The following is a 57671-nucleotide window of genomic DNA, read 5'->3' on the forward strand; positions in this document are numbered from 1 at the left end:
TCTAAAAGTTCTGACTGTCCATTCCCAGACACTCCTGCAATCGCAACAATTTCACCGGCTCGCACAGAGAAATTGATGTCCGCCAGCAAACTGACGCCTTGTACATTTCTTAGCTGAAGATTAGTCACTTCTAACACCGTCGCACCAACTTCAAGCGGTTGACGTGCCAACTCGGTTGCAACACTGCGCCCCACCATTTTGTGGGCGAGCTCTTCCTTATCGGTGTGTGCGGTTTGCAAAGCGGCGACGACGGTGCCTGCACGCATCACGGTGACTTCGTCGGTAATTGCCAAAATTTCTGGCAATTTATGCGTGATCAAAATCACGGTTTTGCCCTGTTGCTTAAACAAACGTAAAATCGCAAACAAGGCATCGGCTTCTTGCGGAGTTAAAACTGCGGTCGGTTCATCTAGAATCAAGATGTTCGCATTCCGGTACAACTGCTTTAAGATTTCAACTCGCTGCTGCTCGCCAACTGAAAGACTATCAATCCGCGCATCAAGACGAATATCAAGTTGATAGTCAACACAAAGTGTTTGCAATGTTTGCTTCGCTTTGGCCCGCTGACCGCGCAAACGGAAACCACCTTCCATCCCAAGCATGATGTTGTCGAGCACCGTCATGTCCTCGACTAACATAAAATGCTGATGAACCATGCCTATGCCTAGTCCAATCGCGTCATGACTATTCCGAATCGCACGAACTTCGCCATCAATGAAGATCTCACCCGCATCAGCATGATAATACCCATATAAAATGCTCATTAAGGTCGACTTACCTGCGCCATTTTCTCCAATAATGCCGTGAATAGATCCACGTGCGATCGCAAAACTCACCGCATCATTCGCGAGGACTTTACCGAAGCGCTTTGAAATTTGGCGAAATTCAACTGCAATAGGCATGTTTTCAAAAGTTTCTGGAAATTCCCGCCGAATGAATTGACCGGGAGTGGATAAACAGGATCTGGATCACACAAAAGAAAACCGCAGCACCTGTATTAAAAACATGGTGCTGCGGTTTTCAACATCATTTACAGGGGACAACGACTTGCTTCGCGGTAGTCAACGACTTTTACTTTTCCGTTGAGAATATCTTGCTTCGCGCTGTTCACGCGTTTTTCAATTTCTGGGGTGATCAGGCTACGATTGTCTTTATCCAAAGCCCAATCCACACCACCTTCTTTTAAGCCCAAATTACTGACACCCGCTTTCCATGTGCCGTTTTTCATTTGCATGAAACTATCATAAATCGCGTTATCAACACGCTTGACCATGGAGGTCAGCATCACGCCTGGGAATAAATAATTTTGGTTGGAATCCACCCCAATTGCCATCTTGCCTTTTTCTTTCACTGCTTGGAGTGCGCCCATACCACTACCGCCTGCCGCCGCAAAAATCACGTCGATTCCGCGCTCCATTTGTGCACGCGCCAACTCACTACCTTTTGCAGGGTCATTCCACGCTGTCGCCGTGGTACCGACAATATTCTGTGTCACTTCTGCCTTTGCATCCACAGCCTTCGCGCCTTGGGTGTAACCACATGCAAACGCACGAATCAAAGGAATATCAATCCCGCCGATGAAACCTAATTTTTTTGTCTTGGATGCTAAAGCTGCCGCGACGCCAACAAGATACGACCCTTCTTGTTCCTTAAATAAAACAGAACTCACGTTTGCACCTGCGGCAGTACCATCGACAATCACAAACTTCGTATTGGGAAATTCTTTGGCCACAGTCTGCACTTGCTGCGCATGGGTAAATCCAATCGCAGCAATCAAATTGATGCCTTTACGCGCCAAGTTTCGCAAGACTTGCTCACCTTGCGCGTTGCTCATCACTTGCACATCGACATAGGAAATTTTGGTGTCTTTTTTAAACCGCTCAGCACCTTCATAAGCAGACTGGTTAAATGAACGATCAAATTTACCACCTGCGTCATACACCAAAGCATATTTAGGCTGGTCCGCAAATGCAGTCGAAGAGAACGCTGGCATGAGCACAAGGGCACTGAATAAAAGTGATGAACGCAATTTCATGTTTATAAACTCCTGATTAGCCTGGTTGGCCTATTTCACTAAGTTCGCATCTTTAGGGGCTAGACGTTACGAATGATGCCACTTCGTCACGTCAAACCTAGCATCCTGATTTTTTGCTTGGTCGGCAATATTGTTTACTTCTTGAGCAGCCCGCGATTATAAAGCCATTCACTGGTTCTGTAACTGTCGTTCGATGGCCGATCGATTTGGAATCGAGGTTTGCGCACCGAGTTTTGTCACAGCACAGGCCGCCGCTGCCTGCGCAAATAGGCAAGCTTGACGTAAAACTTGTCCTTCCGCCAATGCCACTGATAAGGCCCCGACAAAGGTATCGCCGGCTGCAGTGGTATCAACCACGTTCACTTTAAATGCAGGCAAACTGTATGCAGATCCAATATCAGCAACCCAAATCCCCTCGCCTCCCAAGGTCACAATCACCACCGGAACACCTCGTCGCTGCAACGCGCTTGCTGCCTCGGCAGCACTGAGTACATCAATGACGCGAATGTCCGTTAACATACTTGCTTCTGTTTCATTCAACACAAGGTAATTCACTTGCGCCAACAATACATCGTCCAAGGCTTGGGCAGGCGCTGGATTCAATACCACTTGGACACCTGATCGAACTGCGAGTTCAACTGCGTGGCGAACAGACTCTAGTGGAGTCTCTAATTGACACAACATAATTTGCGACTTAGATAGCATCTGCTGCGCCGAGTCAACATCAACAGGAGAAACTAGAGCGTTTGCTCCAATCGCTAAAACAATCGAATTTTGACCCAAATCATCCAGCAAAATCGCAGCAACACCTGTTGCCATTCCATCCACATTGCGAACGTATTGGCAATCAATTCCTTCCGATTGAAGTGCTTGCAAACTACTATGGCCATTGACATCATTCCCGACGCAAGCAAGCAAGGCAACGCTACCACCAGCTCGCGCGGCGGCCACTGCCTGATTCGCACCTTTGCCACCATGGATTTGATGGAATTGGTGCCCCATTAAGGTCTCACCGGGCAAAGGCATACGCGGTGTGCTGAAGACCAAATCCATGTTGATACTACCCACAACCGCGATCTTTGCTGACATAGAAATTATCCCGGACTCGCTAAATAAAAAAGCCAATTAAAAAGCTAAATAAAAAGGCCAACTAAGACGCCAAAATGATGCTAAGCCAATTCTCGCAACATGACCAATTAACTCTTTACTTTGCGAGTACAGCAGAAACTTTCGACTGTAAGAAAACACTGAGAAGTTCCAAACCGCGATCAAATCCGTGGTTATTCGGAATAACCAAATCAGCATTACTACGATGCGGCAAAATGTACTGTTCGAACGCGGGTTGATGATGATTGCTCAAGCGATATAAGACATCATCTTGATCATATCCACGCTCGACAGCATCACGTTGTATTCGACGATTGCGACGATGATGATCTTCCGCATCAATAAATACTTTCAAGTCGATGATCTCGTTAAGAGCTGGATTATGTAAGGCATAAATCCCTTCTAACAACACAACGGGTGCAGAAGGAATCGTAAAAATGCGCGGCTCAACGTCAGCATTGTTAAAAGTGTATTCTTTAATTTGCAAATCCTGTCCGGCTCGCAATTTCAACACGTCCTGATAAAACTTATCCAAATCGAGCGAAGACGGAATATCAAAATTTTCAATATTATTATCGTCTTGCGACTGTTGATCGATCGATTTGTAATAATTGTCTTGCGAAAGCAAAGCCACGCTTCCCTCTGGCATCGAAGCGAGCAAGGAATGGATGAATGTCGTTTTACCACTACCGCTACCGCCAGTAATTCCAACGAGATATGGTGTCATGATCTATTTACCTATAAAAAAATCACCAAGCTGATCTTACATTAACGAGATCGGATTGATGACATCGAAGAACTCCACGCAATCGCCCAGCCTATTTACTCAGCTACACCACGTCACCGAATGATCTTATGCGTTGACGCAAATCCAGCATATGGCTCAAGCATGCAACTGTCCATCGAGCGGACGACATGATTGCGAGCAATTGGAAAGCACTACAGGGCAAATGGCTTGTACTTCAGCCGTTTGCGTGGAACAAACTTCGTTTAAATCTTACAAAATATTTTAAAACTCAGACCAATTCGTCTGCTGTAATACACGCACACCTGTCACCAATACCGTGATGCACAGATGAATGAAGGGGCGCAAGTATAGCCGTATTCAACTGATTTCGACAATCGCGACACTTTAGCAATATTTCTACAAAAACAAGAAGCCAACAAATCCCGACCTAGCCAAATAAAAAAACACGGGTCGACGGTACACGCGGTGACCAAGGCCAGATTCACTGACCTTGCAAAACAAACTATGCCGAATCCGATGGCAACTCTTGCCGAATAATATGCAATGCTTCCTTAAATGAAAAATTCTCTATCGCAGCGCTCAAGCGTTTGACTTGCTGCGGATAATGCAGTGCGACGCTGGTTTGAATTTGGCTATAAAATTCACTCGCATCTAAATCGTCTTGCTCGAGCAATTCGCAAAGCTGTGCGAGTTGTTGTTGCAGATCATTCAAGGCGACCGTCGCGATCTGTTGCGCTGCCGGTAAAATCCGTTGCAGTCCCTGCGTCAAACTGCTCAATTCAAAGCCCATCGTGTCGAGTTGCGCCTTGAGTTGTGAAAGCTCATTTTGATAGCGCAGACTGTGCTCGGCCTTGCCGGCATATTCTTGCAGTTTTAAAAATCCCAATGTCCCTGCGAGTCCCTTTAGTGTATGCAATCCGCGCTCCGCATCTCGCATTTTTCCGACCTCAATTAATTCACGCATGACACTCGCATCTTGCCCGTGCTCCGATCCAAAACGACGCAACAAACCAAGCAAGCGTTCAAAATTGCCGTTGACGGACCGCAGGCCAGCGGCCAAATCGAATCCGGGTATTTGATTCAACTGCTGACGTAGGCCTCGTTCCTCATCATCATTCAAATTAAGGGGAAGCGCTCGATGTTCGCTGACGGGGTCGTGATCCACTGCGTCGGGAATCCAAGTAGCAAGAATTTGCGCTAAAAGATAGGGGTCGACTGGCTTCGGCAAATGATCGTTCATACCTGCTTCGATCGCAGCACTACGGTCTTCGGCAAATGCATTGGCGGTCATCGCAATAATCGGAGTCACTCGATACGATTCCAATTGACGAATATGTCGAGTCGCCGTCAATCCATCCATGACGGGCATTTGAATATCCATCAAAATCACGTCATAACTTTTTTCTTCCGCAAAATCGATTGCAACTTGTCCATTTTTTGCAATATCAACTGTCAATTGAATCTCGCGCAGCAGCTCTCCGGCGACTTCTTGGTTCAGCTCATTGTCTTCTACCAAGAGGGCGCGCGTTCCTGGTTTAAACTTGTGCAAAACATGATGTTGCGATTTCGCTTCATTGAAGGCAACCGCCTCCCCCCAATGACGCTGTATGGTCTCAAATAGTATCGCTGGCATCACGGGCTTTGGAATAAACGCTGCGAAACCACCTGCAGCGACTTCATCCGCAGGACAACCACTACTGCCACTGACCAAAATACAAACCGGCATTAATTTGAGTGGCAACAAACGTATCCTTTGCCAACTCTGCGTACCATTCAATTCAGGCATTTGCCAATCAGTAAAAATGATTTGATATGGATCGCCATCCGCGTCCGCACTTGCGACGCGTTCAATTGCCAATCGACCGTTTGCCACAGAATCAGCACGCGCACCGAGGCTCGTCAACATATCGACCAATAAACCACGCGCCTCTTCGACGTCATCGACGACCAGAACCCGTGTGCGCGGTGGCAGCGCGCTAGCTGGACGAGGCTTAGCAACAACCTTAGTGCCAAATGGCACCTCAAGCCAAAACGTACTGCCTTTTCCTAGCACACTATCGACACCAACCTGACCATTCATCAAATCAGCCAAACGACGACAGATCGCAAGACCCAAACCCGTGCCGCCATAAGTGCGTGTCGTCGAAACATCAGCCTGCTGAAATGCAGCAAATAATTTAGCTTGCTGCTGTGCATTCAGACCAATCCCGGTATCCCGCACTTCAAACCGTACGCGCACTTGATCTTCCGATTTTTCTACAACACTACCGCTCAACATCACGCTACCATGCTGAGTGAACTTGATGGCGTTGGTCACAAAATTCAAAAGAATTTGCCCGAGGCGGGCACCATCACCATGCAACATCGGCGGCACATCATTGATGCGAGCGATGACTTCTAGCCCTTTCAATTCAGCACGTTCTCCAGTCAATGCAAAGACGTTGCTGATGATATGCTCCAACTCAAAATCTGTTGGATCAAGCGTCATCTTACCCGCTTCGATCTTTGAAAAATCAAGAATATCATTGATGATCGACAGCAAATGCATTGCCGCACCTGATACCTTATCCAACTGATGTTTTTGTTGCTCGTTGGTGGTGTCTCGTCGAATCAGATGCGTCAAGCCTATGATCGCATTCATCGGCGTTCGGATCTCATGACTCATATTCGCTAAGAATGAACTCTTGGCGCGATTGGCTTCTTCGGCCAGATTCTTGGCGACCATGAGTTCTTCGTTGGTTCTTTGCAATTCGACCGATTGACGTTCGAGTGCGGAACTAGTTGCCGCCAGATTCGCCGTCCTCACTTCCACTAAGGCTTCCAGTTCAGTACGATATTGTGCTAACTCGCGCTCTGCTTGCTTACGTTTGGTAATATCAACCCAAATGCCCGTTAAGAAAGTTCCCGAGCGCAGTATGAGTGGCCGCATTGAAATCCAGAAATCACGCAACTCGCCATTTTTTGTCTCACGTTGATTTTCAAACTCTAAGCCGCCATTCGCAATAATCAGTGCGACCCGCTCGTCCACTTCCTCTCGACTCAAATTCGCTTGGATGTCGTAAATACTTAAAGATCTAAATTCCTCTTCGGTGTACCCCAAGGGTTCGTGCGTCGCTTTATTGAAGCTTGTGAAATGCAGGGTCTCAAGATCCACAACAACAATGCCGATGGGTGCTTGCGATACGATACTCGAGTACAACTCCTCGCGCTCTTTCAATTCGGCAAGTGCACTAGCCCTCTCGACTTGGGCTTGTTTAAACGCGATGACCGCGCGCGCTAAATCACTCACGATCGAACTAGGTCGTTGCGCCATTTCAGCCACAGCTTGAAATATGCTGCTATCTAATCCTGACTCATTTCCAGCGGTTAAATTTTGCAAGCCAATGTTGATACGATCCAAGCGTCGTGCCAAACTTACCGCGACAAAGAACCACAAAACGACCATCCCGATTGCACCCAATCGACTAATTATACTGAGTCGCAAGGACATTTGATCAATCTTTATGCGTGCCTCACTGCTGCTTTTGACGGCATTCTGCATATAAATATCGGCTATATCTGACAAAATCAAATTGAGATCGGCGTAATGCTCAATTGCCTGATCCAGATGCCGACTCGCGGCATTGGTATCAATGGATATGCTATTCGTGCTCGCCAAGACAAATTGACGAAAGCCGGAAAATGCATTCAGCGCGCCCGGAATTCTCTCTTTCACCAGCGGATAGTCATGGGTTCCCCCTATCGTTTTCAATCGTTGCTCGATCTCCGCAACTTTATCAACCACGACTGTATGCATCTGGTAGGCCTGGGATTCGTTGACCCTACCTTGCTTGGCTTGTGCCAAGGATTGCGTGACCATTTTTTGAACCTCAACCGCCTGCCTACTGATCGCTGTCGCTTCTCGAGCGGAACCGACATCTTGTTCCAAATCTACTGCCAAATCTTGTTGAACAGTCGTTAGGACGCTCCGCGTGACATTATCAAAGATCGTCCCTGCCACAATAGCGAGAGCAACTGGGATAAAGAAATACAATAGAAAGCGCATACGCTTTGATTGTCGGGCGGTGAAGTTTGCTAGCATGACGAGGTCAACTCATTGGCAATTTATTGGCAATTCATGGGAAATTGAGTTCCTAAGGGATCTTTATTTCGCTCTCAGATCCATTCTATTTTGCGAGCTGTTCCAGCAATTTGGGAGGAATACTGCCAACATACTCAATGTGATCTTTTTCAATGACGCGCAACACGACAATCGTACCTTCAGGCTTCACAAAATAGCCAATCAGGTCAAATAAATTTGGCGCATGAGAAACTAAGACGCGATTCGTATCGTCGGGTAGAGCGCTTAAGATAAGTTTTCGCGAATCGCGCTGAAGAGGTACTTTTTCTGCGCTCGTAAAATTAGATGAAGACGCGAGAGACAAGGTCGATTGCAATTGCTTCGCCATGTGTGGAAACGCAAGTTCAGCAGTTTCCCGTGCACGACATAGCGGACTATGAAAGACTTGTGCAATCGGGATTTTGGCTCGCTTGAGGAGAACTCCGATCCGTACCGCCAATTTACGCCCATCCTCGTTCAAGATCCGCTGCGTTTCACAATTTGCATAGTCCGTAATCGGCGCGGCGTCATCTCGACTATTGTCCGTCGTTCCATGGCGTAAGTACAAAACGAAACCGCCTTGCTTGAGTTCGTTAAACTGATTCTGGTCTATCCATTTCTCAACGAAATCTGTTTTTTTTTCCTGTGCTTGCACAGGCGCGGCAAAACAAAACAAACACAAATAAGTCAACAGCAACAGTGGAGCCTGACACGCTATGCGAGCACAACGAGTGGGAAAATCCAATAGGTGACTGCGCTTGATGTTCAGCATATTTTAGTCCTAATGAGATTCTGTTTCTTTCGGCACGTCGGAATAACGATTCGCAATATTGACGAATTCTTGTTGTAATTCAAGGAAGGCATCAACAATATCGGGATCGAAATGCTTCGCACGTCCCGCCTGAATCAATCGAATAGTTTCGTCCAATGGATACGCCGCTTTGTAATGGCGGCGCGACATGAGTGCATCAAACACATCGGCGATTGCCATTAATCGGGCTGGCAATGGAATTTTTTCGCCGACTAAACCGAGTGGATAACCTGATCCATCCCACTTTTCATGATGCCCGCCCGCGATTTGCTTACAAACTTCCAAGAAATCTAATGCCGAGGCCGTTAGTGCATTCGACGTAATGTCAGGCGTCTGTTCATTTCCCACTTTGCGCCCAGCATTCACGCTATCAATTGCCTCATCAATCGCCTGCGCGCCGATACTCGCATGGGTTTTCATTACTTCAAATTCCTCTGGCGTGAGTTTGCCAGGCTTCAGCAAGATCGCGTCGGGAATGCCGACTTTTCCAATATCATGGAGGGGTGCCGCTTTCGCAATCCGCTGACGCGTCAGCGGATCGGCTAACTGTGCAGCAAAGCGCGGATGCGATTTGAGTTTCTCCATCAAAACTTCCACATAGGCCTTTGTTCTATGCAAATGATTGCCGGTCTCATTGTCACGCTTCTCTGCCAAAGTCGCCAACGCATGCAGGCTAAAATCCTTGATCAACTCATTCTCTAGCATGCGCCTATGGACTTCGGCATCAAGATAGGCATTCTGATCCGCCAAGCGATCACGAGAAGCTTTTAACTCCAAATGCGCTTTCACCCGAGCTAACAGGAGCGCTGGTTTAACGGGTTTGGCGATATAGTCGACTGCACCGAGTGAGAGTCCGTGCTCTTCGTTTTCATCCGCATCCATCGCTGTCACAAAAATCACCGGAATTCGGCTTGTTTCTGCTTTTTGCCTCAACTGACTGAGGACCTGATAACCATCCATCTCAGGCATCATTACATCCAGCAGAATTAAATCTGGTTGTGGCGCACTCTCAGCGATTTCCAGAGCACGCAGTCCCGAATTGGCGACTCGGACGTGATAGTAGGGACGTAGCAAATGACCAATCACATTCAAGTTTTCTTTGGTGTCATCGACCACCAATACGGTCTGCTGGATTCCCTGCCCAGATGAAGTCATATCGCCGTACTCCTAGTTTGCGTGGCCATGAAAAATTGAATCCATATCTAGTAAACAAAATAGCTAAGACACCGACCACAGCGGACATGTATTCGAAAAAGCCAATAAGTGATTCAACTTATACTCCCAATCACCTTTTACATCAATGTCAGGACTTTCCGTTCACAATAAAGCGACACCACAACAACTAAATAAGAATCAGTCTCAATTGTATTGTTTCTTTTGAGTAAAAACTTGCGTTAAAACAAATCCGCTTGAAAATACGATGAAAGCACAGAAGAAGTTTTTCGTTTCGCCTCTCCAAACACACATAAGTAGCATTTTGAAATATTTTTTCGATAATCAAAATAGACCTACCAACAACATTTAAAGCGCGCATCCCACCCATTACGGTACATCGCTCCGGTGAACCCCAAAATTGCCTCAGCGATCCATCACTTCACTTGCGGCTTTTAATTGAAACGTCTAGAATCAATTTCCAAAAAGCAAGCTTTTCTCCGATCGTTTTTTCTACGCGCACCGCAGTTTGGTTCGTCACACAATACAAAAGCTTACTATGCGCATCGATCAACTCTTTTTAAGCAACAGTGCGTCACTCCCGCTTTTAACTGGCGAATACGATTTACCCTTGGTTGCACTCTCGGTCTTTGTTGCTGTGTTAGCAGGCGTGATGGCGTTTCAATTAGCCGAAATGGCTAGGACCGAAAAACGGCAATTGAATCGCCAAATTTATCTACTGTCTGGTGCCTTTGTTTTGGGTTCTGGCGTCTGGTCCATGCACTTCATTGGTATGCTCGCCTTTAGTGTTTGTAGTACTGCACGCTACGACCGAGTCATTACGATTCTATCGATGCTTCCCAGTTTTCTTGCCTCTTGGGTCGCTCTATTATTAATCGCAAAAGACCGCGTCACACGCTGGCAACTTGTAGTGAGTGGGGTATCTGTCGGTGCCGGAATTGGAGTGATGCATTACAGCGGAATGGCCGCCGTCCATCAATATTTGATCTTACGATTTGATCCACTGATTTTTGGTGTTTCTATTGTCGTCGCAGTGGCATTGTCCATCCTCGCATTATGGTTACGCTTTCGATTGATCGCACATGGTCGATTAAGCAAAGGAGAAATCAACCTGATTGGTGGTGTTGTCATTGGGATTGCGATTTCGGGCATGCATTACACCGGCATGCAGGCAACCCACTTTCTCACGAATACGACCGCGAATTTAGTCCGTGTATCGAACTTGGACCTCGCACTATCCATCGCTGCCATTACGACCCTCGCGATTTTAATTACTGTCGGCGGCAACGTTTTATTGCGTTATCGCAGCATCTATCAACGCATGGTACAAACCGAAGCACGCACCCGCACAATCGTGGAGACCGCTGTCGACGGCATCATCACGATTGACAGTCAAGGTTGTGTGCGAGACTTCAACAGCGCGGCAGAACATATTTTCGGCTGGACCGCAAAGGAGGTGATTGGGAAAAATATTCGCATGTTGATGCCAGAGCCGCAACGTGGTCAACACGATGACTATATTCTTAATTATTTAAGAAATAACCAAGCAAAAATTATCGGATCAGGACGTGAAGTCACTGGTCTACGTAAGGATGGCAATCGCTTCCCACTACGCTTAGCGATAGGAGAAGCGACGCTTCAAAATGAAACCCTCTTTGTCGGCTTTATTACAGATATCAGTAAGCGTAAGCAAATGGAAGAGGCGCTGCATAACAGTGAAAAACAATATCGTTCATTGATCGGCAATTTGCCTGGGATTGCTTTCCGCTGCCGACACGACAACGACTGGAGTATGTTATTTGTCAGTGATGCAGTGGAAAGACTAACCGGGTGGAAACCTGCCGACTTCGTCGGTGGCGGCAAAACTTTTGCGCAATTACTGCACCCTGATGATCAAGAATGGACTGCGCAAAAGGTCAAAGAAATGTTAACCGCCGACAAGGCGTATATGATCGAATATCGAATTATTGATCGATCTGGGAGGGAGCATTGGGTTTCTGAGAGCGCTAGTGGCGTCCGTGATGATGCCGGCAATATAGAATGGATCGATGGCGTTATCATCGACATCACCGATAGCAAGCGACGGAATGCAGAATTTGAGGGGATTGTTGATGCGATTGGTCGCTCGCTAGCGGTTGTTGAATTTGATTTATTCGGCACGATCTTACATGCCAATCAGATTTTTCTGCAGTTAACCGGCTATCAGCTAGACGATTTGGTCGGCAAACACCATGCTATTTTGTGCGCGCCTAGCGAAGCCAATTCCGTCGCCTACCAAGAACTATGGGAGACCTTACGACAAGGCTTGCATACGTCAGGAGAATTTCATCGATTTGGCAAGGATGGCCAGGAAATTTGGATACATGGAAGCTATAACCCAATTTTCGATCCTGAAGGCCGTCCCTACAAAATCATCAAATTCGCCAGTGATCTCTCAGCTCGGCACAAGATGGAACAAGACCTGCGTGAGGCAAAAGTGCGCGCCGAACTTGCTGCCGCCGCGAAGAACACCTTCCTTGCCAACATGAGCCATGAAATTCGAACACCGATGAATGCCGTTATTGGATTCACAGAGGTTTTGTTAAGCGATCCTGCGACCGATACTCAACGTCGCCACCTCACCACAGTACGCAATTCCGCCCGCTCTTTACTGACCTTATTGAACGACATATTGGACACGGCGAAACTCGAACATGGCGCGGTTGAACTAGAAATCAAAGATTTTTCTCTGCGTGATATTTGCATGCAAGTTCTGGCAACCTTACGGATTAACGCTCAAGCCAAAGCCTTACCACTCATCTTAGACTACCCTGATTCGACACCTGAATATTTTCGCGGCGACGCACTACGCATACAGCAAATCCTTTTGAATTTGGTCGGCAATGCAATTAAATTTACCGAAAAAGGTCAAGTCGTTTTACACGTGCATCTCCATCAGGAACAATTACATTTGACCGTGCAAGACACAGGTATCGGTATTGCGTCCGATCGAATCAGCCATATCTTTGATCCATTTGCCCAAGCTGACGCATCGATGAGCCGACGCTTCGGTGGAACAGGATTAGGCACGACGATAGCGCGCCAATTGATCGAGCTCATGCACGGAAAAATTTGGGTAGAAAGCGAGCTTGGGGTTGGCAGCCAATTCCATGTGCAAGTACCGCTACCCATTGGAAGTGCTGTTCCCTCATCTGAGGAACAAACGGTGATCGACCTCCCTCCATTGCATATTCTTGCAGCCGACGACGTTCCACAAAATCTCGAATTGCTCGAAGTGATGCTCAGCCGTTTAGGCCACAAGATCACGACCGCGAGCAATGGTGAAGAAGTGGTCGAACGCTACCGTCAAGGACGATTCGATATCATTCTGATGGACGTACAGATGCCAGTGATGAATGGGCTTGAGGCAGCAGAACAAATTCGTGTCATCGAGAATCAGCAAAACCGCCACCCCATTCCCATCATCGCATTTTCCGCCAGCGTACTAGAAGCCGATGTGAAGGCTGCATTGGCAGCGGGCATGGATGGCTTTGCACACAAACCCGTCGACCTTCTTCGATTAAGTCAAGAAATCGCGCGTCTTCTGAATCTCGATTGCAAAGTACAGACCATCAACTCAACGCCGCAAACGCTTAAACATCCCGTACACGGCTCAGTCATTGACTGGAGTCAGGGGCAACAATTGTGGGGTAGTGAGCAACGACACCAACAAGCGATTCATCAATTTCTCGGCAACTTCCGCGACACGGCGCCGCGTTTGCGCCAATTGCTCGACAATCCATCCGAACTAGCGGCGCAAATTCATAAACTCAAAGGCGCTGCTGGCAATCTCGCGCTCACGCGGGTGAGTCATTTGAGCGAAACGATAGAAACAGAACTGAGTCAACAGCACTTCGATAGCTTAAATGGATTGATTGATCGATTAGCCGATGAATTGCACAATGTGAATGAAGCAATAGGAACGTCAAAGCCGATAGCGCCGACGAGCGAGCACACGAAGGAACCGACAAATCCAATTGACCATGCCCGCTTACTGCACCTACTTCAAGAACTCGATGATGCATTGAAGCATGGAGAACTAGCAGAAGATGTATTAACAGAATTGGCGTCCCAATTACCCGCCACGGATCTTGCAGCACTTGATCAAACCATCAATTCTTTTGATTTTGAAGCAGCAAGACAACTTGTTCTCAACTTACAAAATCACTATCGGCAACAAGGATGACACGCATGAGACAACAAGACGAGCGCCCCAAGGTTTTAATCGTCGATGACGCTGCAACCAATTTGCAAATCTTGCGCCAAGTGCTGCATGAAGACTATCGTTTACTGTTTGCACTCGATGGAGAAAAGGCACTCAAACTCGCACAAGAAGAAGCGCCAAATTTGATCTTACTAGATGTGATGATGCCGGGTTTAACGGGTTTAGAAACTTGCCAACGCCTCAAAGCCAATCCCACCACCAAGGCGATTCCCGTGATCTTTGTCACGGCATTGAGTGAAGTCAGCGATGAGTCAGCAGGTTTTGAAGTCGGTGCAGTCGACTACATCACCAAACCGATTAGCCCGCCCGTCGTACGTGCTCGAGTGAAAACCCATCTGTCTTTGGTCGGTGCAGATGAATTGCAAAAGACCCGTTTACAAATCATCCAATGCCTAGGTCGCGCTGCCGAATATCGCGACAATGAAACTGGCTTACACGTGATACGCATGAGTCACTATTCCCGTCTGCTCGCACTGGCAGCGGGCTTTAGCGAAAGCCAAGCCGATTTATTATTCCATGCCGCACCAATGCACGACATCGGCAAAATCGGCACACCAGATCACGTCTTGCTCAAACCCGGCAAACTGGATCAAGACGAATGGGCACTCATGCAAAAACATGTCTTGATGGGAGCAGAAATCTTGGGCGAACACGACTCCCCCCTGCTCCAAATGGCACGCATAATTGCGCTGTATCACCACGAAAAATTTGATGGTAGCGGCTACCCTCATCGCATCGCTGGAGACGCCATTCCTATCGAAGCCCGCATCGTCGCCATCGCCGATGTATTCGACGCCTTGACCTCGGTTCGTCCCTACAAAAAAGAATGGGAAGTACAACAAGCAGTCGATCTCTTACTCAGCGAAAAAGGCAAACACTTTGATCCTGAACTCGTCGATTTGTTTATCGCACAATTACCAGCGGTGGTCGAGATTAAAGAAAAGTATGCGGAAGAAACAGCGGCCTGAACTGTAGAAAAACCGAAGACTAAATAACTCGCTGCGCTTCGTAATAATGGTTCTCACCTTCATCGACGTAGTGACCAATGATTGCGAATCCATGCGCTTTCAAACAAGCGACATAAGCGTCTTGCCCTAACGAATGCGACACAAGGCCAGTGCTCGCATCACGCCACTGACAAGCCTGTATTGGCGCAGTGAATAGCAAACGTCCACCGAGCTTCACATGCGTTGCAAGGCGCTGAATCAAAGCCAACTGATCCGCTTCATCCAGCAAAAATAGCAAACCTATCGCCAACACCGCATCAAACTGCTTAGAAAAGAACGTACACTCTTGCACGCGCGCGCAAGCGATAGGAATGGATGGAAATCGCTGCTGAAAATGCGCGAGCAAAGTCGGCGAACTATCCACCGCCCAAACCCGCAAACCCGCCGCCTGCAAAATGCGCGTCACCGGAAAACCCGCACCACAAGCCAGCTCCAACACTTCCGCATTAGGACTTAAGCCAGCACACCAAGCTTGCAAAACCGCCGTACCAATTGTTGAGCGATCACGTGCACCTAGAAATTCTAGTGCGTGATTTTCGTAGGCGGTGGCGGAATCAGAGTAGGAATCAGTGAGCATATTGCGTGACAAGGGAATTTAAAGAAGTCTCAATTCGAGAATACTGACGTACACAAATTTTGTTCACATGGGATTCCATCATAATCGCCATCCATTTTTGGATTAGGGCAATTCTTGAGAAAATATTTTGCCTCTTCACACGAAGTCATTTGGGAACAATGCTGGCGACCATCACACTGAAAACGCCTTGAGTTTGCTGTCGCGACAGCAGATTGGGACACGTCCTCGTTTTCAGATTCAGCCACACCGACATCATGTTCAAACGATGCACGTCGAGAGAACTGATCATAAGCAAAAAGTCCTATCATGGTAAAAAAAGCCAAGCTTACTATTCGATTCAACAAGGGCTTACTTGATACTGGCGATTTCGTGCGATTCGTTAGACGTTGGCGGTCAAATTTGGTTGTGGATCGGTCTAGACATTTCAGATTCTTAGCTTCTCTTTTGCGATCTTGCCCCACCTGAAACTCAAAACTAAGGTTTTCACCGATACGGGGGCGCGTTCCAACCTTAGGAAAGGCAGAAATATGAACAAAAATATCCTGATCACCATGCTTAGGCTTAATAAAGCCAAAACCACGATCATCATTCCACTTAGACAGCGTGCCTTCGAAACGCATAAACAATCCACCCTATTCGCAAAATCAAAGCGCACAAACTAGCATAGGGACTACAAATCAGCAACTCAAGCGGGACTCGGAGAAATTATTTTTTTGTGCCTGCGTCAAACGCCAAGTTAAATCTCAATGCCTTGCTCTCTGTTCTTTAGAACAAGACATTTGTTCATTCACTGGTTTTAAACTATTCAGATGAACGTTTAGTTTTGAAATAGCAATTGCATAGCGAGGGATTGCACCGGTTGCAGTGCGATGAAAATATTCTGGAAATTTTTCAACTCGATAAGCTCCAAATTGATCCTCTGGAATTTCTATTGATGTTTCAAAGTCATCACTAGAAATTTCTCCCTTCAAGTCAGATACCGAACAAGGTAGCCACAAAGTCGGATCACTACCAAAGACCAACATATACAAATCATTTTTCTTACTTCTGATAAGTTTACTTTTGGCATACCTTGGCATAGTAAAAATCTGACCGTCAGTTTTAAGCATGACAAGAACAGAATTCAGCCCTTTTTCGTATCCTCGCATTCCGAAGTGATCGCTAGTGATGACTTCAAGCTTCTGCGGAACTTCGCCGCCATACACAGTCAAGTTAACGGTCGCTGTAAGAGAAAAAGGTGGCGGGTCGAAATCGATACAAACAACGCTAGGTTGACTACATGTAGCAGATTTGGCAGGTCTCGCAAAATACGTACCTGGAACAAGATCGGCGACAACCAAGAGCGGCCTCACAAGTTGCTCATCCAATGTAGGGAGCACTCTTTCTGTTTGACTTTGCGAAACAGTTGGGAGAATCAAGAGTGCGACGATGGTTGTGAATGATCTAGTGAAGTAAGTCATGAAATTCAACCTTCAAGCTGCCCGGCTGGCAACACCAGCCGCAAAGCGGCATTCTCTTGTTGACTGTCCCCACCGAGCGAAAAGTTATGCCACATCAGGTTTGCCAATCTAGTACATCTCGAATTCATTGAAGTCTATGTCCTTAATTGCGGCGTCCAGTAACTCGGCCATGTTCGCACGCTCGCCCTCGCTTCCTGCTTCGAAGCGCACCTCCTGCTTCGGATCGATGAGGTAGCTCGAGAACTCTCGGTCCTTGAATACAAAGACGCGAAGCTGCCCCTGCGATTCCCGACAGACGTGGAGGTCAAATCTCGTAGCACGTGCGTCATGGGCTATTGTAAGCAGATGCCTCCATGTGAGGTTAGGCTCCTGAGCCTCAACAATCTGCGCAAGGTCGGTGTCAACGTGAGGCATAACGCCGAGCTAAAGGGCTTTGCGGAGCGTAGCGTAGCAACGTCCCAGCGACCAAAGGGAGCGCTTTGACCGCCGTGTTAGCCGACATATCTGTACCACTTCCTTAAATCAGTTGAAAGTTCGACATTATTTTTGATTATTTTCAGCATGTTTTCTGGCATTTCAGTGGTACCTGTTTGGCGAGCAACTTCTGAAACCAAATAGTAATAACCTTTGAGATTGTTGTCGTCAGATTTTAATGTTTCGTAACGAAGGCAAAGCTGATTTAAAAGCTCGAATGCCTCCACGCCTTTTACTTTTATTAGCAATAGATCAAACGCACCAGCCGTGAACGTTTCATTGTGCTGAAAATCCGGGACTCGACCAGAACTAATTTCATTAGATATTTTTAGAAGCTCATCGACACGATTGGTCATGTTTGTTGACTAACTTGTTTGAAAGTAAAAAACCGAAGTTAACACATCCTAAAAATTTGATCAACAAAGCTCCAAGACGATGGAAGCTCTTACCCAGCTTGGCATCGCTTGAGAATATCTACTCACTTCGCGGTATAACAGAATCGACAAAAGAGGCGTGCGCATTTTGTGCAATTGATCGAATCCATCGCAACTGAATCGACAATAAGTTGCTTGCACAACAGCAAGCCTAGATTATATACTTCACATACGATTCATATTCACACCATATCAAGGAAATTTCATGGGCATCGTCAATATCGATGAAGAGTTACACGATCAAATGCGTAAGGCGAGTGCAGTGTCTTGTCGTTCGATTAATGCGCAGGCTGCGTATTGGATTAAGATGGGGATGCTGTGTGAGATGCATCCGACTTTGAGTTTTCATCAAATCATGGCGGAGGAGATGCGTGCGGCGGGAGTGGAGACGCAGGCTTTACGGGTGGTGAGCGCATGAGTAGCACCATTATTAAGCAGCCTGAAGAAATCGCTTTGATGGCGGAGGCGGGTAAATTATTGGCGCAGGTGTTTACGCATTTGGATCAGCTTAATTTGATCGGCATGTCGACCATGCAGGTCAACGATATCGTCGATCATTACATCACGCAGGATTTGCAAGCGCGGCCAGCGAGTAAGGGGCAGTATGGTTATGCCTATGCTTTGAATTCTTCGCGGAATCATGTGGTTTGCCACGGTGTGCCCTCGCCTACCGAGATTTTGCAAAATGGCGATATCGTGAATCTTGACATCACCTTGGAGAAGCATGGTTTTATCGCCGATTCTAGCAAGACCTACTTGGTCGGTGAGGTCGCGCCCGCAGCCAAGCGATTGGTGCAAGTGACTTATGAAGCCTTATGGAAAGGCATTAAGGCGGTACGACCTGGTGCGCGTTTGGGCGATATTGGTTTTGCGATTGAAAGCCATGCGCGCAAACATGGTTACACGGTGGTGCGCGAATATTGTGGACATGGCATTGGACGCGAAATGCATGAAGCACCCGAGGTTTTGCATTGGGGTAAACCACGCACTGGATTAACACTACGCGAAGGCATGGTGTTTACGATAGAACCGATGATTAACCAAGGTAAGGCCGCGGTCGATACCGAGGATGATGGTTGGTCGGTGGTGACTTTAGATGGCAAATGGTCTGCACAGTTTGAACATACGGTAGCGGTGACCAAAGAGGGTGTGCGTGTTTTGACTTTGCGCCCTGATGAAAAGCTTGGTGGTTGAGAGGGCTTCACAAGTCGGCATTCTGATATTACTCCCTCTCCCGTAAGCGAGAGAGGGTTGGGGTGAGGGAGGTTGATATGCACGAAAACATGTTACCTGTATGTGCTTTCAATACCGAACTCAGCATTTAAATGCATTTCGTCAATCTGAACTGCCCTCACCCTAGCCCTCTCCCGCTCGCGAGAGAGGGAACATACTTCCCCCCACATTTCGCCGCAGATCAAGGACGAAACACCTATATCCAAATTCAATTGGAAAATTGTGGCTTTTTCTATCACAATGATGGAATACGAAAGAGGATGCAAAGACATTCCCTCAATTCCCCAACCAAGATGCGGATAGCCCATGTTAAGCGACCATCAACAAGAGACGGTTCAAAACGCGATTCTCGAACACAAGACTGAACAGTTTCATCAAAGCGGCTTGCTGCCGATACTTCATGCGATTCAAGATCGCCTCGGCTTTATTCCCGCCGACGCAACGCCCATTGTCGCTAAAGCGCTAAATTTGTCGCGCGCAGAAGTACATGGCGTGATCACGTTTTATCACCACTTTCGACAAGAGCAACCAGCCCAAACTATCGTTCAAGTTTGTCGTGCCGAGGCTTGTCAATCCATGGGTGCAGAAGCTTTGTGGAAGCATGCTTGCCAACGTGCTAGTAACGATGGTGGCAATAGCGCGATTACTTTAGAGCCTGTGTATTGCTTAGGACTTTGTTCAACAGCACCGGCAATGAGTGTGAATGAACGTCCGTATGCACGCGTGAATGCGGCGCGTTTTGATCAACTGCTTAAACGTCATCAGGATACGCAAACTAGCAGCGCGACATCAGCAGAACCAGCAAAGGAGAATACGAAATGAGTATTCGTATTTATGTGCCTGCCGACAGTGCAGCCATCGCCTTAGGTGCAGATGAAGTTGCTGAAGCAATTCTCACCCAAGCGCAACAGCGCGGTATCGAGATCGACTTAATTCGCAGTGGTTCACGCGGTATGTTTTGGTTGGAACCATTGGTGGAGATTAGAACAGATGGCGGACGAACCGCCTATGGTCCGGTTCAAGTGGAGGATGTGAACGCCTTATTCGACAACGATTTTTTACATGGCGGCGCGCATGCTTTAAGTCTCGGTTTAACCGAAGCGATTCCGTATTTACAGAAACAAGAACGCGTGTGTTTTGCGCGTATGGGTGTGATTGACCCGTTGTCACTTAGCGATTACGAAGCACATCAAGGTTTTGCAGGCTTACGCCGCTGCTTAAGCATGTCACCTAGCGAGGTCGTGCAAGAAGTGCTGGATTCTGGTTTGCGTGGTCGTGGTGGTGCAGCTTTCCCAACCGGGATTAAATGGAAAACCGTAGCAACGGCGTCAGCTCCACAGAAATACATTGTCTGTAATGCTGATGAAGGTGACTCTGGTACTTATTCCGACCGCATGACGATGGAAGGCGATCCCTACATGCTGATTGAAGGCATGACCATTGCCGCAATCGCCGCAGGCGCAACGCAAGGGTATATCTACATTCGCTCTGAATATCCGCGCGCGATTGAAGTCATGCTAGCCGCCATCGCCAATGCAAGCGCTGCGGGTTATTTGGGCGATCGCATTGCTGGCTCGTCGTATGCGTTTCACTTGCAAGTACGCAAGGCTGCGGGATCGTATGTGTGCGGTGAAGAGACCGCCATGTTAGAGAGTATCGAAGGTAAACGCGGTGTGGTGCGTGCCAAGCCACCTATCCCAGCAATACAAGGTTTATTTGGCGCACCGACGGTGATCAATAATGTGATCAGCTTTGCCTCGGTGCCGCGCATACTTGAACGTGGTGCCGCTTACTACAAGAACTTGGGCTTGGGTCGTTCGACTGGCACCTTACCGATTCAACTCACGGGCAATATTCGCTACGGTGGTTTAATCGAAAAAGCCTTTGGCGTGACTCTACGTGAATTGCTGTTTGATTTTGGTGGTGGTAGCGCCAGTGGACGCCCTATCAAAGCGGTGCAAGTCGGTGGCCCACTTGGGACTTATGTACCAGAACAATATTGGGACCTGCCCTTCGATTACGAAGCCTATGCTGCGGTCGGCGCAACGCTTGGACATGGTGGCATTGTGGTACATGACGACACCGCCGATTTATCCAAACTGGCGCGTTATGCGATGGAATTTTGTGCGATTGAATCTTGTGGCAAATGTACGCCGTGCCGCATTGGCTCCACGCGTGGAGTCGAAGTGATCGAACGATTGGTGCAAGCTGATGCCGATTCTGCACTCAAACCCGCGCAAGAAAAACTCTTACGCGATTTGTGCCACACCATGCAATACGGCTCGCTGTGCGCACTCGGCGGTATGACACCCAATCCGGTGATTTCTGCCCTCAATTATTATCCGCAAGACTTTGGTCTAGCAGCGGCAAATCCGGCTTCGGATCTATCCAAGGCCTAGGAGAACAAAATGCTTTCTCATTTAAAAGATACTGATTTCGGCACACCTCGTCGCGAATCTGAACAAACAGTCAGCCTAGAAATCGACGGTGAAATCGTCACCGTTCCAGCGGGTACTTCCTTGATGCGCGCAGCGGTGGAAGCTGGAGTACAAGTTCCTAAACTGTGCGCCACTGATAGCTTAGAACCATTTGGCTCTTGCCGCTTATGTTTAGTCGAGATTGAAGGACGCAAAGGTTTTCCCGCCTCATGCACCACACCTGCGGAAGCGGGCATGAAAGTCAAAACTCAAAGCCCGGAGTTGCAAGAATTACGCAAAGGCGTGATGGAGTTATACATCTCCGATCATCCTTTAGATTGCCTGACCTGCTCTGCCAATGGCAATTGCGAATTGCAAGACATGGCGGGTGTCACGGGATTGCGCGAAGTGCGCTACGGTGTTGGTGCGGGCGATAGTAAAACTAGCGGCGGCAAGCATCATCTCGATAGCAAAAAAGATGAATCGAATCCCTACTTCACTTACGATCCATCCAAGTGCATCGTTTGTAATCGTTGCGTACGGGCTTGCGAAGAAACCCAAGGCACGTTTGCTTTAACCATTAGCGGCCGTGGATTTGAAGCACGGGTTTCACCGGGCCAAGATCAGCCATTCATGGAATCGGAATGTGTGAGCTGCGGCGCTTGTGTTGAAGCTTGCCCCACCGCGACTTTGCAAGAAAAAACGGTGATCATGTTGGGTCAAGCAGAGCACAGCAAGATCACCACTTGCGCGTATTGCGGCGTGGGTTGTGGTTTCAAAGCAGAGATGAAAGGCAACCAAGTGGTACGCATGGTACCGTGGAAAGATGGCAAAGCGAATGAAGGACACTCTTGCATCAAAGGACGTTTTGCTTGGGGCTATGCAACCCACAAAGATCGCGTCACCAAACCGATGATACGCAAAAGCATCCATGACGCATGGCGCGAAGTGAGTTGGGATGAGGCCATCAATTATGCTGCTTCCGAATTTAAACGCATACAAGCCAAGTACGGCAAAGACGCCATCGGCGGCATCACCTCATCTCGCTGCACCAATGAAGAAACCTATCTAGTACAAAAATTAGTGCGCGCGGCTTTCGGCAATAATAATGTCGATACTTGCGCGCGCGTTTGCCACTCTCCAACTGGCTATGGACTTGGTCAAACTTTTGGTACGTCGGCGGGAACACAAACCTTTAAATCCGTCGAACATGCGGATGTGATTATGGTGATCGGTGCCAATCCAAGTGATGCGCATCCGGTGTTTGCCTCACGTATGAAAAAACGTCTACGCCAAGGCGCAAAATTGATCGTGATTGATCCGCGCCAAATTGACTTGGTCGATGGACCGCATGTCAAAGCGGATTATCACTTACAACTCAAACCTGGTACCAATGTCGCCATCATCAGTGCGCTGGCGCATGTGATCGTGACTGAAGGATTAGTCGCGCAAGACTATGTACAACAACGTTGCGACGACAAATCATGGCGTGAGTGGAGCGCATTTGTGGCGCGTGCCGACAATTCACCCGAGGCGATGGAAGCTGTCACAGGCGTCCCTGCTGCACACATCCGTGCTGCTGCGCGCTTGTACGCAACCGGCGGCAACGCGGCGATTTACTATGGCTTAGGCGTGACCGAACATGCGCAAGGTTCAACCATGGTGATGGGTATCGCTAATCTGGCAATGGCGACGGGTAACGTCGGACGTGAAGGCGTGGGCGTCAATCCTTTGCGCGGTCAGAACAATGTGCAAGGTGCTTGCGACATGGGTTCCTTCCCGCATGAATTGCCAGGCTATCGTCATATTTCTGATAGCACGGTGCGTTCGCAATTTGAAACGGCATGGGGGGTTACACTGAATCCTGAACCAGGTTTACGCATCCCGAATATGCTCGACGCTGCGCATGCGGGCGAATTCAAAGGCCTGTATTGCGAAGGCGAAGATATCGTTCAATCTGATCCCAATACCCAGCACGTCACTGCTGCATTGATGGCGATGGAATGTCTGGTGGTACAAGATATCTTTTTGAATGAGACAGCAAAATACGCTCACGTGTTTTTGCCGGGATCTTCTTTCCTCGAAAAAGACGGTACCTTTACCAATGCTGAACGCCGTATCTCACGCGTACGCAAAGTGATGCCGCCCAAGGCTGGTTATGCTGATTGGGAAGTGACCATGAAACTGGCAAATGCGCTTGGCTATCCTATGCAGTATCAACACCCCAGCGAGATCATGGCAGAAATCGCCGCACTGACACCGAGTTTCCGTGGCGTCAGTTACGAAAAAATTGACCAACACGGCAGCGTGCAATGGCCATGCAATGAAACCACCGCAGAAACCGGCACCGCGATTATGCATGTCGATCAATTCGTGCGCGGCAAAGGACGTTTTATCATCACGCAATATGTCGCCACCGATGAGAAAGTCACACGCAAATTCCCGCTCTTGTTAACCACTGGACGGATTCTGTCGCAATACAATGTCGGTGCGCAAACCCGTCGCACAGAAAACAGCCAATGGCATCACGAAGACCGTTTGCATATTCATCCGCATGATGCAGAAGAACGCGGCATTCAACACGATGCGTGGGTCAAAATCGAAAGTCGCGCGGGCGATACGGTATTGCGTGCCTTTGTGACGCAAACCATGCAACCGGGCGTGGTGTACACCACTTTCCATTTCCCCGAATCGGGCGCGAATGTGATTACCACCGACAATTCGGACTGGGCGACTAACTGTCCTGAGTACAAAGTGACCGCGGTGCAAGTCATGCCCGCCAAACCGAGCATGGAACAATCTGCATGGCAGCAAGCGCAACAAGCGTTTGATGCTGAACAATTGGCGCTGGCACAGGCTGCTTGGCCTGAGAAGACACAATCATCAAGGACGCAATCGACAACATGAACTCGATGAATGCAAGCATGTCGATCAGTGATTTGGATGTACAGACCCAAGATACCCGCGCGCAGCCAGTGATGCGCTTGCGCGATGGTCAACTGCAACAAGCGCAAGACCAGATTGCGCAAGAAGTTGCAGTCGCCTTTGTGTTTAATGGCATTGCCTTTGCGGTGATGATGGCGAGCCCAAGTGATTTGCATGACTTCGCTTATGGCTTCGCTTACTCCGAGGGCATCATCGACCACGCTACGCAAATCTATGATTGCGAAGCAAAGCAAGAAGCGCAAGGCTATACAATCGATATCACGATTGCCGGCGCTTGCTTCGCTCGACTCAAAGACAAGAAACGTCAACTTGCGGGTCGCACTGGCTGCGGTTTATGTGGGGTTGAGAGTCTGGAGCAAGCGATACGCCAACCAGCGGCGATACAATCCGAAATACGTTTTTCTGCACCAGCGATTTCAAGCGCATGTACTGCGATGCGTACTCAACAAAATTTATTAGACGCAACTGGCAGCAGTCACGCCGCTGCGTGGTGCCATGCGGATGGAAGAGTTGCCGTCATTCGCGAAGATATCGGCAGACACAATGCGCTCGACAAGGTGATCGGTGCTTGTCTGCGCCAAGGCCTAAACATGCCGCTAGGCTTTGTCTGCGTTACCAGTCGTGCCAGCTACGAGATGGTACAAAAAACTGCGAATGCCGGGATTCCATTACTCGCCGCGATTTCCGGTGTGACCAGTTTAGCCATCGATATCGCACAACAAGCTGGTTTATGCTTACTCGGCTTTACCCGAGGCCAAGACTTTAGCGTCTATTGCCATTCACAACGTTTACATTTCACGACAACATGAACACTCTCGACAAACTCGTCAAAATGGCGAATCAAATCGGCACATTCTTTGAAAGCTTCCCGGATCGGGAAGAAGCCTTAGATGGTATCGCCACTCATTTGAAAAAGTTTTGGACACCCGCAATGCGACAAACCTTGGTCACCGCACTTGACGCCAATCAAGTGGATGGACTGAATGCCATCGTCACACTCGCAATTACGAAACATCGTGCCAACATCATTGCTACTGCCAAGCAATAGTCAAGGCGAATTCAATCGAATAATATTAGGTTTTCTAGTTGAGCTTTTGGTTTGCACTTTTCATTTGCGCTTTTCATTTACTTAACAACTAGAATTCTCTAGTTCCAACAAAACGAATATCTAGTTCTTCCGAGGTATTACAACACCCTGATGGCGTGACTAGACTTGATCTGGTCAAGGTTGATAATCAGCCTAATTCGATGCTGCCCTAGCATCCTCCCAATCAGGAGTCTCGTCATGTCACGCTTTTCCGATTTTAAAATAAGCTTACGCCTCGCTGTTGGCTTTGGCATTCTAATAGTGATGATGCTTGGTATGGGCAGCATCGCTTGGCTACGATTTGCGGAAGTCGATGCTGTCAATACGCGCATCATTGAAAAAGATTGGGTGAAAGCGGAGTCCGCCAATATCATCAATGCGACGACACGCGCCAATGCTCGCAACACGATGGAACTTTTGATCACCGAAGATCCACAACAAGTTCAAGCGATCAAACAATCCATCGAGAATAATAAGAAAATCATCAGCGATGCACTCGACATGCTCAAACAATTAATTTATCTACCCGAAGGCAAAGCGCACTTAGCCAGCTTAACCGAGCGACGTATCGCCTATGTTGCTTCTTTCTCAAAAGTTGCGCGTCAAATTGATGCTGGTGACCGAGCAGCTGCTACGCTCACGATGAACCGCGAAACTCTACCCGCTTTAGACGCATTACAAGAACCTATCGTCGCACTGACAAAATTACAAAAACAAATTGTCATCAATAGCAGTCAAGAAGTGCGAAATCGGATTCAAGCCGCTCGTTTGCTATTAATCGGGCTGATGTTAACTGGAACATTCATTGGGATGGGCCTAGCTTGGTTCATCGCGCGTTCGATTACCCGCCCACTGAGTGAAGCGGTGCATATTGCGCGCACGGTAGCGGCTGGCGATTTGACTAGTATTGTCGAAGTCACTAGCAAAGATGAATGTGGTCAGCTACTGCAATCGATGCAAGACATGAACGCCAGTCTCATCAAGATCGTACATCATGTGCGTAGTGGCACTGAGCTCATGGCAAACGCTTCGCATGAAATCGCAGATGGGAATATGGAGCTTTCTTCACGTACCGAAGAACAAGCCAGTGCTCTCGAAGAAACTGCCGCATCGATGGAAGAACTCGCCTCCACCGTAAAGCATAATTTTGAATCGGGGGAGCATGCAAATCGTCTCGCCGAATCGGCTGCACAAGTAGCTGTAAAAGGAGGTGCAGTCGTTGGTGAAGTTGTCCACACGATGGAAGCAATCAATCTATCTTCGCGAAAGATTGCAGATATCATCGGCGTGATCGATGGCATTGCATTTCAAACCAATATCTTGGCATTGAATGCGGCGGTCGAAGCCGCACGCGCAGGTGAACAAGGCCGTGGTTTCGCCGTTGTCGCCTCTGAGGTTCGTTCGCTCGCGGGACGATCCGCTGCAGCCGCCAAAGAAATCAAAACTTTGATTACCGATTCAGTCAGCAATGTGAGTGATGGTTGCCGATTAGTAGAACAAGCCGGCAGCACGATGGATGAAATCGTGGTGCATGTGCGTCGCGTTGCCGATTTGATGGGCGAGATCACGACTGCCAGCCGTGAACAAACCACCGGCATCGAACAAGTGAATCAAGCAGTTGGTCAAATGGATACGGTCACCCAACAAAACGCAGCCTTGGTAGAAGAAGCCGCCGCTGCGACCCAGGCATTGGATCACCAAGCGACCCTATTAGTGCAAGCAGCTAGCGCATTCAAAATGCCACTATCAGCATCGAGTATCACCGCAAAGCGCGCGATGACAGCCCGCGTTGATGATCAAGAACTGCCAGCTTTAATTGGAATGTGAACGCCCTACTTTGTGTATTCTTTTGACTTAAGCGAGCACCGGCATACTTTCAACAACTTGAATTTGATCAAAAAAGAAACAAAGAAACGACAGTCAGCAATCAGGAGAAACGCATGGCATATTTTGAATGGGCCGATGATATGGAAATTGATCGTGGCCCCATAGACGACGATCATAAAAATCTAGTGCGATTAGTCAATGAACTACATACAGCGACGAGTGCAGGACGAGGACACGAAGTCATAGAACAAATCATGGGCAATCTGATCAATTACACCAAGGATCATCTCGAACGAGAAGAACAGATTATGGCAGCGCTCCACTTCCCGAATTTAGAGCGGCACAAACAAGGTCATCAACAATTTGCTAAAAAGCTTAACGAGCTACAAGCAAAGTACGAGGCCGGCAGCATCACCGTTCCATCACAATTATCAACAGTATTGCGTGACTGGCTGTCGCTACACATCCGCCGCTCGGATAAAGAGATCAAAGTATTCTTACAAAGGAAAGAGAAGCTCGGTAAAAAATAGTCTACTTGTATTTATCCCAATCGCTGCCATCAAAGGCTCAATCGCTCAATCAAAATAGCAATCAAAGTCAACACTGCTTATTTCACTTCTACACTTTCAACACGGATCAATTCACAAGCACCTGCACCAGTATCCTCACGCGTCAGCGACGATTGCCAATGCCATCCATCCGACGCATTCACTTCCACCAATTTCCCGCGTAGGCGAATGATTTGTCCGGTTCGCAGTGCTTTCAGTTGCTCTTCGATTTTTGCATTCGCTGGAATCATGTGCATATTGGCGCTATGACTTGCGATTTCAGAGGGAGGTCGCGGCGGCGTATCCTCCCAGCGATAGGAATAGAAGCGATGGCCTTGAGAAATCGTCAAGGATGATAAAACTTCAGAATCCGACATCGATCCCCAACCCAAGGCCAAATCCACTGGAGACAAATCCGCCTCACGCCCAATCGAATACAATTCCTTCGCCAAAATGCGCGCTTCAATATCAAAATCTGCCAGTGCCTTGATCGTGTAATCCCCCTTCTGCCAACTATCACCACGATCAAGCATCGTCTGCACCGGTTCACGCTCGACCAAAACACCGCTTGCATGCCTGATCGGCTTGTGTTGACGTTGTTGATACTGGTATCCCGCAAAACAAAGCAGCAGTAAAACAAACATCCATCGCTTAGATACCATTTCCCAACCTCAATTCATCGCTCCAATTGGATGGACAGCGTTACTGCACATACTCACTGCACATACTCAGAAATCTCAATCAAGTTTTGATCGGGATCGCGAAGGTAAATCGACAAAATCGGCCCACACGCACCTGTCCTTCGAATCGGACCTTCAACTATCATCACGCCGAGTTGCTGCAGTTCTTGTATTACCTCGCTCAATGGAGTCTCGGCGATCAGGCAAATATCGATCGAGCCTGGCGTGGGTTGATCTGCTTTCGGCTCAAATTCTTTGCCTGCCTCATGCAAATTAAATTTTTGCTGGCCAAATACAAGCGCCTGACGTCCCTCGCCAAATTGCACCACCTCCATGCCAAGCACGCGCACATAGAAATCGATGGTCGTTTGGATACTTTTAACTGTCAGTACAACGTGGTCAATTCGTGAAATTTTCATGGTTCATCATCAATGTTGGGGACACAAGACGCTCTGAGCACGCGCTAAGACACCGAATATCCAAACACTTGGCTATCAAGGTGTATCACTATCCATGGACACAGCATTATCTTTGCATAAAGACGTCAGGGTTTTCTAACTGCATTGTTTCACAAAGGTCCACAATCGACGCATCTAATTGACTGCCCGCGCCTAATCGTATTTCGCGAAGCGCAGCATTGATTCCCAATGCGGGTCGATAAGGGCGGAAAGAAGCCATGGATTCCATGATATCGGCGATTGCTAAGATGCGCGATTCTTCTAAAATTTCGTTGCCTTTCAAACCTTGTGGATAACCAGAACCATCGATTTTCTCGTGGTGTTCACGCACGATACGTGCAATTGGCCAAGGAAAAGGGATATCTTTCAGGATACGATACCCTGTTTCAGGATGCTCTCTGATCAGTGCCATTTCTGCAGGGTTCAAGCGAGATGGCTTGGTTAGAATTTCACTTGGGACCGCGATTTTACCTATGTCATGTACCAATGCCGCTAAGCGTAAGCCTTGAATTCTAAAGGGCTCCCATCCCAGTCTTTGTGCAATCGCACAAGCGATATCGGCAACGCGCTCCTCGTGCCCAGCAGTATAGGGATCGCGACTCTCTAAGGTGAGTGCGAGTGCGCGAATTGTTTGATACAAGGCTTCGTCCAATTGCTTCTGCGAGGCCGCCCGCTCTAACCTCTCATGTTCCAACTTGTGTGAGAGGGTGAGTTTTTCAATGCCATTCGCAATTTCGACGGCAAGTGATTCAAACACAGGTAAGACGTGTTGAGAAAACGCATTCGGTTCTCGGGAGTAAATCACTAGTGCGGCTCTGCCATCGGGATGTTTGAGCGGCACCGACAAACTCGAACGCAGTCCAAACTGTGATGCCTTTTCCAGCCAAGGACTGAAATGCTGATCAATTGCAGCATCAGAAAGGATTTGCACAGTTTGACTACGCAAACAAATACCCGTTGGTCCTCTTCCATAAGGAGAGTTTTCATCCCAACTTATTGTCACGCCTCTTAAATACCCCTCCGCTTCACCAGCACAGCCAAGATTTCTGACCGTTTTTTCCTCATCATCGATTGCCAGACCAATCCATGCCAGCATAAACGGCGTATTCGTCGTAATCGCCGTACAAATAGCCGAGAGCACGTCAGATAGTGTCTCCGCTTTAGAAATCGCTTGCACAGCGCCAGCGAAGGCTGACAAGGCCCAGTTTTCGACTTGTATTGGCTTATGCGAATTGCCACCCTCATTGCCATCGATGTCTTCGTTCATTCACGCTATCCTCAAAGGTGGTAAATCAGTGGTTCCGGAAGAATTGTCTATTTTTAAACTGGCATGATTTTTTGCATGCAGCGTACGGCCACTTAGTCTACTCTAAATAAGCCTATTCCACCGTCACACTCTTCGCTAAATTCCGCGGCTTATCCACATCCGTCCCACGCGCCAGTGCGGTGTGATACGCCAGCAATTGCAGCGGTACAGTATGCAATATCGGGGACAGCATGCCGTAGTGTTCTGGTAGACGAATCACGTGTACGCCTTCGCTTGGTGTGATGCGGGAATCAGCGTCGGCGAAGACGTAGAGTTCGCCGCCGCGGGCGCGGACTTCTTGCATATTCGATTTGAGCTTTTCGATTAGCGTGTCATTTGGCGCGACCGTGACTACCGGCATCTCTTTGGTGACGAGTGCTAGTGGGCCGTGTTTGAGTTCGCCTGCTGGGTAAGCCTCGGCGTGAATGTAGGAAATCTCTTTGAGTTTTAAAGCGCCTTCGAGTGCGATGGGGTAATGCAGGCCGCGACCTAAGAAGAGTGCGTTTTCCTTGCGAGCGAATTCGTCTGCCCAAGCGATGATTTGTGGTTCTAGCGCGAGTACGGCGGTGATCGCTACTGGCAAGTGACGCAGGTCTTTGATGTGATCTTGTTCTTGCACTTCGCTTAAACGATCTTTACTTTGCGCTAGCGTGAGCGCCAATAAAAATAAGGCGGCGAGTTGTGTTGTGAATGCTTTGGTGGAAGCGACTCCGACCTCGACACCCGCGCGCGTGATGTAGGCGAGTTCGCATTCGCGCACCATGGCGCTAGTGGCGACATTACAAATCGTTAGGCTGTGCGGCATGCCGAGTTCACGAGCGTGTTTGAGGGCGGCGAGTGTATCGGCGGTTTCGCCGCTTTGTGAAATCGTGACGATTAAACTCTTAGGATCGGGCACGCTGTCACGATATCGGTATTCACTGGCGATCTCCACATTGACTGGAATTTTGGCGATGGATTCTATCCAGTATTTTGCCGTCATACCTGCATAGTAGCTCGTGCCACAAGCGAGGATTAAGACATTGTCGATCTCTTTGAATACGCGATAAGCTTTGTCACCAAATAGCTCGGGCATGATATTGGTGATGCCTTCTAAGGTATCGCCCAAAGCGCGTGCTTGTTCGAAGATTTCCTTTTGCATGTAGTGGCGATACGGGCCTAATTCTGCTGCACCAGTATGGGCGTGGACAGTGCGTACTTCGCGCTCGACTTGTTTGCCATGCACGTCGACAATCCATACACGTTGCAATTGCAGATCGACGACATCGCCTTCTTCTAAATAAATAATCTGATCGGTGGTGCCAGCTAAGGCCATCGCATCAGAAGCCAAGAAATTTTCTCCTTTGCCGATACCCACAATCAGTGGTGAACCTTGACGCGCGCCGACCACGCGATGTGGCTCATCACGGCAGAAGACCGCAATGGCATACGCGCCCGTTAAACGCTTCACTGCGTGTTGTACGGTGTCGAATAAATCGCCGCTGTATAAGTGATCAACTAAATGGGCAATGACTTCGGTATCGGTTTGGCTTTCAAATACATATCCAGCTTGCATCAGTTCAGCACGCAGCTCTTCGTGGTTTTCAATAATGCCGTTATGTACCAAGGCGATGCGCGCATTCTCGCCATTCCGAGAAAAATGCGGATGCGCATTGGCAGAAGATGGTGCACCGTGGGTTGCCCAGCGGGTGTGCGCAATGCCAGTAAAACCTGCGAGGCCAGTTTGCTCGACCTGTGTTTGCAGCTCCGCTACGCGCGACGTGCTGCGTGAACGCTGTAATTTGCCATCGACATGCAGCGCCACACCGCAAGAATCATAGCCACGGTATTCGAGGCGTTTGAGACCTTCTAACAAGATAGGAGTGATATTGCGTTGTGCTACTGCGCCGACGATGCCACACATAGAGACCTCTGCTTGAGCTTTGTTTAAGAATAGATGCGTCTGAATTAACGTATACCAACATGCTAATCGAGAGCACATGAAATTTTCTTTCAAAATTTATTAATTAATGATTAAATAGATCACCAATCCACATGCATATCGATTTATTTCATTATTTAATGCAATTTGAAATCTTCATTCAATCATTTGCAACACTTATGACCCAATTAGATGACTTAGACAAAAGAATATTGCAGGTCTTACAAAGCGACGCCTCATTGAGCAATCATGCCCTAGCGGCACGCGTGCACGCCTCGCCACCGACCTGCCTAAGGCGCGTGCAACGCTTACGGAAAGAGGGCGTGATCGCCAAAGAAGTCGCGATTCTGGCACCTGAAAAGGTGGGCGCAGGATTAACCGCAATTGTGGAGATCACCTTAGACCACCAAGCCACCGAACATCAAATCGCCTTTGAACAATTGGTTAGCTTGGAAATCGCCGTTCAGCAATGCTACCGCGTTTCACCTGGACCTGATTTTGTGCTGGTGATTCAAGTCAGCGATATGGCTGCCTATCACGCCTTGGCACATCGCTTGTTTGCAACCCAAGCGAATGTGCGCAATGTACGGAGTTTTTTTTCGATCACGCGCAGCAAGTTTGAAACGCAAATTGCGCTAATTGATTCTTAATACTAGGGTTCGTAATCGGGCTGTGTCGTATTCCAGTTCGTTGACCGGACTGCCAACGACACATCGAAATGAGATCAAACTGCGATGCATCTAGTCTAGAGATCGGCAGTTTGATTCATTGAGTTGTCTTGTGGATGCAAGTGTTTTAGCTGCCCTTTGAGTCTTTCCATCGTTTTAAGATAGTCGCTTCTTGTTCGGCCGAAAACGCAATTTTCACCCGTCCTTTTTCTTCACTTAACTGTGTCTTATACCAAGCGAGCGTATCAGCAACAGTTTGCTCGATAGGGCGAAACCGCATGGCAGCCTTGACTGCTCGCGCATTGCTCCAAGTATGAAAACCTTTTGAATTGCCGTAGTAAGGCGACCAAATCGGAAATTCGATATCAGACTGCTTATCCATAAATTCACTGGGTATCCATGTTAAGGAGCTGCTCGCCTTCGTCGCTTTTTTACATGCTTCCACGACCCGCCCCCAAGGCATAGTTTTTTCAGGCCCGAGTGCATTAAAGCGCCCCGTCGTATTGTGCTCCACCATCATGACTAACCATTCCGCCAAATCACGCACGTCAATGACTTGAAACGGCTCTGTCGGTGCACCAGGCACTGCTATTTCGCCCCCTTGATCAAACCGCACCGGCCAGTAAGTAAACCGTCCTGTAGGATCATCTGGCCCGACGATATAACCGGGACGTACTACCGTGGTTCTACCCGGGAGCGCCTTTTCGGCGGCTTGTTCACAGGCTGCTTTGAGTCCTCCATAGTTTTCAAAATTCTTTCCCATTTCCTCAACGGCAGGGTTGGATAAGCTTGCCAATGGCGTATCTTCATCACCATGCATGGGGACTGGCTCTTTGTAGCAACTAATACTGGAAATGTAGATGTATTGCTTGACTCGGGAGGCAAGCAATTGCGCTGAGGCGCCCACCATACGCGGAAAATAACCTGAGTCATCAATCACAGCATCCCATTCGCCCGTCTCTAAGGATTTGATCCCCTCTCCCTTATTTGGGTCACGGTCACCTTGACGTTTTTCGATATCAGGAAAGAGTCCAGGTCGAGTCTTCCCGCGATTAAACAAAGTCAAAGTATGACCACGCACCGTTGCCGCAGCGACAATAGCAGGGCCTAAGAAGCCCGTTCCACCTAAAATTAAAATGCGCTTCGGTGTTGACGATTTTTGTGCAGTGTAGGGCATGTTCGTTGTTACTTGCTGCGCATTGACGAAACTGGCAAGTCCAACTCCTGTCACGCCCGCCACACTGGCAGCGGTACCTATTTGTAAAAACTGACGACGTAATTGTGACATGATGGCCTCCTCCGATATTGAGATCACTACGAAAATTGGGTGATAGGGACTGCTTGATTTTTACTTTCTATTTATTTGGTATCTATTTGCTGCTCACTTGCTGCTCACTTTGCTACTTACTACTTTGTGCTGCCACCCATCTCGTATCCAAAACCGCGGCGACATCACAATTCCGAACGACTGCGTTCTCATGGATTGCATTTAATTATTAGCGAATAGCGTGATCGCGACCCAGTTCTATTCATTCATCCTGTTCTTTTAATTGATGCCCTATCTTCACTCCAACAAGCAGCCAAGCCGCGGAGCAAGCCAAGGCAACACCCGACATTGCAAGTGCCAACCACGTCAACAATGCAGGCATCCACACGCCCAAGACGTCGCCACCTCGATACACAAAAGTATCAATAAATGCTTTCGACTTATAACGCTCATCAGGTCCGAGGCGTACATACAAAATCTCTCGTGCTGGACGATCGACCGCGTAATGTAGTCCTCGCCGTATCACTTGAACGATCGCCAAAGTGATAAATGCTGGCCACACCAGCAAAGCTCCAAATCCGATCATAGTAAGGAGTGGCAACATCAAAAGCACACCCGGGACGCCAATCCCTCGCAAGAGGCGACTTGCGACAAACAATTGCAAACCGAGCGTCAAAACATTGCCCCAAAAATCCATGCGGGCAAATGCTGCTGTGCGCGCTGCCTGCTCGCTAAAGGTCGTTGCGACGATATTCGCCTGAGTCATATATAAAAAAGTTGAGGTGACGGCATACAATAAAATATACAGACAAATCATTTGCAAATAAGATGAATCGAGAATCGCACGGAACCCCTGTCGATAATCAGGGCTGGGCTCCCGCTCGATCTGCGCCTGCGCAGTTAAATCAAAGAGCTTAGCGAGGCGCAACATACACAACACCGCTAATTCCAAAGCGATACAGGCAAGTATCATCAACCCGTCTGGAGCCAATTGCAGCCCCCAACTTCCGCGACTCAGTGATTCTGTACACGCAGCGCCGAGAATTGCACCTAGCGTACCGCCCATTGAGATCATGCCAAACAATCGTTTGCCCTGATCTTCACTAAATATGTCGGTCATCAAGCTCCAAAAAATCGAAACGACAAACAAATTGAAAACACTCAGCCAAACGTAAAAGCTATAGCCCAACCAACTACCGCCATGCGCAGGAAGGAAATGATAGAGAATCACGAAAAGAACTAAATTCGCAGCAAAGAAATGACTGACCATCGGAATAAACCGACGTCGCACCGTTCTGGAAACTAAGATCGCATAGACGGGATTGACGAGCAGCATCGTCACCATGGTTGCCGTCATCAGCCATGGGAGCTTATCGACCCCTTTGGCAATACCCATCGCCTCTCTAACAGGTCGTAGAAAATAAAAACTAAGCAACAAGAAGAAAAAATACGCGGCACCCCAGCAGAGTGCACGCCCTTCCCCTGGCTGCAATAACACCAAGCTTTGCAAAAAAGATGGAGAGGCTGTCCTCTTGTGTGGCGCAGTTTGCATGTCTTCCTCTTGGATTTCAGCACAGCGAAAATGACTAGCTGCCTTATCGTTGTTTTGCAGTTGGAGATGCGATTTCTCAGGAAGTTCAGCCACCAGCGTCGAGAATTTATAAATTTATTTCAAATTCAAACGGGAACTATCCGATGAATGCGCGGTCTCGAACGCCTACTTTTTAAGCAGACGATGCACTTCATCAAGCGGATTGGTATGTAGGATATACGTCCCTTCAATGCTTATGCACGTCGCCTTAAAGGATTGCAAATTGGGGGCACGCGCTCTCCATTAGCGCCACACAGTCTACGCAAAATCGCAGCAACAAAGCATGTAAGGCAAAGCACTCTAATCGGTCACAAACCTTGATTCAGCGCAAATAAGCTGCGGATTGCCGGACATCTAGCCGTCGACAAAATTTGTTTTTATTGCAAACAAGATGATAAAAAACACCATATCAGTGAATTTTTTAGCACTTTTTCGTCGCAAATTAGCGACGAAATCGCCTATATTTCGGAAGCTATAAAGAAATATTTCTTGACGATGACAAGATATACAAAATATTTATGGGCGACATTACTAATCAAAATTGTATTTATATTTATCGCCTTGCTATGATTCTATCCGTCGCAACGCAGTACATAAAAGTCAGGAAAGACTGCGACAAAATTTAATCACTAAGAAAGGAAATCGTATGTTAAATGCATTCGTAGAAATTCAACTGGTAGTAACAATGATCGCTGTTGTCGCTGCATTTTCAACTTACTTGCTCGATAGCTCAACTAACTAATTGATTCTAATCTTGATTGAATCTTCAAGAAAGGAAGATTTTGCAAGAATGGAATTGAAAGTCGTATTGCTGAGCAACGAGCTAGTAAATAAGTAGTAACTGAGCAGTGAACTAGAAGTAAGCAGAAGTAAACGAGTAATCAACTCGTTGAGCAATAAGTCGAAGACTTGGCATCGTTAAAGCTGTGGTCAACGATAGTTTTAAAGAAGTAATCAGTCGGCTGGTGATGCCATTGCAAACGTTATGCATTGACCAAGTACCCAGTTTATTGATCGTTATTCATGTCGTAAGTAGCATTCACAGGCTGAGCAACACTTAAGTCAGATCGCCAGTGAAGTCAAAGACGCCTGTTTCATGGATGGATGCCATCCCCCCCATTATTCTGGGGAACATGAAAGGCGTCTGCCTTGGGGGGGAAGCTCTTCCCCCGGTTCCGCTTCCGCTTCCATTTCCCCACCCGCTCAAATCGATCATCAGCATTCCAGTCATGCCGGCTTTTTTCAGTCAGGAATGCCAGGACAAGTGAATCACGCTCTCTATTTGAGTGCGATCACGTTGGATCGCACCCACGAAGACGAAACAAAATCAGCATAGAGCTTGATAGGGACTTCGCATCCCGCTATTTCTTGATCTTAACGGGTCGCTGCCAAGCATCGATCGTGATTTGCTTCGCGCGCGAAACCGTGAGTTTGCCCTCTGGCGCATCCTTCGACAAAGTCGTGCCGGCTCCCAATGTCGCACCTTTACCAACTCGCACGGGAGCGATGAGCTGACTGTCGCTACCTATAAAAGCATCATCTTCAATCACAGTGCGGAATTTATTCACTCCGTCATAATTGCACGTGATTGTGCCCGCACCGATATTCACACGACTGCCAACAGTCGCATCGCCAATATAGGCAAGATGATTGGCTTTACTATGCGCGGCAATTTGACTATTTTTTACTTCAACGAAATTGCCGATATGGACATCTTCGCCTAACTCCGCGCCCGGACGCAATCGCGCATAAGGGCCAATCTGTCCGTTCTCGCCGACACGCGCATCCTCGATGTGGCAAAAGGATTTGATCACGCTGCCTGCAGCAATGTGGGCATTTTTAATCACACAATTGGCACCGATACTCACGCCATCACCCAAGATCACCTGCCCCTCGAATACGCAGTTCACATCAATCGTCACATCGCGACCGCATTGCAACTGGCCGCGGACATCAATACGCGCCGGATCAAGCAAACTCACCCCCTGCTCCAGGAGATTTTGCGCAATTTGTGCTTGATGTAGGCGCTCTAATTGGGCAAGCTGCACCTTACTATTGACCCCCATCGTTTCCCAAATCGAGGCTGGTTGCGCGGAAGTGACCTCGACCCCATCCGCCACGGCGCTAGCGACGATATCCGTCAAATAGTATTCCCCTTGCGCATTTTGATTCGACAACTGTCCCAACCATTTTTTCAAAGCACGAGTCGGCGCGACCATGATACCTGTATTGATTTCCGTGATGGCGCGCTCGGACTCATTGGCATCTTTTTGTTCAACAATCCGACGAATCCTGCCATTCTCACGAATAATCCGTCCCAATCCGCTCGGATCAGGCATCTCGGCCGTCAAAATTGCAAGTTTGTCGTCTCCAGCAGCATTGACCAAAGCTTGCAAACTCGTACTGCGTGTGAGAGGAACATCACCGTATAAAATCAATGTTGGTACCGTGTCGTCTAAATGCGGAATCGCTTGCGCGACGGCATGCCCTGTACCCAATTGCGGCTCTTGTTTTGCAAAACTAATATCATCCGCTGCTACAGCGGCGGGAACTTGCTCCCCCCCATGTCCATATATCACACAGATGCGCGCTGCATTTTGAGCACGAACAGCGCGCGCTGTTTCAATCACATGTTTAAGCATGGGTTGACCCGCGATAGGATGCAATACCTTGGGTAAATTGGATTGCATGCGTTTGCCCATGCCAGCAGCCAAGATGACGACGTTCATTATCTTTATCAATTAGAAAACAAGAAGCATTAAGTCTACCACGCAGCTCCCTACCGAAGCACGCAGAATACAATTAGTCGCCCAACCGTAGACCACACGTAGAGCGCCGCATCGAAAGACACCGAACACCGACTCGACCACTTCTTGGACGCACGCCTGCGAGCTGTCATAATCCTGCTTTAAGCCACATCGACAGAATGCTATGACGCCCGAACTCCGAAAAGAAGCCTCAGAACTGCTGCTCCACAAACGCGGCATACGCGTGAATGTACAGCTACATGTAATCGAAGCAGATGAAGAAGTCTGCCTAAGGAGTAGTCAGCAGGTCGAGAACCGGCTGTTCGCCTTATGGGCAGTCAGTCAAGCCGCGCAAACGAATCAGACTCAACACTTTGCGGATTTTTTTCGACACCATCAGCTATGGCCCACTTTATCGGAACATGAAGCAGACTTTCTGTGCCAGACCAAACCGAACGAAGCAGATCGCGAGCGCTTCAGCCATCGACGCCATGCTTGGCATTTTTTATCATGGTGCGCCGGCTTGCTAAGCAAAATCGACCTGAGTAACAAGCCGATCAATAGTCAGGAGACACTGCTTCTTTTTCCTTCAATCGATGAGATTTTGAACAACAACAGCGGGGACTATACAAGCGCGAAATTGCCGAAATTGCCAATCCAGCTGCGCCGCAAAGATCAAATCATGGATTGGTCCGACTTACTCTACCGCTTACATTGGGCAGTTCGGCACGCAAGCTTGAACCAAAAACCTAGCCCCGGAAACATCGATGGTGTTATGGTACGGGAGTGGCATCAAGCAGTAAATTGGATGTGCTGCTATGACAATGAAGAGAATTGGGACTTAGTCAGCACTGAAACGACTGCCTAGTCGAAACGCATCAGGAACCTTTTTCGTCTTTTTTAGTCTAGCAGCATGTCATTAAACGAAGTTGATTAGTTTCTCATTTTACCTCACTCGAAAGTAAAGGATTTCCATGAGCACGTCTAAGATCATGTCCCGCGGTCAGCGCAACATCCAGTCTATCAACCATCGTATTAGCCGCCGGCTTCCGATGGCCCTACTGATCAGTGCAGTGCTCAGCGGCATGACTGGAATGACGTTAACGTCCTACAGTTTCGCCGCCCCCAGCAATACCAAAATGAGCTCGGAACAAACACTCATTGCTAAGGCAAAAGGCATACATCAACGTGTGCTCACTTTAGACACCCACAATGATATCGACATCAATAATTTTGCGTTTTCTCGCAATTATTCACAAGACTTAGAAAATCAAGTGACCCTGCCAAAAATGTTTGCCGGTGGTCTCGATGCCTCATTTTTCATTGTTTATACTGGCCAATCAACGGAGCCTGACGCATTCGAACCAGCAGGTTACAAACGCGCTTACGATAGTGCGATCAATATGTTTGAAGGCATCCATAGAATGACCACTGTATTAGCTCCAAAACAGATTGAATTTGCACGATCAGTTGCCGACGTCCAACGAATCTACAAAAGCGGAAAAAAAGTGGCCTTGATCGGTGTTGAAAATGCCTATCCACTCGGTGATGAAAAAAACGCGATCAAGCGTGTGAAGCAATTTTATGAACGCGGTGCTCGCTATATGTCGCTGGCACACCAAGGTCACAGCCAACTATCTGACTCCAATACAGGTGAAGCTATTGGTTGGAAGTGGAATGGACTCTCACCACTTGGCAAACAAGTCATCGCAGAAATGAATAAATGGGGAATCATGGTCGATGTGTCGCATCCGTCGAAAGAGTCGATGATGCAAACATTGGCTATCACGAAAGCACCGATCATTGCATCGCATTCATCGGTACGCGCATTATGTGACGTTAGCCGGAACATGGATGACGAGCAATTAATGGCGCTGAAGGCTAACAATGGCGTCATTCAGATCGTCGGCTTTAGCGCCTATCTAAAAACTGATTCCGCTGAGCGCCGCGCCGCACTTAAGGCATTACGTGACGAATTCAAACTCCCTGACAATGTTTCGGCCCAAGCTGTGCGACGTGGTCCAGTCGGCGGCATTAGCGAAGAGCAACGTGCGAACCTCCTCCAAAAATTGAATGAAGTCGATGCAAAATTCCCACCGCCCACGCGCGCCAATGTGAAGGATCTGGTAAATCACATTGACTATGCTGTGAATAAAATCGGTATCGATCATGTCGGCATCTCTTCCGACTTCGATGGTGGCGGCGGCATCGATGGCTGGAATCATGCTGGCGAAACCTTCAATGTAACTTTGGAATTAGTCCGTCGCGGCTACACCGAAGCGCAAATCGCGAAACTCTGGAGTGGCAATTTGTTACGTGTGATGGCGGATGTCGAAAAAATCGCAAGAGAGCAGCAAGCGCAAAAGTAAGGCAATATTCCATGACCGACAAATGACCAACAAAAGAAGGTCATGGATACACCCATCCTCAAAATGGGACAAGCACAGCCGATTGCACGTGAACTCATTGCAAAACAGCTTCGCTTGCCCCATTTTCGTCAATACCCACCGTACAACAATCCGATTTGATCAGGCGCTCACATTGATCGTCAAGCTAGCCACGTAGCCCTCTTTCGCATTGCCAGTGACACTCGTCATTTGCAAGCTCGTTCCATCACTAAAAATATTATCGCTTGCGAAACTAATTTGCGCCAAATTGCGCACACTCGTCGCGTACGCAGAATCGGTATACGCCTCATTCATCACACTTAAGGGAAATGTGAATTGCGAAGTCTTGACCCGATTGGTCACACTGGTACTTTTCGCAAGTGTTGGAAACACTTCAAAATGTACATGCGGCATACGTCCAGAATAACAGCCTGGGAATATCGTGACAAAACTCAATTCACCATTCGCATCGGTTTCTTGAACACCGCGTAAATAGTTTTGATTCGTAACGCCCGATGAATACAAAGAATAATTTCCATCACGATCACAGTGCCACAAATACACCGCAAATCCACTTGCGACGGCACAATTCGTCTTCGCATTATTGATTTTCAATTTGATCGTTAAGGGAATACCTCCTGCCGTGCCAGAGGCACCATTAAAACTACTACGAATATCTTGTCGCACAATGCCACTCATGGTCAGCACATTGACAATTCCACTCGCATTTGTATTGGTTCCATCGCCTGGATAAGGCCCGGCCGTCTCCTCTGGAACGATTGCGCAGCTACTCGTATCAGTTCCAGTGCTGGTACCTGTACCGGTACCCGAATTACCGCTACTTGTACTACCGACACTCGTCGTGGCACCACCACCGCAGCCAATTAAAGGCATCCCTAATCCACCTAACACCAACCAACGTAGACTCGTGCGACGACTGGTCGGCATGGTCAAGATCCGATCCAAATCGTGAGCAAGGCCTTGATGATGAGATTCTTGCTCTGCTACTTCCGGTGTATCGCTTGTTTTCATTTGCTTCCTTTCACTTCGTTAAACACGCATTCACTATTGACACTGACACTCAAGCACCAGCACTACGCAACCGTGCTAATGATGTTGCCACGGCTGCTAGCGCCTTCTAAATTGCTCGCAATGTTTTGCAAGAAACGGTTAAGCATTTGCGACTGTTCCTCAGATCCATCGGAATTCACCCCTAGTGCTTGAAGTAAATTGCCAAATGAACTGCTCAGTGCCGACAAGCGATCACTGCTCGCGCTGGCCCCATTGGTGAGACCCGTGGCATTTGCATTACTCGTTTCTGTACTGGCGTCTGCAGTGGAAGTGGAATTGGTGGATTGCAATTGACCAATCAATTGTTGCAAATCTTTTTCCAAGCCGCCTGGCTCACCAAAAATTCGTGCGCCCTCTGTTGGTGGCTGCAATTGAACCTTGTCTCCATTTGTCTCAGCATCGGATGTCGCACTATGTTTCTGTTGGTGCAGGCTACTTAACAATTCTTGCAAAAAGCTTCCCAGCGCTTGCGCTGCGTTGCTCGCACTTGTATCGGTATTGGTCGTATCCGTCGTATTGGTCGTATCGGTCGTGCTAGTCGAGCTATTCGTCGTTTGACCGACGCCCAAACTTTGTAATGCACTCGCAATCGCATCAATCAGTCCCCCTCCCTGACTCTCCCTTGGTGGCGGCGGTGGCGGCCTGCCACTAGCATGTTGATGCACGGCTTGACTCGATGTCGAACTATTGGCACTACCTGTACTAGTTAGATAATTCAACGAAGCACTTGTATTATTGGTGGAAACACCACCCAGATTGCTCCAACTCATTTGATCCTCCCAAGCTTTCATGACTATGGATTGCTATCCATGAGTTCATCGAAAATGAACTTATCTCCATTATGGTTTTGACGCTTGTAAAGTTGAGTTAAGCAAACGTAAATCTATGTAAAGATTGTGGTGAAATCAGCCCTAATGTCGGGATCTGAGAATCCAGTCAAACCAAGTTTTGCTATGATGTGACAGCTTGCACTGACATCTCCCCTTCACCCACTCAAGCTTTTGGCCCGCATCATGAATCAGGTTTTACTAATCGACGACGATATTGAACTCGTCACCATGTTTCGCGAATTCCTCGAGCAGGAAGGTTTTGCTGTCGATTGTGAACATGATGGGCAAAGGGGGGCTGCAGCGGCACTCAGTGGTCAATATGCGATCGCGATACTCGATGTCATGATGCCTCGCATGAATGGACTCGAGACACTGCGACAGATACGACATCAAAGTCAAATGCCCGTCCTCATGCTGACAGCACGCGGTGACGATACGGATCGCATTGTGGGATTAGAGCTGGGCGCAGATGACTACGTAACAAAACCTTGTACACCGCGCGAACTAACCGCCCGCATTCGTGCCATTTTGCGACGGACACAAAACCATACCGGGATTGAACTCGGCGAGACTGCATTGGTTGCTGGCAAGCTCAGTTTGTGGCCAGGCCAACGACGCGCGAGCTGGGAGCAAGTACCTTTAGAGCTGACTAGTACTGAATTCAATTTACTCGAAGTATTGATACGGCATGTCGGCAAACCCGTCAGCAAAAATACGCTTTCAGAACAAGCATTGGGGCGTCCTCTAGCGCGATTTGATCGCAACATCGACGTCCATTTAAGTAGCTTACGACACAAACTTGGCAATCTAGCCGATGGGCGCTCTTGCTTGCAAACGGTGTACCGGCTTGGTTATCAATTGGTGAAGGAATGACTTAATGCGCAGCCTTTGGTCGAGCCGTCTATTTTGGAAATTTTTCGTGTCTATCCTGCTAGCACAGGTTTTGGCCGCTCTCGCGGTGGGCGGCACAGTTTGGTGGCGCAATCAAGAAACGCAGAATCGTCAATTCAGTCAAATTGAAAATGGTCCGCGTGCAGAAGAATCCATACAGGGCGCAAAGGCCATCCTAGAATATGGCGGGCAGGAAGCGCTTGAACAATACTTGAGAACGCTACAGCATCACCAAGTCTATGTCATTCGCTGGCAGAATGGACAAGCGCAAGAATTACTCGGTCGCAAGCTCAGTCCAGAAATCTTGCAAGAATTAATGCAAGACAAATCAAATGACGCGAGCAAAGAGAATCGTGCCCAAGGTACAGCGCAGAATAGAGGCAATCTCAGCCCCGCCAGCTACCGCATGCAAAGCAGAGGCGAAGAGTATATTCTTTTTCTGCCACGTAATCAGGCAATGCGTGCACCGTCGAATTTTGACTACAACCCATTTATCCGCCTTGAAACTCGACCTTCACCTCCCAACGAATTGGATCGCAAATATGCCCTGCAAAATGTGCTAGGAGACCGTCCAGCACCCCCGCGTCGAATGGAACTGACCTTGTATATGATTGCTTTAGCTGCGGTCTTTGCTAGTTTGGTTTTTGCAGCATTATTAGCTTGGTATTTTACTCGTCAAATTCTGAATCTTAGGCTGGCATTTGCGGCGGCGGCTGAGGGACAATTAGCCCCGCGCTTTCAACAGCAAAGTGGCAATGATGAACTCAGCGACCTCGGTCATGCGTTTGATCAAATGTCGGCTCGGCTTAAACACATGATAGAACGGCAAACCAAACTTTTGCATGATGTATCGCATGAACTGCGCTCACCCTTGGCAAGGGTACAGGCCGCAATTGGCCTCGCCCATCAACAACCTGAGCGGATCGCTGTCTATTTAGAAAGAATAGAAAAAGAAAGTGGTCGCATGGATAATTTAGTGGGCGAACTCTTGACCTTGGCACGTCTTGAGGCAGGGGCCTATTCATATCGAAATGAATTAATCGATTTTAATGAATTGCTTGAGCAACTGGTCGTCGACGCACAACTTGAAGCCGATATGCGTGAATGTGAGTTAATCTTTGAATCCCAATCATCAATCATGCTTCACGGGCAAGCGGAATTACTCAACCGTGCATGCGAAAACGTTTTGCGCAACGCCATCAAATACAGCCCAAGGTCGAGCAAGATCCACCTTGAATTGGCTCTCGAACAAAAACAAGAACATCAACAAGGATGGGCGACGCTCCGTATTTCTGATCAAGGGCCCGGTGTACCTGAACACGAAATCGCCTCAATTTTTGAAGCATTTTATCGTAGTAGCAATGCACAACAAACGACTGGGCATGGTTTAGGACTCGCCATCAGCCACCACGTCATACAACACTTCGGCGGGCATCTATGTGCCTGCAACCTCCCTACTGGTGGGTTTTGTGTCGAAATCAGTTTGCCTTGCGCCATCTCGAAACCTAGCGAACACGCGCCGCAATAATCGATCCTGCGGACAAATGTTGTTCATCGCATGGAAATCACGCCGTGTATTCCCCTCATTGCTTGCGACATTGGACAGACCAATTTAGAATAGCCTGTCTCCCTTGCGTCACTCATGTCGATATTTTCAGCATCGTCGCAAGTTGTTTTATCTCCCTTTTTCTGCGTATTCAATGAAAAAAGCTGCATCAGCCTTAGAAACGATCCCACCAGAGCCACGTCTTTATCGCGTTGTATCTGGACGCATTCAACAATTAATCAAGGATGAAAATATCGCAGCTGGTGAACGACTACCTTCTGAGCGCGATCTTGCAAGCAAACTGAATGTGAGTCGAGCGTCCCTGCGTGAGGCCTTAATTGCGCTTGAATTAGGCGGGATTGTCGAAGTACGTGGTGGTTCGGGTGTTTATGTGAGTGAACAAGCGAAAGCGGACTCCGACGTAATGGAAGTCGGCCCAGGACCATTCGAAGTCTTGTCTGCGCGTCGACTGATTGAATCAGAAGTCGCTGCAATTGCAGCAAAAAATGCAACGGATTCTGCAATCGATGCAATTTTAAAAGCGGTACTTGAGATGGAGAAGAACCACGACAACCGCAATGAAAATGAAATGGCCGATCGCAATTTTCATTTAGCCATCGCGCGCGCGACTGGGAACAGCGCACTAGTTGGTGTGATTGAATATTTATGGAATCAACGCGGCAGTTTGTGGCATAAATTAAAAGAACATTTTCAAACAGAAGAATTGCGTAAGCAAACCTTACTTGATCATCGCGCGATTCTCGCCGCAATTGCTGCGCACGATGCAAATGGTGCGAAACAGGCAATGCGCGCCCATCTGGACCGCGTCAGCCGAACCTTTTCACGCGGATAAACTCGAGTGGGCACACTGATGCCCAATTCCCGCCCCCCCCAATCATCATGCAACACGCTGTGCCAGCAATTTAGCAGCGATACTGCAACGATACAGCACGTCTGAACCGATCTCGATTTGACACAGGCAGCTAGTACTTACGCGCCAATTTACTTGCGCAATCAAAGACTTATGCAGCAATTGCGCATCCATATGCGAAAATATTCTGCCACAAAAATACCACATTCGGCTAGTCCACATTGCGATTTTGGTCTTACCACATTAAAATGGCCTGACCACATTTACGCATTCAACCGAATCGTTTAAACTTCAACCAACATGCCATGTGCTTTGCAATACACGCATTGAGCAACGACAAATAAAGATTGGACACCAATGAAACTCGCACCACTATCTAAAGTCATCCGCCATACCACCTTGGGATTGAGTGCACTTACTTTACTTTGCGCTGCGAGTGTCCATGCAAGCACCTCAGCCAATCCCCAATATCGCAACACCGATAATCCGAATCTCGCTGACAAAGGGGAAGGCACTTATCCCATTCCTTACAAAATGCCGGTGGTCAAAGAGGTGACCGATGCACTTCATCGCATTCGCGCCTATCTCGAATCCACCACACCCACTCGGATTATCCACAAAGGCACAGGGGCAGCTGTCACAGATTTAAAAAAGCCAATCAAAGAGGCAATCTTTGAACCCAGCAAAGGCGATTACGGCATCATGGTGTATGAGATGGGTGTCGTGCACTCAGGGCTGTTAAAAGTACGTGCAGCCACCCAAGACGCTCGTTTCACAGCCATGACTGAGCGCCATCTTCGTTTTTTCGCGGAGACGATGCCCTATTTTAAAGCGCAAGAAGAGCAATTCCACTTAGAGCGTGCGAATAGTTTTTCTCGCTTCCTTGATCCACGTTCCCTCGATGATAGTGGATCAATGTGTGCCGCGCTGATCCGCGCTCGTTTCGCCAAAGTAGGTCCCGATCTCGATCAAATGATTCAGATCTGCGGTGATTGGGTCGCAAACAAACAGTTCCGTTTAGCCGATGGCACCTTGGCACGCAAGCGCCCGCAAGCTGTTTCTCTTTGGGCGGACGATATGTATATGGGAATCCCTGCGCTGGCCGAACTCGGGCATATGACTGGCGATGTTCGCTATTTTGACGATGCCGTACGCAATGTTTTGCAAATGAGTCAGTACATGTTCAATGCGCAAAACAATTTATATACACATGGCTGGAATGAAAACAATCCTGATGCGCCGCGCTTCTATTGGGCTCGCGCGAATGGTTGGGCAGTGCTTGCTATGTCGGATTTGTTGGATGTGCTGCCAAAGTCGCATCCTGGGTACAACCAAGTTCTCAATCAATTGCGCGCCAATCTAAAGGGAATTGCAGAACAACAATCGGGACAAGGCTTGTGGCACCAAATGCTTGATCGCCACGACTCTTATTTAGAAACTTCTGCCAGCGCGATGTTCGTGTATGCCATTGCGCATGCAGTCAACCAAGGATGGATCAGTCCTAGCACATGGGGTTCAATCGCTCAGGCTGGTTGGGCAGGTTTGGCAAACCGCATCACCAACAAGGGAGAAATCGAAGGTATCTGTGTCGGTACGACTTTTGCCAGTGACCATGTTTACTACTATCATCGTCCAACCAGTGTTGAAGCACTACACGGATATGGTCCGACACTCATGGCGGGCGCGGAAATTATTCAAATGTTGAATAACCCTGCTTTCAATATTGAGCACAAGGTACGTACTTATCACTACGTCCCGAGCAATGCAGCGAAAACTGACTATCGTGAACACCACTAAGCTGAATTGGTTTGACCGATCGAATAACCGATTCAACAGCCAATCCACGAACACTTGTCAACCACTTCGAATTGAAGTCAACATGGAACTAGCATGATGCGTAACCGAATTCCAACACTCCTTGCACTCGCCAGTGCGACCGCTCCACTCATGTTGTTCTCAGGGTCAATCTCTGCACAAGAGCAAGCACAAGCGCCATTGCAAGTGGTGGTATCGCATCAGCTGGAACAAGCACGGCCTTCAGAAACCATCACGATTCCATGGTCACAGATCAATCAATATTTACCGGGCGCCTTAATTCAGAAAATCGCGGTAAAGGACAAACATGGAAAGGTACTAGCCCACCAAGTTACGAATATTGCGCCACAAGCCAAAGATCCCAAAGGAATAGGCATTGCCTATGGAGAATTGATCTTCCAATACCATTTTGCAGCGGGTGAAAAAAGTGCGGAATTCACAATCGAAAAGATAGACACAGTCGCTCCCGTATTTGAAACCAAAGCCTTTGGTCGCCATGTTCCCGAGCGTCTCGATGACTTTGCGTGGGAAAACGACAAAGTCGCTCACCGGACTTATGGACTTGCTCTCGCGGCGCCAGCGCCAGTTGGTGTGACCAAAGAAGTATTGGTGACCAGTGGCATTGATATCTGGTTTAAACGCGTTAGCTATCCGATTGTCGATCGTTGGTACAACAAGGGACATGATCATTACCATCATGACGAAGGCGAAGGCATGGACATGTACAACGTCGGCAAATCTCGCGGCTGCGGAGGTACCGGGATTTGGGACGGACAACAACTCCACACTAGTATCAACTATGAAAAATGGAAAGTGTTAGCGAATGGCCCAGTGCGGACAGTCTTTGAACTCAGTTATCCAAGCTGGGACGCCGCTGGTATCGCAATAACGGAAACCAAACGCTTCACTGTCGATGCTGGGCATTATCTCGACAAGATTGAGAGCAGTTTTCAATATCTTGGCGGACAAACACTCACTGCCGCTATTGGGCTCAACAAAACACCCAGCGACAAGGGACAATCCCCGCACATTACACTCATTCAAGACACTGATCGCGGACTATTAGCCCAGTGGGTGCAACAAACAAGCAAAGGCGAATTCGGGACAGCGATATTGGTTGCTAGTCCGAATACCACCACCTCGTTTGCAGAAGATACGCTGAATCATTTGATACTTGCGCCTGTGCAAAGCGGTAAGCCGTTGACCTACTATGCAGGTGCAGCATGGAATCGTAGTGGTGACATTTTATCCAAGGAGGCATGGCAATCCTACCTCAACAATATGGCACAACGTCTTCGCGATCCGATTCAAATTCAACTCAAAGCCAAAGCACTGTAAAGCAACACTCTGTTGTGAGTTAGCTTCAAGCATAGCGGAAACCTCGCGCGATGCAATTAAGCTAGCTCATACTCGATTGTTGACCTATTCTTCATACTGCCTACATTTTATTGTGAATCAAACGGATTCGCCCTCTATCGGTCAATCAACTATGTTAAATGCTTCTTCTCCCCTGAATCGCCAACGACGCGCACTACTCCGCTACGCAAGTGCAACAAGTTTGTTTGGCATCCCTATTTCTACTCGCGCCGACTCAGAAGCAAATTCTCCGATTAGCACACAAGAGGCGTGGCAACGTGCTGAAAAAATTATTGCGCAATTTAGTAAACCTTTACGTTTTCCAAAGCGCGATTTTGATATTACCCAATTCGGTGCGAAAAGCTGCGCCACGCACAGTGTTGCCGCGCATATTTCATCTGACACAGAAGGGGCGATCAACGGGATTGTCGCAGCACCCGAGCTAGGCGCGTTTGATTGTTATGCAGCCATACGGAATGCAATCGACGCCTGCCATCAGGCCGGAGGTGGCCGAGTCATCATTCCGAGCGGTGATTGGTATTGCGCTGGTCCAATACGTTTACGCTCCAATGTGCATCTTCATCTACAAACCAAAGCCCATGTATTTTTTAGCGCCAATCCAGCTGACTATGCAAAGTATGGCGATATTGATTGCGGTAAAAACGGCAAGCTAGTGATATCGCGTTGGCAGGGCAATGACTGTCTGAATTACTCATCGATGATCTATGCCTATGCAGAAACGAATATTGCATTGACTGGAGAAGATCGGACAAGCATTTTAGATGGCCAAGGTGGCACGCCATTTGAAGATGGATCTGGCCTGAATTGGTGGTCATGGAAAGGGAAAAAAAGTCTTAGCAAACCCAATCCCTACTCAGAAGTTCAAGTCAATCCGAACAATCCAACCACACTCGATCAATGGGCACCGTCACTCTCACCGGAAGAAAAATTATTCATCCAAGGCCCCGGCGATAAATGGCGAACCGATGCGCGTTTCCTCCCCGCTTTGTCTGAATTAGGGATACCAACGTCCAGTCGTATTTTTGGAATCGGGCACTATCTACGTCCGTGTATGATTGAGTTCATTGCTTGTACCAATGTCGAGCTACGTGGCTATAAGATACAAGCATCACCATTTTGGCTACACCATCCCGTGAAGTGTACGCATTTACATATTCAGCAGGTAAATATGGATAGCATGGGACCGAACAGCGATGGTTTTGATCCAGAATCCTGCGATACCGTGTTGATCGATCGTTGCAGCTTTAATACCGGCGATGACTGCATTGCGATCAAGTCCGGCAAGAACCGCGACACGCAAATGGGGCCATCACGCCATATCGTGATTCAACGTTGCACCATGAATAGCGGACACGGTGCCGTCACACTCGGCAGTGAGATGGCAGCAGGGATAGAGCACGTCTATGCACAAGACTTGGATTTCAATAACATCCATTGGCAAAGTGATCCGCTGAATACGGCAATACGTATGAAAACGAACATGAATCGCGGGGGCTATTTGCGTCATTTCTATGTCCGAAATATCCGCATTCCGAATGGTGTCAAAACCACACCCGCCTTCTACAAACCCTTACCAGGCTCGCAAATTCCTTTGCAGTCTGTCCCGTCGACTGCGGGAGCAATCATCACCATCGATTGCGACTATGCACCTGCCGACGATAGCGTACGTACCCGACCGCCCATGATTTCAGACATTCATATTGAACATGTACAAGTGGGAAATGTCGATACTGAGCAAGGCGCATTTTCCTGCTATCAAGCGTTTGTGTTGTTGGGCCCGGTCGCTTCTAGCTTCAATGGTAAGCCAGGAAGCACCATACTACCGATTCAACGCGTAAGTATTCGTCACTGTGATTTTGGCAAAGTCCGTAACAACAATGCGATCTGGTATTCACACAACGTGCAAGACCTGCAGCTAGAGAATGTACGCATCAATGGTAAATCCTACACACAAAAAATTTCCTCACAAGAGTGACTTATGACGTAAACAGGATGGCATTACCAGAAAGAATCGAGTAGGAGTTTAACTCCTGACAGACCCAATAATCCAGTTGCCAAATGAAAGAAATATTTTTCTGGAATAAGCCGCAAAACGCGTAAACCCAACCAGACCCCGATAGGAGCAAATAGGGCAAGCGACGCCGCGATTTGTATGCTTTCTTGAGTGAAGAATCCTAGCGCAAAATAGGGAATCACTTTACCTGCATTGATGACGGTAAAGAATACTGCGGTGGTCGCGACAAACTGCTCTTTCGCTAGTGGGCGAGCCATTAAATACACCAAGATTGGTGGCCCCCCCGCATGCGCGACCGTGCTGGTTACCCCTGAAATCGTCGCGCAAATCGTGGCGAATGCCGTCCTAGCTTGTTGCTGCCAATGTAGGCGCTGACGGATTTGAAACAATCGATCGAAAGTGAACAACACTGCAATTGCACCGATTAAAGCTTTGACGTACCGATCAGGAAAAAAACCTATTGCGAGTGCACCGAGCGCCAAACCGAACAAGCCTCCTGGTAAGATCAATTTCAGCTCAGTCCATGACCATTTCTTCCAGTAGGCTTTAACGCCAAAAACATCCATCACGCATAAAATGGGAAGCATCACCGCGACCACTAATCGAGGCGACAAAAACATCGCCATCAATGGCACGCCAACACCACCGAGTGCGCCACCAAACGCAGCTTTCGAAATACCCGTCAACATGATCGCAAAGGCGCAGACCATCCATGCGGTACTATTCATTTCGTTCATCAATACACCAATTAACGATGTATTGCGCGAGGCAACATCGTGGCTAAATCCCATTCGCTTTCTTGAAATAAAGCATGCGTGGGTTTGGTTGCAGGGTAACTGCTAACTTCTCGCTCATCATTAATAATCGTTCCGCGCCCCTCTGCGATGAAATACAAAACACGGACATCGTCTTGATCGCGATTCCATGGTCTAGCACCCGCCATCTGCGACAGTTCGGTCTCCAGCAAACCCGATGAAACTAAGGGCAGACCGGAAGGCCAGTTTATCGGTTTTTGTTGCCAAAACACCTGGGCTGGCGTTTCGCCATAACGACCAAACAGCGGCAAAGCTTGCCCAAACTGATCGACCGCTCGGTTATCATCAACGTAGAGAGCAAGATCGCCGACACCACCCAGTAAAATTAAGGGCAAGGCTTTTTTGGTCGACATTCCACCCCGCAACACATTACCGACCACATTCATTTGTCCAGTCTGATACGGATGATCCTCCCACTCAAGCGCCATTAAATTGTAGTGAATCGCTTTTGCACGTGGGTTATAAATCAGATTATTTGCAATTGTTGCTCGCGCACCGCCCTTGAGCAAGGGATTGCGCTCGACATTATGTGCCCATATGTTTCGATAGAAGATAAGCTCAGTCACATTATCGTGAACCAAGCTACCCTTCGAGTGCTCCCCTTTCGCATGACTCGCTTCGGCTAATCCTTCCACTGCGAAATTATTCGAAAAAAGCACGTGATGACTCGTATTGGCGCGCCAATCATCTGGTGTAAAACCTTTGAATCGAGGTCCTGAAACCGACATATTTTCATCAATCGCCCAACTCATACTGCAATGATCAATGATGACATGATGAGCAGCCGAAACATTGATGGAATCGACCTCCCAACCGCTCGCTTTCGTTTGCCCATCGACCCCAGTACGAATACGTAAATGTTGAACAATCACTTGCGACGCACGAATATTGATACCACCCCGAATGATTGTAATTCCAGGCGCTGGCGCGGTTTGTCCAGCGATCGTGACGTACGGCTCATTAATGGATAGTACGCTGCGCTCAAGGTCGATCACGCCTCCCACCTCGAAGACAATAGTTCGAGGGCCTTTTGTCTCTAATGCAGCGCGTAGGGAACCCTCACCTGCCTTTTGCAAATTGGTCACCCGTACAATTTGTCCACCGCGTCCGCCCACCACATCATCGACCCAAGCGACATGCGCAGGGTACGTGTAACGACGCTGATCTTTGTCATACTCAGACGAGGCGTTTTGCGCCCAACCCAAAGTCGCCAGGGTCGAGAGGAGAAACCAACTACTGAGACGCAATCGATTGACATTATGTATTGACGCGAAACAGGCGTGGACCTTTGCTTTGCATAGTGTGAGGAACAGACCTGCAGAGTTAAACTTGATTTTCTTGGTTTGCTTCATGGCTTGGGCGTTGGCTAGGTTTTTTTCGCGATGGATTGCGTACTTGGTGTGCTGAAAAAAATAAAAGAGCGTCGTTTAACGCCTTAAGTTAAACGACGCCCGATACGCTCTTTTCTATTTCCAGAAGATGCGTCGATGGCGATGGCAACAAAAAATTTGTCGCTACCAGACTACTTAAAATTTATAGCGTACCCCTGCCAAAAATTCACGACCTGTCACGTTATTCACGACCACACTATTGCGAGCACGGCTAATGAATTGATCATTTTCTTGGTTGGTCAAATTCGACCCTTCAAAACTGAACTCCCAGCGATCATTCAACTTATAGGTAATCGACAAGTCGACATTGACCGTGCCGTTTTTACCCTCAACGTCATTATTATTTTGCCCTGGAACACGGGTCAAAAATGCAGAGCGTTTAGAGGCTGAAACACGTGCGCTGAACGCACCATCGTCGTAATATAAAGTGGCATTCCAAGCGCGTGGCGAGAGATTCAGTAGATCATCTGTGATCGTCAACGCACTGGTCGGTGATACGACGTATTCAATTTTAGAATTGACATAAGTGTAGTTCAACAAAGTTCCAAAGTTCTTGCCCCATGCAGGCAAGAAACTAAATGGCTGTTGATAGTTCAGCTCAAAGCCACGCAGTTTGCCACCCTTAGTATTAATTGGCGCAGTAACTTGGAAAACTTCTTCACCCGTAAAATTTGCAGGCAACAAAGACATGGGCAGTCCGGTATCTTTGAATGCCACATTCGTGCGTATGCTTTGGATATAGGTATTAATATTCTTTTGGAACAGCCCAAGTCCCAAGAACGCATTTTTCGCAAAATACCATTCAAAATTCGAATCGAAGGTATCAGCACGGAATGGTTCAAGTAGTGGATTGCCGCTGGTGACTGACAAAGTTCCAGTGGTAGAAATCGTACCGCCCGGATTTAAGTTACCTAATTGTGGGCGCGCCATGACTTTCGCAACGGCAAATCGCGCAATCACATCCTTGCTCAAATTCATCGCTAAGTTTGCCGAAGGTAGGAAATCATTGTAGCTGTTGCGTACTGTGACTTCGGTTCCACCCGCGGTGGCTTGATAGCCAGTCGCATTTTGCACTGTTTGTACATAACGCGCACCGACATTGCCACGGATTGGGAATGCCCCAATCTTATTACTGAAATCCGCCATAAAGAAGAAACTTTTATCCTCTTCCGTCACAGATCGATTGTTTCCGCGTGCATTGCCATTGGTAATGGAGGACAAGGTAAAATCACCAGGTCCACCCGCAGGTCCGCTCTTCAAGCAATTACAGTAAATATCATAAGCCTTCGCGATGGCATTCAGGTCCGGAATTAGCCATGACGTCGGAGTACCAGCAGGTAAATTTTGGCCGCGCCCAAACCCTGTCAATTGGGTTGTTAAACTCGCGATGCTCGTGCCGGCATTCGGTGCAAAGATCGTATCGTTTTGATTTACTCGACGTGATTCGTATGAGTCAAACGTATACTTCTTCAAATCCGCACCTGCACGCAGAGTCAACTTATCGTCAATGACATCCCACGCAAAGTCGAGATGCGCCACATCGTTACGATTATTCGCACCTTGTGGACGAATCCGAATTTCACTCGTGGTGGTATTCGGAACCGTCGCAGCTTGCGTGCCTGTTGTGACCTGCGGTACCGAAACCAGTGTCATGGGGCCTGCGGTAGAGGCAGGATCGAATGGATAGGTGATCACGGGCATTCTGTCATTGCCACGGAAATCCAGTGCGTACCCATTGACATTTAATGCGTCTAAGGTTGTGGTTGTTTGTACTGGATTCGCAAACTTGGATGTTGCTCGACCTATGCGCGCATTCATTCGCAAGCTTTGACTAAATTGGTGCTCCAAACTCAAAGTCGGTTGTGTAAAAGTGGTCGATAATTCGTCAAAACGCGACTCTGCACGGATGTCGACACCATTGTACTGACCATACAGCAATGCACCGTTCGGCGCATATTCGGTTTTGACCACACTGGTTTGCGGCTTACCACCTTGGCTGGCGGAACGGCTAAAGGAAATCGCTTCAAGAAAGTCTTCTTGGCGCGTCGCATCCAATTTGGAATACAGCAAGTCGAGCGTAAAGATCGTGCCGCGCTGTGGTTTGTATTGCAAAGATGTCGTTAAGCCTAAACGATCTTGATCATGGGTTAAACGACCATAACGCGGTAAGCGCGGAACGAAATTATTGGCAGAACTAGCGAGGTTATATGCTTCGATAGTCTCTGGTGTTCCGGCCAATCTTGCGACGCCTTGCGCAGCTGGACCGCAGGTCGTTGCAGTCGAAGTGCTTGGATTTGCTGGGGTCACGCCTACCGGTGCACACCAACCGCCTGAGGATGGCCCATTGTCCCAACGCACCGTACTAAAGCCCTCTTCATATACACGTCGTTTCGAATAGGCGCCGGACAGCAAGACACCAAATTTATTGTCGGCAAAGGTATTGGAAATCAAAAATCCTACGCGCGGATCGGTTTTTTGCGACAAATCGTTATAACGCCCTTTCGCCATGACGGTCGCGTTAAATCCACGCAAGTCAAATGGACGCATCGTCTGTAAATCGACGGTTGCGCCAAGCGAACCTTCATCGACATCCGCGGATGCACTCTTGCGGACTGTCAACGAATTGAATAATTCTGAAGGGAAAACATTAAAATCAAAACCACGTGAGCGATTTGCCCCCCCTGAACTATCGGTGCCTCCTGTCGTTGCTAGGCCCTCAATTCCATTGATGCGCACTCGAGTGAAATCTTGTCCTAATCCACGAACTGTGATGCTGCGACCTTCACCTGCGTCACGATCAATGACGACGCCAGGCACACGTTGCAGTGATTCGGCCAAATTGGTATCGGGGAATTTCCCCATGTCCTCGGATTTGATCACATCCACGATGCCATTGTCATCGCGCTTCTTATTCAAGGCACTTTCGAGCGAAGCACGTAAACCTGTAATGACAACCAGAGTCGGTTCTTCTGTCTTGGTTTTCGTGTCTTGTGCATAGGCGTTAGTAATCGCCATGGCAATAATAGAGGTGCTTAGGGCAAAGCGGGTTAGTTCGCGTTTGAATTGATGCTGGCGCATGATCGTCTTCCTTTTTGTCTCGAATATTTATGGTGAAGTGAGGACAGAACCGTTTCAGTGCCAACTCTTTGGTGCAAACTTCGGTGATCAATCGAAGTTGCAAGGATCCAAAGAGGCGATTAAACGATCTCACCTAACTTTGCGCCAATTCTAAATTTATTTATTGTGCGAACGCGAGAACTATTCCGATTCAACATTTACCAATTAGGCAATCATTTACAATAAAATTTTACAATTCGAGCAAGTTGGCATATTTAAAATTCGCCAAAAAGTTCACAAATAGCACGCAAAAGTAATCAATGTCACTCAAGTAAACAAATAATTTCCTCAAGGAAAATTAATGAATGCGTTTTCATGACAATTTTTTCGCGCAATTATTTATCATTTTTTTCGCCTTAAAACAACAATTGGTCTTACCAAATATGTTTTTTGGTTCGCCAAAATAGAATATTTGGTCGATCCAAAGTGCTAAATCCTGCCTGACCAATAGCGCTTTATTCAGACAAGCCAAAGCACTTTCTCAATCTTCGACCGTGCGCAGCGTCCAGAAATCCCATGCAAGTTTTTTATCCAAAACATAGGCGTATGGCAGACTAAAATATCCTTGCTGCCCCCATCTAGAGCCCCATGAATTCATGACGAGGAAGCGTTCACTGCGATTGCTATAGCCGACAATCAACACAGCATGTCCACCTAGTTT

General features: G+C 48.0%; 44 protein-coding genes (2 of these 44 running past the window's edge). 20 read left to right on the plus strand and 24 right to left on the minus strand.

Annotation, left to right across the window (positions count from 1 at the left end):
* The 7 genes from KDM90_RS07445 to KDM90_RS07475 all read right to left on the minus strand — a co-directional run.
* Nucleotides 1–902, minus strand: partial view of an ABC transporter ATP-binding protein gene (locus KDM90_RS07445; RefSeq protein WP_212674940.1) — the 5' portion only. The gene continues 619 nt to the left of window position 1, outside the view; the window shows 902 of its 1521 coding nt (coding positions 1–902); it begins with the start codon at nucleotides 900–902; its stop codon lies off the left edge, out of view.
* Between the two features lie 128 nt (nucleotides 903–1030).
* On the minus strand, nucleotides 1031–2035 hold the full coding sequence (locus KDM90_RS07450; RefSeq protein WP_212674941.1) for a BMP family lipoprotein: 1005 nt from the start codon (nucleotides 2033–2035) through the stop codon (nucleotides 1031–1033).
* A gap of 168 nt (nucleotides 2036–2203) precedes the next feature.
* Nucleotides 2204–3124 (minus strand): ribokinase, encoded by a 921-nt coding sequence (rbsK, locus tag KDM90_RS07455; protein WP_212674942.1) that lies wholly within the window; start codon nucleotides 3122–3124, stop codon nucleotides 2204–2206.
* Between the two features lie 115 nt (nucleotides 3125–3239).
* A complete protein-coding gene (locus tag KDM90_RS07460) occupies nucleotides 3240–3869 on the minus strand; it encodes a uridine kinase family protein (RefSeq protein WP_212674943.1) in 630 nt (209 codons plus the stop codon).
* Between the two features lie 523 nt (nucleotides 3870–4392).
* Nucleotides 4393–7935 carry a hybrid sensor histidine kinase/response regulator gene (locus KDM90_RS07465; protein WP_212674944.1) on the minus strand — a complete coding sequence of 1181 codons (3543 nt, stop codon included), beginning with the start codon at nucleotides 7933–7935 and terminating at the stop codon, nucleotides 4393–4395.
* Between the two features lie 121 nt (nucleotides 7936–8056).
* The gene (locus tag KDM90_RS07470) at nucleotides 8057–8761 is read right to left on the minus strand and encodes a histidine phosphatase family protein (protein ID WP_212674945.1); all 705 of its coding nucleotides are present in this window, start codon (nucleotides 8759–8761) and stop codon (nucleotides 8057–8059) included.
* A gap of 9 nt (nucleotides 8762–8770) precedes the next feature.
* Nucleotides 8771–9955 carry a response regulator gene (locus KDM90_RS07475; protein WP_212674946.1) on the minus strand — a complete coding sequence of 395 codons (1185 nt, stop codon included), beginning with the start codon at nucleotides 9953–9955 and terminating at the stop codon, nucleotides 8771–8773.
* A gap of 556 nt (nucleotides 9956–10511) precedes the next feature.
* Here KDM90_RS07475 and KDM90_RS07480 point away from each other — a divergent pair.
* Both KDM90_RS07480 and KDM90_RS07485 read left to right on the plus strand, forming a co-directional pair.
* Complete coding sequence (locus tag KDM90_RS07480) at nucleotides 10512–14198, plus strand: PAS domain S-box protein (RefSeq protein WP_212674947.1); 3687 nt, start codon at nucleotides 10512–10514, stop codon at nucleotides 14196–14198.
* A 5-nt stretch (nucleotides 14199–14203) separates the two neighbouring features.
* Nucleotides 14204–15205 carry a response regulator gene (locus KDM90_RS07485; protein ID WP_212674948.1) on the plus strand — a complete coding sequence of 334 codons (1002 nt, stop codon included), beginning with the start codon at nucleotides 14204–14206 and terminating at the stop codon, nucleotides 15203–15205.
* Between the two features lie 19 nt (nucleotides 15206–15224).
* Here KDM90_RS07485 and KDM90_RS07490 read toward each other — a convergent pair whose 3' ends face one another.
* The 4 genes from KDM90_RS07490 to KDM90_RS07505 form a co-directional block, all read right to left on the minus strand.
* Complete coding sequence (locus tag KDM90_RS07490) at nucleotides 15225–15821, minus strand: class I SAM-dependent methyltransferase (protein WP_212674949.1); 597 nt, start codon at nucleotides 15819–15821, stop codon at nucleotides 15225–15227.
* A gap of 29 nt (nucleotides 15822–15850) precedes the next feature.
* On the minus strand, nucleotides 15851–16441 hold the full coding sequence (locus tag KDM90_RS07495; protein WP_212674950.1) for a cold shock domain-containing protein: 591 nt from the start codon (nucleotides 16439–16441) through the stop codon (nucleotides 15851–15853).
* Nucleotides 16442–16564: 123 nt separating this feature from the next.
* Nucleotides 16565–17281 (minus strand): hypothetical protein, encoded by a 717-nt coding sequence (locus KDM90_RS07500; protein WP_212674951.1) that lies wholly within the window; start codon nucleotides 17279–17281, stop codon nucleotides 16565–16567.
* Nucleotides 17282–17772: 491 nt separating this feature from the next.
* Nucleotides 17773–18111, minus strand: coding sequence for a hypothetical protein (locus tag KDM90_RS07505; protein ID WP_212674952.1), 339 nt, complete (start codon nucleotides 18109–18111; stop codon nucleotides 17773–17775).
* 283 nt (nucleotides 18112–18394) lie between these two features.
* Here KDM90_RS07505 and KDM90_RS07510 point away from each other — a divergent pair, with 283 nt between their 5' ends.
* The 9 genes from KDM90_RS07510 to KDM90_RS07550 all read left to right on the plus strand — a co-directional run bounded on the left by KDM90_RS07510 (nucleotide 18395) and on the right by KDM90_RS07550 (nucleotide 28229).
* Nucleotides 18395–18607, plus strand: coding sequence for a ParD-like family protein (locus KDM90_RS07510; RefSeq protein ID WP_189347066.1), 213 nt, complete (start codon nucleotides 18395–18397; stop codon nucleotides 18605–18607).
* 8 nt (nucleotides 18608–18615) lie between these two features.
* Complete coding sequence (map, locus tag KDM90_RS07515; protein WP_212675051.1) at nucleotides 18616–19383, plus strand: type I methionyl aminopeptidase; 768 nt, start codon at nucleotides 18616–18618, stop codon at nucleotides 19381–19383.
* Between the two features lie 345 nt (nucleotides 19384–19728).
* The gene (locus KDM90_RS07520; protein ID WP_212674953.1) at nucleotides 19729–20244 is read left to right on the plus strand and encodes an NAD(P)H-dependent oxidoreductase subunit E; all 516 of its coding nucleotides are present in this window, start codon (nucleotides 19729–19731) and stop codon (nucleotides 20242–20244) included.
* On the plus strand, nucleotides 20241–21821 hold the full coding sequence (locus tag KDM90_RS07525; RefSeq protein ID WP_212674954.1) for a formate dehydrogenase beta subunit: 1581 nt from the start codon (nucleotides 20241–20243) through the stop codon (nucleotides 21819–21821). The genes KDM90_RS07520 and KDM90_RS07525 overlap by 4 nt, the downstream gene beginning before the upstream one ends.
* Nucleotides 21822–21830: 9 nt before the next feature.
* A complete protein-coding gene (gene fdhF, locus KDM90_RS07530) occupies nucleotides 21831–24746 on the plus strand; it encodes a formate dehydrogenase subunit alpha (protein ID WP_212674955.1) in 2916 nt (971 codons plus the stop codon).
* The gene (gene fdhD / locus KDM90_RS07535) at nucleotides 24743–25594 is read left to right on the plus strand and encodes a formate dehydrogenase accessory sulfurtransferase FdhD (protein WP_230409661.1); all 852 of its coding nucleotides are present in this window, start codon (nucleotides 24743–24745) and stop codon (nucleotides 25592–25594) included. Before fdhF ends, fdhD begins: the two co-directional genes overlap by 4 nt.
* Nucleotides 25591–25833, plus strand: coding sequence for a formate dehydrogenase subunit delta (locus tag KDM90_RS07540; protein WP_212674956.1), 243 nt, complete (start codon nucleotides 25591–25593; stop codon nucleotides 25831–25833). The genes fdhD and KDM90_RS07540 overlap by 4 nt, the downstream gene beginning before the upstream one ends.
* A 237-nt stretch (nucleotides 25834–26070) precedes the next feature.
* Nucleotides 26071–27699 carry a methyl-accepting chemotaxis protein gene (locus tag KDM90_RS18270; RefSeq protein WP_212674957.1) on the plus strand — a complete coding sequence of 543 codons (1629 nt, stop codon included), beginning with the start codon at nucleotides 26071–26073 and terminating at the stop codon, nucleotides 27697–27699.
* Nucleotides 27700–27812: 113 nt separating this feature from the next.
* On the plus strand, nucleotides 27813–28229 hold the full coding sequence (locus KDM90_RS07550; RefSeq protein ID WP_212674958.1) for a bacteriohemerythrin: 417 nt from the start codon (nucleotides 27813–27815) through the stop codon (nucleotides 28227–28229).
* Nucleotides 28230–28306: 77 nt separating this feature from the next.
* Here the strand turns inward: KDM90_RS07550 and KDM90_RS07555 are convergent, their stop codons facing one another.
* From KDM90_RS07555 to glmS, 4 genes are all read right to left on the minus strand, one after another.
* Nucleotides 28307–28909 (minus strand): hypothetical protein, encoded by a 603-nt coding sequence (locus KDM90_RS07555; RefSeq protein WP_212674959.1) that lies wholly within the window; start codon nucleotides 28907–28909, stop codon nucleotides 28307–28309.
* A 53-nt stretch (nucleotides 28910–28962) separates the two neighbouring features.
* Complete coding sequence (locus KDM90_RS07560; RefSeq protein WP_212674960.1) at nucleotides 28963–29346, minus strand: VOC family protein; 384 nt, start codon at nucleotides 29344–29346, stop codon at nucleotides 28963–28965.
* Between the two features lie 106 nt (nucleotides 29347–29452).
* Nucleotides 29453–30652: an HD domain-containing phosphohydrolase gene (locus tag KDM90_RS07565; RefSeq protein WP_230409662.1), complete on the minus strand. Its 1200-nt coding sequence runs from the start codon at nucleotides 30650–30652 to the stop codon at nucleotides 29453–29455.
* 112 nt (nucleotides 30653–30764) lie between these two features.
* Nucleotides 30765–32594, minus strand: a complete 1830-nt coding sequence (gene glmS / locus KDM90_RS07570; protein ID WP_212674961.1) for a glutamine--fructose-6-phosphate transaminase (isomerizing) — start codon at nucleotides 32592–32594, stop codon at nucleotides 30765–30767.
* Nucleotides 32595–32791: 197 nt separating this feature from the next.
* Between glmS and KDM90_RS07575 the strand changes: the two genes are divergently transcribed.
* Nucleotides 32792–33262: an Lrp/AsnC family transcriptional regulator gene (locus tag KDM90_RS07575; protein WP_230409663.1), complete on the plus strand. Its 471-nt coding sequence runs from the start codon at nucleotides 32792–32794 to the stop codon at nucleotides 33260–33262.
* A gap of 145 nt (nucleotides 33263–33407) precedes the next feature.
* Here KDM90_RS07575 and KDM90_RS07580 read toward each other — a convergent pair whose 3' ends face one another.
* The 3 genes from KDM90_RS07580 to glmU form a co-directional block, all read right to left on the minus strand.
* Nucleotides 33408–34568: an NAD-dependent epimerase/dehydratase family protein gene (locus tag KDM90_RS07580; RefSeq protein WP_212674962.1), complete on the minus strand. Its 1161-nt coding sequence runs from the start codon at nucleotides 34566–34568 to the stop codon at nucleotides 33408–33410.
* Between the two features lie 241 nt (nucleotides 34569–34809).
* Nucleotides 34810–36099 carry an NTP/NDP exchange transporter gene (locus KDM90_RS07585; protein ID WP_212674963.1) on the minus strand — a complete coding sequence of 430 codons (1290 nt, stop codon included), beginning with the start codon at nucleotides 36097–36099 and terminating at the stop codon, nucleotides 34810–34812.
* Between the two features lie 1400 nt (nucleotides 36100–37499).
* Nucleotides 37500–38867, minus strand: a complete 1368-nt coding sequence (glmU, locus tag KDM90_RS07590) for a bifunctional UDP-N-acetylglucosamine diphosphorylase/glucosamine-1-phosphate N-acetyltransferase GlmU (RefSeq protein ID WP_212674964.1) — start codon at nucleotides 38865–38867, stop codon at nucleotides 37500–37502.
* Nucleotides 38868–39069: 202 nt separating this feature from the next.
* Here glmU and KDM90_RS07595 point away from each other — a divergent pair, with 202 nt between their 5' ends.
* The gene (locus KDM90_RS07595; RefSeq protein WP_212674965.1) at nucleotides 39070–39753 is read left to right on the plus strand and encodes a DUF4272 domain-containing protein; all 684 of its coding nucleotides are present in this window, start codon (nucleotides 39070–39072) and stop codon (nucleotides 39751–39753) included.
* Nucleotides 39754–39859: 106 nt separating this feature from the next.
* Nucleotides 39860–41254, plus strand: coding sequence for a dipeptidase (locus KDM90_RS07600; protein ID WP_212674966.1), 1395 nt, complete (start codon nucleotides 39860–39862; stop codon nucleotides 41252–41254).
* 159 nt (nucleotides 41255–41413) lie between these two features.
* On the opposite strand, the gene KDM90_RS07605 is transcribed toward KDM90_RS07600, so the two are convergent.
* Both KDM90_RS07605 and KDM90_RS07610 read right to left on the minus strand, forming a co-directional pair.
* Nucleotides 41414–42304 (minus strand): peptidase associated/transthyretin-like domain-containing protein, encoded by an 891-nt coding sequence (locus KDM90_RS07605; RefSeq protein ID WP_212674967.1) that lies wholly within the window; start codon nucleotides 42302–42304, stop codon nucleotides 41414–41416.
* Between the two features lie 62 nt (nucleotides 42305–42366).
* Nucleotides 42367–43113, minus strand: coding sequence for a hypothetical protein (locus KDM90_RS07610; RefSeq protein WP_212674968.1), 747 nt, complete (start codon nucleotides 43111–43113; stop codon nucleotides 42367–42369).
* Between the two features lie 243 nt (nucleotides 43114–43356).
* Here KDM90_RS07610 and KDM90_RS07615 point away from each other — a divergent pair, with 243 nt between their 5' ends.
* The 6 genes from KDM90_RS07615 to KDM90_RS07640 all read left to right on the plus strand — a co-directional run bounded on the left by KDM90_RS07615 (nucleotide 43357) and on the right by KDM90_RS07640 (nucleotide 51648).
* Nucleotides 43357–44046: a response regulator transcription factor gene (locus tag KDM90_RS07615; RefSeq protein ID WP_212674969.1), complete on the plus strand. Its 690-nt coding sequence runs from the start codon at nucleotides 43357–43359 to the stop codon at nucleotides 44044–44046.
* A 46-nt stretch (nucleotides 44047–44092) separates the two neighbouring features.
* A complete protein-coding gene (locus KDM90_RS07620; protein WP_212674970.1) occupies nucleotides 44093–45592 on the plus strand; it encodes a sensor histidine kinase in 1500 nt (499 codons plus the stop codon).
* A gap of 172 nt (nucleotides 45593–45764) precedes the next feature.
* The gene (locus KDM90_RS07625) at nucleotides 45765–46463 is read left to right on the plus strand and encodes a FadR/GntR family transcriptional regulator (protein ID WP_212674971.1); all 699 of its coding nucleotides are present in this window, start codon (nucleotides 45765–45767) and stop codon (nucleotides 46461–46463) included.
* Between the two features lie 375 nt (nucleotides 46464–46838).
* Nucleotides 46839–48278, plus strand: a complete 1440-nt coding sequence (locus KDM90_RS07630; RefSeq protein ID WP_230409664.1) for a glycoside hydrolase family 88/105 protein — start codon at nucleotides 46839–46841, stop codon at nucleotides 48276–48278.
* 93 nt (nucleotides 48279–48371) lie between these two features.
* Nucleotides 48372–49634, plus strand: a complete 1263-nt coding sequence (locus KDM90_RS07635) for a DUF4861 family protein (RefSeq protein WP_230409665.1) — start codon at nucleotides 48372–48374, stop codon at nucleotides 49632–49634.
* Nucleotides 49635–49785: 151 nt separating this feature from the next.
* Nucleotides 49786–51648, plus strand: a complete 1863-nt coding sequence (locus KDM90_RS07640) for a glycoside hydrolase family 28 protein (protein WP_212674972.1) — start codon at nucleotides 49786–49788, stop codon at nucleotides 51646–51648.
* Between the two features lie 23 nt (nucleotides 51649–51671).
* On the opposite strand, the gene KDM90_RS07645 is transcribed toward KDM90_RS07640, so the two are convergent.
* From KDM90_RS07645 to KDM90_RS07660, 4 genes are all read right to left on the minus strand, one after another.
* Entirely contained in the window at nucleotides 51672–52478 is an 807-nt protein-coding gene (locus KDM90_RS07645; protein WP_212674973.1) for a sulfite exporter TauE/SafE family protein, read from the minus strand.
* A complete protein-coding gene (locus KDM90_RS07650) occupies nucleotides 52436–53854 on the minus strand; it encodes a pectate lyase family protein (RefSeq protein WP_212674974.1) in 1419 nt (472 codons plus the stop codon). Before KDM90_RS07650 ends, KDM90_RS07645 begins: the two co-directional genes overlap by 43 nt.
* A 174-nt stretch (nucleotides 53855–54028) precedes the next feature.
* Nucleotides 54029–56971 (minus strand): TonB-dependent receptor, encoded by a 2943-nt coding sequence (locus tag KDM90_RS07655; RefSeq protein ID WP_212674975.1) that lies wholly within the window; start codon nucleotides 56969–56971, stop codon nucleotides 54029–54031.
* Nucleotides 56972–57491: 520 nt separating this feature from the next.
* Nucleotides 57492–57671: the end of a C1 family peptidase gene (locus KDM90_RS07660; RefSeq protein ID WP_212674976.1), read on the minus strand. Its footprint extends 588 nt past the window's final position; 180 of the gene's 768 nt are visible here — the last part of the coding sequence; its start codon lies off the right edge, out of view; its stop codon occupies nucleotides 57492–57494.

Source organism: Affinundibacterium fentianense (assembly GCF_018139545.1).
In the GTDB taxonomy this organism is placed as follows: Bacteria; Pseudomonadota; Gammaproteobacteria; order Burkholderiales; family Burkholderiaceae_D; genus Undibacterium; species Undibacterium fentianense.

Excerpts from the sequence above, each read along its gene's own strand:
- KDM90_RS07450 (WP_212674941.1), bottom strand. The coding sequence starts at position 2,035 with ATGAAATTGCGTTCATCACTTTTATTCAGTGCCCTTGTGCTCATGCCA.
- rbsK (WP_212674942.1), bottom strand. The coding sequence starts at position 3,124 with ATGTCAGCAAAGATCGCGGTTGTGGGTAGTATCAACATGGATTTGGTC.
- KDM90_RS07460 (WP_212674943.1), bottom strand. The coding sequence starts at position 3,869 with ATGACACCATATCTCGTTGGAATTACTGGCGGTAGCGGTAGTGGTAAA.
- KDM90_RS07465 (WP_212674944.1), bottom strand. The coding sequence starts at position 7,935 with ATGCGCTTTCTATTGTATTTCTTTATCCCAGTTGCTCTCGCTATTGTG.
- KDM90_RS07470 (WP_212674945.1), bottom strand. The coding sequence starts at position 8,761 with ATGCTGAACATCAAGCGCAGTCACCTATTGGATTTTCCCACTCGTTGT.
- KDM90_RS07475 (WP_212674946.1), bottom strand. The coding sequence starts at position 9,955 with ATGACTTCATCTGGGCAGGGAATCCAGCAGACCGTATTGGTGGTCGAT.
- KDM90_RS07480 (WP_212674947.1), top strand. The coding sequence starts at position 10,512 with ATGCGCATCGATCAACTCTTTTTAAGCAACAGTGCGTCACTCCCGCTT.
- KDM90_RS07485 (WP_212674948.1), top strand. The coding sequence starts at position 14,204 with ATGAGACAACAAGACGAGCGCCCCAAGGTTTTAATCGTCGATGACGCT.
- KDM90_RS07490 (WP_212674949.1), bottom strand. The coding sequence starts at position 15,821 with ATGCTCACTGATTCCTACTCTGATTCCGCCACCGCCTACGAAAATCAC.
- KDM90_RS07495 (WP_212674950.1), bottom strand. The coding sequence starts at position 16,441 with ATGCGTTTCGAAGGCACGCTGTCTAAGTGGAATGATGATCGTGGTTTT.
- KDM90_RS07500 (WP_212674951.1), bottom strand. The coding sequence starts at position 17,281 with ATGACTTACTTCACTAGATCATTCACAACCATCGTCGCACTCTTGATT.
- KDM90_RS07505 (WP_212674952.1), bottom strand. The coding sequence starts at position 18,111 with ATGACCAATCGTGTCGATGAGCTTCTAAAAATATCTAATGAAATTAGT.
- KDM90_RS07510 (WP_189347066.1), top strand. The coding sequence starts at position 18,395 with ATGGGCATCGTCAATATCGATGAAGAGTTACACGATCAAATGCGTAAG.
- KDM90_RS07520 (WP_212674953.1), top strand. The coding sequence starts at position 19,729 with ATGTTAAGCGACCATCAACAAGAGACGGTTCAAAACGCGATTCTCGAA.
- KDM90_RS07525 (WP_212674954.1), top strand. The coding sequence starts at position 20,241 with ATGAGTATTCGTATTTATGTGCCTGCCGACAGTGCAGCCATCGCCTTA.
- fdhF (WP_212674955.1), top strand. The coding sequence starts at position 21,831 with ATGCTTTCTCATTTAAAAGATACTGATTTCGGCACACCTCGTCGCGAA.
- fdhD (WP_230409661.1), top strand. The coding sequence starts at position 24,743 with ATGAACTCGATGAATGCAAGCATGTCGATCAGTGATTTGGATGTACAG.
- KDM90_RS07540 (WP_212674956.1), top strand. The coding sequence starts at position 25,591 with ATGAACACTCTCGACAAACTCGTCAAAATGGCGAATCAAATCGGCACA.
- KDM90_RS18270 (WP_212674957.1), top strand. The coding sequence starts at position 26,071 with ATGTCACGCTTTTCCGATTTTAAAATAAGCTTACGCCTCGCTGTTGGC.
- KDM90_RS07550 (WP_212674958.1), top strand. The coding sequence starts at position 27,813 with ATGGCATATTTTGAATGGGCCGATGATATGGAAATTGATCGTGGCCCC.
- KDM90_RS07555 (WP_212674959.1), bottom strand. The coding sequence starts at position 28,909 with ATGGTATCTAAGCGATGGATGTTTGTTTTACTGCTGCTTTGTTTTGCG.
- KDM90_RS07560 (WP_212674960.1), bottom strand. The coding sequence starts at position 29,346 with ATGAAAATTTCACGAATTGACCACGTTGTACTGACAGTTAAAAGTATC.
- KDM90_RS07565 (WP_230409662.1), bottom strand. The coding sequence starts at position 30,652 with ATGAACGAAGACATCGATGGCAATGAGGGTGGCAATTCGCATAAGCCA.
- glmS (WP_212674961.1), bottom strand. The coding sequence starts at position 32,594 with ATGTGTGGCATCGTCGGCGCAGTAGCACAACGCAATATCACTCCTATC.
- KDM90_RS07575 (WP_230409663.1), top strand. The coding sequence starts at position 32,792 with ATGACCCAATTAGATGACTTAGACAAAAGAATATTGCAGGTCTTACAA.
- KDM90_RS07580 (WP_212674962.1), bottom strand. The coding sequence starts at position 34,568 with ATGTCACAATTACGTCGTCAGTTTTTACAAATAGGTACCGCTGCCAGT.
- KDM90_RS07585 (WP_212674963.1), bottom strand. The coding sequence starts at position 36,099 with ATGCAAACTGCGCCACACAAGAGGACAGCCTCTCCATCTTTTTTGCAA.
- glmU (WP_212674964.1), bottom strand. The coding sequence starts at position 38,867 with ATGAACGTCGTCATCTTGGCTGCTGGCATGGGCAAACGCATGCAATCC.
- KDM90_RS07595 (WP_212674965.1), top strand. The coding sequence starts at position 39,070 with ATGACGCCCGAACTCCGAAAAGAAGCCTCAGAACTGCTGCTCCACAAA.
- KDM90_RS07600 (WP_212674966.1), top strand. The coding sequence starts at position 39,860 with ATGAGCACGTCTAAGATCATGTCCCGCGGTCAGCGCAACATCCAGTCT.
- KDM90_RS07605 (WP_212674967.1), bottom strand. The coding sequence starts at position 42,304 with ATGAAAACAAGCGATACACCGGAAGTAGCAGAGCAAGAATCTCATCAT.
- KDM90_RS07610 (WP_212674968.1), bottom strand. The coding sequence starts at position 43,113 with ATGAGTTGGAGCAATCTGGGTGGTGTTTCCACCAATAATACAAGTGCT.
- KDM90_RS07615 (WP_212674969.1), top strand. The coding sequence starts at position 43,357 with ATGAATCAGGTTTTACTAATCGACGACGATATTGAACTCGTCACCATG.
- KDM90_RS07625 (WP_212674971.1), top strand. The coding sequence starts at position 45,765 with ATGAAAAAAGCTGCATCAGCCTTAGAAACGATCCCACCAGAGCCACGT.
- KDM90_RS07630 (WP_230409664.1), top strand. The coding sequence starts at position 46,839 with ATGAAACTCGCACCACTATCTAAAGTCATCCGCCATACCACCTTGGGA.
- KDM90_RS07635 (WP_230409665.1), top strand. The coding sequence starts at position 48,372 with ATGATGCGTAACCGAATTCCAACACTCCTTGCACTCGCCAGTGCGACC.
- KDM90_RS07640 (WP_212674972.1), top strand. The coding sequence starts at position 49,786 with ATGTTAAATGCTTCTTCTCCCCTGAATCGCCAACGACGCGCACTACTC.
- KDM90_RS07645 (WP_212674973.1), bottom strand. The coding sequence starts at position 52,478 with ATGGGATTTAGCCACGATGTTGCCTCGCGCAATACATCGTTAATTGGT.
- KDM90_RS07650 (WP_212674974.1), bottom strand. The coding sequence starts at position 53,854 with ATGAAGCAAACCAAGAAAATCAAGTTTAACTCTGCAGGTCTGTTCCTC.
- KDM90_RS07655 (WP_212674975.1), bottom strand. The coding sequence starts at position 56,971 with ATGCGCCAGCATCAATTCAAACGCGAACTAACCCGCTTTGCCCTAAGC.